The sequence below is a fragment of the Caballeronia humi genome, assembly GCF_001544475.1.
Classification (GTDB): Bacteria; Pseudomonadota; Gammaproteobacteria; order Burkholderiales; family Burkholderiaceae; genus Caballeronia; species Caballeronia humi.
Genome location: NZ_FCNW02000019.1, coordinates 54,736 through 102,783, shown reverse-complemented (window position 1 = coordinate 102,783; position 48,048 = coordinate 54,736). Strand labels below are relative to the sequence as shown.

General features: G+C 59.7%; 55 protein-coding genes and 4 tRNA genes (1 of these 59 only partly in view). 55 read left to right on the top strand and 4 right to left on the bottom strand.

Going from position 1 to position 48,048, the window contains the following annotated elements:
• Positions 1–173 precede the first annotated feature (173 nt).
• The 49 genes from AWB65_RS18615 (at position 174) to dsbD (ending at position 37,955) form a co-directional block, all read left to right on the top strand.
• Positions 174–259: transfer RNA gene (locus AWB65_RS18615), tRNA-Tyr, on the top strand.
• A 37-nt stretch (positions 260–296) separates the two neighbouring features.
• Positions 297–370 (top strand) — tRNA-Gly (locus AWB65_RS18610).
• Between the two features lie 14 nt (positions 371–384).
• Positions 385–459: transfer RNA gene (locus AWB65_RS18605), tRNA-Thr, on the top strand.
• Between the two features lie 63 nt (positions 460–522).
• Positions 523–1,713, top strand: a complete 1,191-nt coding sequence (gene tuf / locus AWB65_RS18600; protein ID WP_087657790.1) for an elongation factor Tu — start codon at positions 523–525, stop codon at positions 1,711–1,713.
• A 67-nt stretch (positions 1,714–1,780) separates the two neighbouring features.
• Positions 1,781–1,856 (top strand) — tRNA-Trp (locus AWB65_RS18595).
• Positions 1,857–1,890: 34 nt separating this feature from the next.
• Positions 1,891–2,271 (top strand): preprotein translocase subunit SecE, encoded by a 381-nt coding sequence (secE, locus tag AWB65_RS18590; protein ID WP_087668531.1) that lies wholly within the window; start codon positions 1,891–1,893, stop codon positions 2,269–2,271.
• A 1-nt stretch (position 2,272) separates the two neighbouring features.
• The gene (nusG, locus tag AWB65_RS18585; protein ID WP_087644061.1) at positions 2,273–2,830 is read left to right on the top strand and encodes a transcription termination/antitermination protein NusG; all 558 of its coding nucleotides are present in this window, start codon (positions 2,273–2,275) and stop codon (positions 2,828–2,830) included.
• Positions 2,831–2,978: 148 nt separating this feature from the next.
• On the top strand, positions 2,979–3,410 hold the full coding sequence (rplK, locus tag AWB65_RS18580; protein WP_087668530.1) for a 50S ribosomal protein L11: 432 nt from the start codon (positions 2,979–2,981) through the stop codon (positions 3,408–3,410).
• Positions 3,411–4,106 (top strand): 50S ribosomal protein L1, encoded by a 696-nt coding sequence (gene rplA / locus AWB65_RS18575; protein WP_087668529.1) that lies wholly within the window; start codon positions 3,411–3,413, stop codon positions 4,104–4,106. It abuts the gene before it with no gap.
• A gap of 289 nt (positions 4,107–4,395) precedes the next feature.
• A complete protein-coding gene (gene rplJ / locus AWB65_RS18570) occupies positions 4,396–4,893 on the top strand; it encodes a 50S ribosomal protein L10 (RefSeq protein WP_087657784.1) in 498 nt (165 codons plus the stop codon).
• An 83-nt stretch (positions 4,894–4,976) separates the two neighbouring features.
• Positions 4,977–5,348 (top strand): 50S ribosomal protein L7/L12, encoded by a 372-nt coding sequence (gene rplL, locus AWB65_RS18565; protein WP_087657785.1) that lies wholly within the window; start codon positions 4,977–4,979, stop codon positions 5,346–5,348.
• A 366-nt stretch (positions 5,349–5,714) separates the two neighbouring features.
• Entirely contained in the window at positions 5,715–9,821 is a 4,107-nt protein-coding gene (gene rpoB, locus AWB65_RS18560) for a DNA-directed RNA polymerase subunit beta (RefSeq protein ID WP_087668528.1), read from the top strand.
• A gap of 21 nt (positions 9,822–9,842) precedes the next feature.
• Positions 9,843–14,081: a DNA-directed RNA polymerase subunit beta' gene (rpoC, locus tag AWB65_RS18555; protein WP_087657787.1), complete on the top strand. Its 4,239-nt coding sequence runs from the start codon at positions 9,843–9,845 to the stop codon at positions 14,079–14,081.
• Between the two features lie 189 nt (positions 14,082–14,270).
• A complete protein-coding gene (gene recQ / locus AWB65_RS18550) occupies positions 14,271–16,118 on the top strand; it encodes a DNA helicase RecQ (protein WP_087668527.1) in 1,848 nt (615 codons plus the stop codon).
• Between the two features lie 230 nt (positions 16,119–16,348).
• A complete protein-coding gene (rpsL, locus tag AWB65_RS18545) occupies positions 16,349–16,729 on the top strand; it encodes a 30S ribosomal protein S12 (RefSeq protein ID WP_035935550.1) in 381 nt (126 codons plus the stop codon).
• A 173-nt stretch (positions 16,730–16,902) separates the two neighbouring features.
• Complete coding sequence (rpsG, locus tag AWB65_RS18540; RefSeq protein ID WP_006053291.1) at positions 16,903–17,373, top strand: 30S ribosomal protein S7; 471 nt, start codon at positions 16,903–16,905, stop codon at positions 17,371–17,373.
• A 121-nt stretch (positions 17,374–17,494) separates the two neighbouring features.
• The gene (fusA, locus tag AWB65_RS18535; protein WP_087657789.1) at positions 17,495–19,597 is read left to right on the top strand and encodes an elongation factor G; all 2,103 of its coding nucleotides are present in this window, start codon (positions 17,495–17,497) and stop codon (positions 19,595–19,597) included.
• 52 nt (positions 19,598–19,649) lie between these two features.
• Complete coding sequence (tuf, locus tag AWB65_RS18530) at positions 19,650–20,840, top strand: elongation factor Tu (RefSeq protein WP_087668526.1); 1,191 nt, start codon at positions 19,650–19,652, stop codon at positions 20,838–20,840.
• Between the two features lie 140 nt (positions 20,841–20,980).
• Positions 20,981–21,292 carry a 30S ribosomal protein S10 gene (gene rpsJ / locus AWB65_RS18525; protein ID WP_006998489.1) on the top strand — a complete coding sequence of 104 codons (312 nt, stop codon included), beginning with the start codon at positions 20,981–20,983 and terminating at the stop codon, positions 21,290–21,292.
• A 199-nt stretch (positions 21,293–21,491) separates the two neighbouring features.
• The gene (rplC, locus tag AWB65_RS18520; protein WP_087668525.1) at positions 21,492–22,151 is read left to right on the top strand and encodes a 50S ribosomal protein L3; all 660 of its coding nucleotides are present in this window, start codon (positions 21,492–21,494) and stop codon (positions 22,149–22,151) included.
• Positions 22,151–22,771 (top strand): 50S ribosomal protein L4, encoded by a 621-nt coding sequence (gene rplD, locus AWB65_RS18515; RefSeq protein WP_087668524.1) that lies wholly within the window; start codon positions 22,151–22,153, stop codon positions 22,769–22,771. The genes rplC and rplD overlap by 1 nt, the downstream gene beginning before the upstream one ends.
• On the top strand, positions 22,768–23,082 hold the full coding sequence (gene rplW / locus AWB65_RS18510; RefSeq protein ID WP_060858186.1) for a 50S ribosomal protein L23: 315 nt from the start codon (positions 22,768–22,770) through the stop codon (positions 23,080–23,082). Before rplD ends, rplW begins: the two co-directional genes overlap by 4 nt.
• Before the next feature lie 2 nt (positions 23,083–23,084).
• A complete protein-coding gene (gene rplB / locus AWB65_RS18505) occupies positions 23,085–23,912 on the top strand; it encodes a 50S ribosomal protein L2 (RefSeq protein ID WP_087668523.1) in 828 nt (275 codons plus the stop codon).
• A 10-nt stretch (positions 23,913–23,922) separates the two neighbouring features.
• Positions 23,923–24,198 carry a 30S ribosomal protein S19 gene (rpsS, locus tag AWB65_RS18500; RefSeq protein WP_035554748.1) on the top strand — a complete coding sequence of 92 codons (276 nt, stop codon included), beginning with the start codon at positions 23,923–23,925 and terminating at the stop codon, positions 24,196–24,198.
• Positions 24,199–24,210: 12 nt separating this feature from the next.
• Complete coding sequence (gene rplV / locus AWB65_RS18495; protein ID WP_087632570.1) at positions 24,211–24,540, top strand: 50S ribosomal protein L22; 330 nt, start codon at positions 24,211–24,213, stop codon at positions 24,538–24,540.
• A gap of 11 nt (positions 24,541–24,551) precedes the next feature.
• Positions 24,552–25,349: a 30S ribosomal protein S3 gene (gene rpsC, locus AWB65_RS18490; protein WP_087657792.1), complete on the top strand. Its 798-nt coding sequence runs from the start codon at positions 24,552–24,554 to the stop codon at positions 25,347–25,349.
• Between the two features lie 2 nt (positions 25,350–25,351).
• Positions 25,352–25,768 carry a 50S ribosomal protein L16 gene (gene rplP, locus AWB65_RS18485; RefSeq protein ID WP_031361576.1) on the top strand — a complete coding sequence of 139 codons (417 nt, stop codon included), beginning with the start codon at positions 25,352–25,354 and terminating at the stop codon, positions 25,766–25,768.
• A 10-nt stretch (positions 25,769–25,778) separates the two neighbouring features.
• A complete protein-coding gene (rpmC, locus tag AWB65_RS18480) occupies positions 25,779–25,973 on the top strand; it encodes a 50S ribosomal protein L29 (RefSeq protein WP_035933103.1) in 195 nt (64 codons plus the stop codon).
• The gene (gene rpsQ, locus AWB65_RS18475) at positions 25,970–26,242 is read left to right on the top strand and encodes a 30S ribosomal protein S17 (protein ID WP_008343854.1); all 273 of its coding nucleotides are present in this window, start codon (positions 25,970–25,972) and stop codon (positions 26,240–26,242) included. The genes rpmC and rpsQ overlap by 4 nt, the downstream gene beginning before the upstream one ends.
• A 288-nt stretch (positions 26,243–26,530) precedes the next feature.
• The gene (rplN, locus tag AWB65_RS18470; RefSeq protein WP_006052212.1) at positions 26,531–26,899 is read left to right on the top strand and encodes a 50S ribosomal protein L14; all 369 of its coding nucleotides are present in this window, start codon (positions 26,531–26,533) and stop codon (positions 26,897–26,899) included.
• A 9-nt stretch (positions 26,900–26,908) separates the two neighbouring features.
• The gene (gene rplX, locus AWB65_RS18465; RefSeq protein WP_087668522.1) at positions 26,909–27,217 is read left to right on the top strand and encodes a 50S ribosomal protein L24; all 309 of its coding nucleotides are present in this window, start codon (positions 26,909–26,911) and stop codon (positions 27,215–27,217) included.
• 14 nt (positions 27,218–27,231) lie between these two features.
• Complete coding sequence (rplE, locus tag AWB65_RS18460; protein WP_035933066.1) at positions 27,232–27,771, top strand: 50S ribosomal protein L5; 540 nt, start codon at positions 27,232–27,234, stop codon at positions 27,769–27,771.
• 7 nt (positions 27,772–27,778) lie between these two features.
• Positions 27,779–28,084, top strand: coding sequence for a 30S ribosomal protein S14 (gene rpsN, locus AWB65_RS18455; protein WP_087657793.1), 306 nt, complete (start codon positions 27,779–27,781; stop codon positions 28,082–28,084).
• Positions 28,085–28,098: 14 nt separating this feature from the next.
• A complete protein-coding gene (rpsH, locus tag AWB65_RS18450; RefSeq protein ID WP_031361569.1) occupies positions 28,099–28,494 on the top strand; it encodes a 30S ribosomal protein S8 in 396 nt (131 codons plus the stop codon).
• Between the two features lie 17 nt (positions 28,495–28,511).
• Positions 28,512–29,045: a 50S ribosomal protein L6 gene (rplF, locus tag AWB65_RS18445; protein WP_087668521.1), complete on the top strand. Its 534-nt coding sequence runs from the start codon at positions 28,512–28,514 to the stop codon at positions 29,043–29,045.
• 12 nt (positions 29,046–29,057) lie between these two features.
• Positions 29,058–29,423: a 50S ribosomal protein L18 gene (rplR, locus tag AWB65_RS18440; RefSeq protein WP_087657795.1), complete on the top strand. Its 366-nt coding sequence runs from the start codon at positions 29,058–29,060 to the stop codon at positions 29,421–29,423.
• A gap of 14 nt (positions 29,424–29,437) precedes the next feature.
• Positions 29,438–29,956: a 30S ribosomal protein S5 gene (gene rpsE / locus AWB65_RS18435; protein ID WP_031361566.1), complete on the top strand. Its 519-nt coding sequence runs from the start codon at positions 29,438–29,440 to the stop codon at positions 29,954–29,956.
• Between the two features lie 14 nt (positions 29,957–29,970).
• Positions 29,971–30,153 (top strand): 50S ribosomal protein L30, encoded by a 183-nt coding sequence (rpmD, locus tag AWB65_RS18430; RefSeq protein WP_035933051.1) that lies wholly within the window; start codon positions 29,971–29,973, stop codon positions 30,151–30,153.
• Between the two features lie 30 nt (positions 30,154–30,183).
• Complete coding sequence (gene rplO, locus AWB65_RS18425) at positions 30,184–30,618, top strand: 50S ribosomal protein L15 (protein WP_035933048.1); 435 nt, start codon at positions 30,184–30,186, stop codon at positions 30,616–30,618.
• A gap of 41 nt (positions 30,619–30,659) precedes the next feature.
• On the top strand, positions 30,660–32,006 hold the full coding sequence (gene secY, locus AWB65_RS18420) for a preprotein translocase subunit SecY (RefSeq protein ID WP_087668520.1): 1,347 nt from the start codon (positions 30,660–30,662) through the stop codon (positions 32,004–32,006).
• A 9-nt stretch (positions 32,007–32,015) separates the two neighbouring features.
• Positions 32,016–32,234, top strand: a complete 219-nt coding sequence (gene infA, locus AWB65_RS18415; protein ID WP_004521905.1) for a translation initiation factor IF-1 — start codon at positions 32,016–32,018, stop codon at positions 32,232–32,234.
• A 20-nt stretch (positions 32,235–32,254) separates the two neighbouring features.
• On the top strand, positions 32,255–32,371 hold the full coding sequence (rpmJ, locus tag AWB65_RS18410; protein ID WP_004199844.1) for a 50S ribosomal protein L36: 117 nt from the start codon (positions 32,255–32,257) through the stop codon (positions 32,369–32,371).
• A 41-nt stretch (positions 32,372–32,412) separates the two neighbouring features.
• Positions 32,413–32,778, top strand: coding sequence for a 30S ribosomal protein S13 (gene rpsM / locus AWB65_RS18405; protein ID WP_087657797.1), 366 nt, complete (start codon positions 32,413–32,415; stop codon positions 32,776–32,778).
• A gap of 28 nt (positions 32,779–32,806) precedes the next feature.
• On the top strand, positions 32,807–33,211 hold the full coding sequence (gene rpsK / locus AWB65_RS18400; RefSeq protein ID WP_006052224.1) for a 30S ribosomal protein S11: 405 nt from the start codon (positions 32,807–32,809) through the stop codon (positions 33,209–33,211).
• A 150-nt stretch (positions 33,212–33,361) separates the two neighbouring features.
• Entirely contained in the window at positions 33,362–33,985 is a 624-nt protein-coding gene (rpsD, locus tag AWB65_RS18395) for a 30S ribosomal protein S4 (RefSeq protein ID WP_087657798.1), read from the top strand.
• Positions 33,986–34,109: 124 nt separating this feature from the next.
• Entirely contained in the window at positions 34,110–35,087 is a 978-nt protein-coding gene (locus AWB65_RS18390; protein ID WP_040050462.1) for a DNA-directed RNA polymerase subunit alpha, read from the top strand.
• Between the two features lie 141 nt (positions 35,088–35,228).
• On the top strand, positions 35,229–35,624 hold the full coding sequence (gene rplQ / locus AWB65_RS18385) for a 50S ribosomal protein L17 (protein ID WP_087657799.1): 396 nt from the start codon (positions 35,229–35,231) through the stop codon (positions 35,622–35,624).
• A 158-nt stretch (positions 35,625–35,782) separates the two neighbouring features.
• Positions 35,783–36,127, top strand: coding sequence for a divalent-cation tolerance protein CutA (cutA, locus tag AWB65_RS18380; protein ID WP_374729752.1), 345 nt, complete (start codon positions 35,783–35,785; stop codon positions 36,125–36,127).
• Positions 36,120–37,955: a protein-disulfide reductase DsbD gene (gene dsbD, locus AWB65_RS18375; protein ID WP_087668519.1), complete on the top strand. Its 1,836-nt coding sequence runs from the start codon at positions 36,120–36,122 to the stop codon at positions 37,953–37,955. Before cutA ends, dsbD begins: the two co-directional genes overlap by 8 nt.
• 72 nt (positions 37,956–38,027) lie before the next feature.
• Here the strand turns inward: dsbD and hemB are convergent, their stop codons facing one another.
• Together hemB and yihA are read right to left on the bottom strand one after the other, a co-directional pair.
• Positions 38,028–39,026 (bottom strand): porphobilinogen synthase, encoded by a 999-nt coding sequence (gene hemB / locus AWB65_RS18370; protein WP_200821741.1) that lies wholly within the window; start codon positions 39,024–39,026, stop codon positions 38,028–38,030.
• 263 nt (positions 39,027–39,289) lie between these two features.
• Positions 39,290–39,952, bottom strand: coding sequence for a ribosome biogenesis GTP-binding protein YihA/YsxC (yihA, locus tag AWB65_RS18365; protein ID WP_087668517.1), 663 nt, complete (start codon positions 39,950–39,952; stop codon positions 39,290–39,292).
• 289 nt (positions 39,953–40,241) lie between these two features.
• Between yihA and AWB65_RS18360 the strand changes: the two genes are divergently transcribed.
• The 5 genes from AWB65_RS18360 to msrQ all read left to right on the top strand — a co-directional run bounded on the left by AWB65_RS18360 (position 40,242) and on the right by msrQ (position 46,327).
• Positions 40,242–40,898 carry a c-type cytochrome gene (locus AWB65_RS18360; protein WP_087668516.1) on the top strand — a complete coding sequence of 219 codons (657 nt, stop codon included), beginning with the start codon at positions 40,242–40,244 and terminating at the stop codon, positions 40,896–40,898.
• 180 nt (positions 40,899–41,078) lie between these two features.
• Positions 41,079–43,301: a cytochrome c biogenesis protein ResB gene (locus AWB65_RS18355; protein ID WP_087668515.1), complete on the top strand. Its 2,223-nt coding sequence runs from the start codon at positions 41,079–41,081 to the stop codon at positions 43,299–43,301.
• Between the two features lie 4 nt (positions 43,302–43,305).
• Complete coding sequence (gene ccsB, locus AWB65_RS18350) at positions 43,306–44,508, top strand: c-type cytochrome biogenesis protein CcsB (protein WP_087668514.1); 1,203 nt, start codon at positions 43,306–43,308, stop codon at positions 44,506–44,508.
• Positions 44,509–44,662: 154 nt separating this feature from the next.
• Positions 44,663–45,658 carry a protein-methionine-sulfoxide reductase catalytic subunit MsrP gene (msrP, locus tag AWB65_RS18345; RefSeq protein ID WP_087668513.1) on the top strand — a complete coding sequence of 332 codons (996 nt, stop codon included), beginning with the start codon at positions 44,663–44,665 and terminating at the stop codon, positions 45,656–45,658.
• A 9-nt stretch (positions 45,659–45,667) separates the two neighbouring features.
• Entirely contained in the window at positions 45,668–46,327 is a 660-nt protein-coding gene (msrQ, locus tag AWB65_RS18340) for a protein-methionine-sulfoxide reductase heme-binding subunit MsrQ (protein ID WP_087668512.1), read from the top strand.
• 53 nt (positions 46,328–46,380) lie between these two features.
• Here msrQ and lysA read toward each other — a convergent pair whose 3' ends face one another.
• On the bottom strand, positions 46,381–47,643 hold the full coding sequence (gene lysA, locus AWB65_RS18335) for a diaminopimelate decarboxylase (RefSeq protein WP_087668511.1): 1,263 nt from the start codon (positions 47,641–47,643) through the stop codon (positions 46,381–46,383).
• Between the two features lie 21 nt (positions 47,644–47,664).
• The gene (lptM, locus tag AWB65_RS18330) at positions 47,665–47,949 is read right to left on the bottom strand and encodes an LPS translocon maturation chaperone LptM (RefSeq protein WP_087668510.1); all 285 of its coding nucleotides are present in this window, start codon (positions 47,947–47,949) and stop codon (positions 47,665–47,667) included.
• 35 nt (positions 47,950–47,984) lie between these two features.
• On the opposite strand from lptM, the gene cyaY reads away from it, so the two are divergent.
• Positions 47,985–48,048, top strand: the start of a protein-coding gene (gene cyaY / locus AWB65_RS18325) for an iron donor protein CyaY (RefSeq protein ID WP_087668509.1). 254 nt of this gene lie beyond the right edge of the window; the window shows 64 of its 318 coding nt (coding positions 1–64); it begins with the start codon at positions 47,985–47,987; its stop codon lies beyond the right edge, outside the window.

Sequence of the window (48,048 nt, the reverse complement as noted above, 5' to 3'; positions counted from 1 at the left end):
CCGTGTGAAAGTAGGTAATCGTCAGGCTCCTCATGCCTCAAACAAAAACCCCACCCCAAAAGTGGGGTTTTTGCGTTGCGGCGTGCAGCTATAGATGAGAGGATTAATCGAGCCAGATCGAATGTTCGGCTTGACACAAGAACATTGTTCGTTCATAATCGATAGTTCTCTGCGGAGGGGTGCCCGAGTGGCTAAAGGGGGCAGACTGTAAATCTGTTGGCTTACGCCTACGTTGGTTCGAATCCAACCTCCTCCACCAGAATTAAAGCGGTAGTGCGTAGGGAATCAAGGCCCGTGCGGGTGTAGCTCAATGGTAGAGCAGAAGCCTTCCAAGCTTATGACGAGGGTTCGATTCCCTTCACCCGCTCCAGCGTCAATGGTCGCGCCCATGTGGCTCAGTGGTAGAGCACTCCCTTGGTAAGGGAGAGGTCGGCAGTTCGATCCTGCCCATGGGCACCAGCAAAATAAGTTTAGAGCGTTTGCGCGCGGCGCAAGGTACGAAAATCCTGTTAGGAGTCGAAAATGGCCAAAGGTAAATTCGAGCGGACCAAGCCGCACGTGAACGTTGGAACGATTGGTCACGTTGACCATGGCAAGACCACGCTGACGGCAGCGATCACGACGGTGCTGACCAAGAAGTTCGGCGGCGAAGCCAAGGCGTATGACCAGATCGACGCGGCGCCGGAAGAAAAGGCGCGTGGTATCACGATCAACACGGCGCACGTCGAGTACGAAACGGCCAACCGCCACTACGCACACGTCGATTGCCCGGGCCACGCCGACTACGTGAAGAACATGATCACGGGTGCCGCGCAGATGGACGGCGCGATCCTGGTGTGTTCGGCCGCTGACGGCCCGATGCCGCAAACGCGTGAGCACATTCTGTTGGCTCGTCAGGTTGGCGTGCCGTACATCATCGTGTTCCTGAACAAGTGCGACATGGTCGACGACGCCGAACTGCTCGAACTCGTCGAAATGGAAGTGCGCGAGCTTCTTTCGAAGTATGACTTCCCGGGCGACGACACGCCGATCATCAAGGGTTCGGCCAAGCTCGCGCTGGAAGGCGACAAGGGCGAGCTGGGCGAAGTGGCAATCATGAACCTGGCCGACGCACTGGACACGTACATCCCGACGCCGGAGCGTGCAGTTGACGGCGCGTTCCTGATGCCGGTGGAAGACGTGTTCTCGATCTCGGGTCGCGGCACGGTGGTGACGGGCCGTATCGAGCGTGGCGTGGTGAAGGTCGGTGAGGAAATCGAAATCGTCGGTATCAAGCCGACGGTGAAGACGACCTGCACGGGCGTGGAAATGTTCCGCAAGCTGCTCGACCAGGGTCAAGCGGGCGATAACGTCGGTATCCTGCTGCGCGGCACGAAGCGTGAAGACGTCGAGCGTGGTCAGGTTCTGGCCAAGCCGGGTTCGATCAACCCGCACACGCACTTCACGGCAGAGGTGTATGTTCTGTCGAAGGACGAAGGCGGTCGTCACACGCCGTTCTTCAACAACTATCGCCCGCAGTTCTACTTCCGTACGACGGACGTGACCGGTTCGATCGAGTTGCCGAAGGACAAGGAAATGGTCATGCCGGGCGACAACGTGTCGATCACGGTGAAGCTGATCAACCCGATCGCGATGGAAGAAGGCCTGCGCTTCGCCATCCGTGAAGGCGGCCGTACGGTCGGCGCTGGTGTCGTTGCGAAGATTCTCGAGTAAAAGCCAGAAATTTTCTCGATAATCGATAGTTTTCGGGGTCGGCGATACCGTCGGCCCCAAATGGTTTAGGGGTATAGCTCAACTGGCAGAGCGTCGGTCTCCAAAACCGAAGGTTGGGGGTTCGATTCCCTCTGCCCCTGCCACATTCTCGCGCCAAGTGGCGCTGTTCAAGGTGTTATGGCGAATCCTTCCGTCGAAACTGTAAATACTTCCAGCGACAAGTTGATGGTGGCCGCGGGCGTATTGTTGGTATTGGCCGGGTTCGTGGGTTTCTTCTGGCTCGGTAGCCAGGAGTGGTACGTTCGCGGCGCCGCGTTGGCTATCGGCGTTATCGCGGGAGTCGCGGTCGGTCTGCTCTCCGCGCCGGGGAAGGGGTTCATTGCCTTCGCCAAGGATTCGTACAAGGAAGTTCGTAAGGTTGTCTGGCCGACTCGCAAGGAAGCAACGCAGACAACGTTGGTGGTCTTCGCCTTCGTACTGATCATGGCCATCTTTCTCTGGCTTAGCGATAAGTCGATAGAATGGATGATTTTCTCGGTGATTCTGGGTTGGAAATGATATGAGCGATACTCCGACATCCCCGAGCGGAAAACGTTGGTATGTTGTGCACGCTTACTCTGGCATGGAGAAGAGCGTGCAGCGGGCGCTTCAGGAACGCATCGAACGCGCCGGCATGCAGGATCAATTTGGCCAAATCCTGGTTCCGACCGAAGAGGTCGTTGAGGTGAAGGGTGGTCATAAGTCAGTGACTGAGCGTCGCTTCTTTCCCGGCTATGTTCTGGTCGAGATGGAAATGACGGACGAGACATGGCACTTGGTAAAAAATACGGCCAAGGTTACGGGCTTCGTCGGCGGGGCGCGAAATCGCCCTAGCCCGATTTCCCCTCGGGAAGTCGAAAAGATCATGTCTCAGATGCAGGAAGGCGTCGAAAAACCGCGCCCGAAGACGTTGTTCGAGGTGGGCGAGATGGTCCGCGTTAAGGATGGCCCATTCACTGACTTCAATGGAAACGTCGAGGAAGTGAACTACGAGAAGTCTCGAGTTCGCGTGTCTGTGACCATCTTCGGACGATCGACTCCGGTTGAACTAGAGTTCGGGCAGGTGGAAAAGCTGTAGCTTTAAATTTTGCGCGGCGGGCGTAAGCACGGCGCGCAATTCGCGCTTACGGTCCGCGTTATGACCGTTGAGGAGCGTCAGTAGCCGTTCTCGGCAAAAGCGCGCTATCACTCACCGAACGCTATTGCGTTCAGCAGAGGTTTTCAACATGGCAAAGAAAATCATCGGCTTTATCAAGCTGCAGATCCCTGCAGGTAAAGCCAACCCGTCGCCGCCGGTCGGTCCGGCACTGGGCCAGCGTGGCCTGAACATCATGGAGTTCTGCAAAGCGTTCAACGCGCAGACTCAAGCGATGGAGCCGGGTCTGCCGGTGCCGGTCGTCATTACGGCATTTGCGGACAAGAGCTTCACGTTCATCATGAAGACGCCGCCGGCCACCGTTCTGATCAAGAAGGCGGCCAAGATCGACAAGGGTTCGGCAAAGCCGCATACCGATAAGGTCGGCAGCATCACCCGCGCACAAGCGGAAGAAATCGCAAAGACCAAATTGCCTGACCTGACGGCAGCGGATCTGGACGCAGCGGTTCGTACGATCGCTGGTAGCGCCCGTTCGATGGGCATCACCGTGGAGGGCGTGTAAATGGCTAAGCTTTCTAAGCGTCTTCAAGCGTTCGCGACCAAAGTCGACCGCCAGAAGCTTTATCCCGTCGACGATGCGCTGAACCTCGTCAAGGAATGCGCAAGCGCCAAGTTCGATGAATCGATCGACGTGGCGGTGCAGCTCGGCATCGACGCCAAAAAGTCGGACCAAGTGGTTCGCGGTTCGGTCGTTCTGCCGGCTGGTACCGGTAAGTCCGTTCGTGTTGCCGTATTCGCCCAAGGCGAAAAGGCCGAGCAGGCCCGTGCTGCTGGTGCAGAGATCGTCGGTATGGAAGACCTGGCTGAGCAAGTCAAGGCCGGCAACCTGAACTTCGACGTCGTGATCGCTTCGCCGGACACGATGCGCGTCGTTGGTACGCTCGGTCAGATTCTCGGTCCGCGCGGCCTGATGCCGAATCCGAAGGTCGGTACGGTTACCGCCGACGTCGCCCAGGCTGTGAAAAACGCCAAGGCGGGTCAGGTTCAATTCCGTGTCGACAAGGCCGGTATCATCCACGCGACGATCGGCCGTGCTTCGTTCGAGCCGGCATCGCTGCGTCAAAACTTGTCGGCACTGGTGGAAGCCCTTCAAAAGGCCAAACCGGCGACCAGCAAAGGCGTGTACCTGCGCAAGATCGCCTTGTCGAGCACCATGGGTGTCGGCGTGCGCGTCGATCAAGGCACGCTCGCGCAGTAAAGAATTGTGCGCATGGCCGACTGGCCGTGCGTGAAGGGCTTTGGGCGGCTGTGGTTCAGGTGTTTGAGCTACAGCCGGTTGTCAAAGACCGTTGGTGGTGACGCATTAGGTAGGCGTGACCTTAATGAATGCCAACGCAGATGGCGAACCCGGAAAGTTTTGTAGTGGTTGAAGTCGGTTGTCGTACACCGGACGGTGTGCACCAGCTGATCGAAATGCTCCTAACAGGTCGGACGCCGTTGTTGAACGCGATGTGCCAAGTCGGCGCATCGAATCTGGAGGTTTAACCGTGCCACTGAACAAAGAAAGTAAGCAGGCAGTCGTCGCTGAAGTCGCCGCGCAAGTCGCGAAGGCTCAGACGATGGTGCTCGCTGAGTATCGTGGGATCACGGTTGGCGATCTGACCAAGCTGCGCGCGAAAGCGCGCGAGCAACAAGTGTATCTCCGCGTGTTGAAAAACACGCTGGCGCGTCGCGCCGTGGAAGGTACGCCGTTCGCTCCGCTGGCTGAGCAGATGACCGGTCCTCTGATCTACGGCATCTCAGAAGATGCCATTGCCGCAGCCAAGGTCGTCAACGACTTCGGCAAGGGCAATGACAAGTTGATCATCAAGGCTGGTTCCTACGAAGGCAACGTGATGGACAAGGCGGGCGTGCAAGCGTTGGCCAACATCCCGAGCCGCGAAGAACTGCTCTCCAAGCTGCTTTATGTTATGCAAGCGCCTGTTGCTGGCTTCGCGCGTGGCCTCGCCGCGCTCGCGGAGAAGAAGCAGGGCGAAGCTGCGTAACGTATTCACTTGGGCACCAGTTGCTCAGTTAGGTATTAGCTAGATCGCTAGCTCGATCCGAATTCAATCTAGGAGTATTTCAAATGGCAATCGCAAAAGAAGACATCCTCGAAGCCGTAGGCTCGATGTCGGTTCTGGAACTGAACGAGCTAGTTAAGGCGTTCGAAGAGAAGTTCGGCGTGTCGGCTGCAGCAGTTGCTGTCGCTGGCCCTGCAGGCGCTGCAGCTGCAGTTGCTGAAGAACAAACCGAATTCACGGTCAACCTGACAGAAATCGGCGCGAACAAGGTTTCGGTCATTAAGGCTGTTCGTGAACTGACGGGTCTCGGCCTGAAGGAAGCGAAGGACCTGGTCGACGGTGCACCGAAGCCTGTGAAGGAAGCGGTACCGAAGGCTGCTGCTGAAGAAGCGAAGAAGAAGTTGGAAGAAGCAGGCGCAAAAGCTGAAATCAAGTAAGTTTCACTGCGCTTTGCGGAGGCTGGCGGTTCGCACCGCCGGCCTTTTTGTGCTTTGTGCGGACTAAGTTATTAATGGCCGGTTTTGGCAAAAAAGTCTGCCTAGAGGCCAAAGAGAATTGTCGATCGGAATATCATGCCGATACTTCTCTTTGTCTTCTGAAGCGACTGCAGAAGGCAAGTTTGGTCGGGTAGCGGGCAACACAGGCATCCGCTGCCGTCAGCCAGCGGTTGGTAGCGGCCAACCACCAAGCTTCTAGGGCTCGTTCGTCCTCGCAGGGCGACTCACGAGTCTCAGTCGGTGAACACCGGGTCGTGTCATCGAGGTATCCCGCCTCGGCAACGCCCGCCGTGATTCGGAGATCGTATGCAATATTCCTTCACCGAGAAGAAGCGTATTCGCAAGAGTTTCGCGAAGCGCCCCATCGTTCACCAAGTTCCGTTCTTGCTGGCTACCCAGCTTGAATCATTCACGACGTTTCTGCAAGCAGACACCTCCGCGACGCAACGGAAATCGGAAGGCTTGCAAGCCGCTTTTTCGTCGGTTTTTCCGATCGTCTCGCACAACGGTTTCGCGCGACTCGAATTCGTCAGCTACATGCTTTCTCCGCCGGCGTTCAACATCAAGGAATGCCAACAGCGCGGCCTGACCTATTGCTCCGCCTTGCGCGCCAAGGTACGCCTCGTGCTGCTCGACAAGGAATCGCCGAGCAAGCCCGTCGTCAAGGAAGTGAAGGAGCAGGAAGTGTACATGGGCGAAATTCCGCTCATGACGCCAACCGGCTCATTCGTCATCAACGGCACGGAACGCGTGATTGTGTCGCAGTTGCACCGTTCGCCGGGCGTGTTCTTCGAGCACGACAAGGGCAAGACGCATAGCTCGGGCAAGCTGCTGTTCTCGGCGCGGATCATCCCCTACCGCGGTTCGTGGCTCGACTTCGAATTCGACCCGAAGGACGTACTGTATTTCCGCGTCGATCGTCGCCGGAAAATGCCGGTCACGATTTTGTTGAAGGCCATCGGCCTGACGCCGGAACAGATCCTCGCGAACTTCTTCGTGTTCGACAACTTCGCGCTGATGAACGAAGGCGCGCAGATGGAATTCGTGCCGGAACGCCTGCGCGGTGAAGTCGCGCGTTTCGACATCCAGGACCGCGAAGGCAACGTCATTGTCACGAAGGACAAGCGGATCAACGCGAAGCACATCCGCGACCTCGAAAGCGCGAAGACCAAGTTCATCTCGGTTCCGGAAGACTATCTGCTTGGCCGCGTGCTGGCGAAGAACGTCGTCGATGGCGAGACGGGCGAAGTGATCGCGAACGCGAACGACGAAATCACCGAAACGGTGCTCGAAAAGCTGCGCGAGGCGAAGGTCAAGGACATTCAGACGCTCTACACGAACGATCTGGATCAGGGTCCGTACATCTCGTCGACGCTGCGTATCGATGAAACCGCCGACCGCATGGCCGCGCGCATCGCGATCTACCGCATGATGCGTCCGGGCGAACCGCCGACCGAAGAAGCCGTCGAGGCGCTGTTCAACCGTCTGTTCTACAGTGAAGACGCGTACGACCTGTCGAAGGTCGGCCGCATGAAGTTCAATCGCCGCGTGGGGCGCGATGAAATCATCGGACCGATGACGCTGCAGGACGACGACATCCTCGCGACCATCAAGATCCTGGTCGAGTTGCGTAACGGCAAGGGCGAAGTGGACGACATCGACCACTTGGGCAATCGTCGCGTGCGTTGCGTCGGCGAACTGGCGGAGAACCAGTTCCGCGCCGGTCTTGTGCGTGTCGAACGTGCTGTGAAGGAGCGTCTGGGCCAGGCGGAAAGCGAAAACCTGATGCCGCACGACCTGATCAACTCGAAGCCGATTTCGTCGGCGATTCGCGAGTTCTTCGGTTCGTCGCAGCTGTCGCAGTTCATGGACCAAACCAACCCGCTGTCGGAAATCACCCACAAGCGCCGTGTTTCGGCTCTTGGGCCGGGCGGTTTGACGCGTGAGCGCGCGGGCTTCGAAGTCCGCGACGTGCACCCGACGCACTATGGCCGTGTCTGCCCGATTGAAACGCCGGAAGGTCCGAACATCGGCCTGATCAACTCGCTCGCGCTCTACGCGCACCTGAACGAATACGGCTTCCTCGAAACGCCGTACCGCAAGGTCGTGGACAGCAAGGTGACGGATCAGATCGATTACCTGTCGGCGATCGAGGAAGGCCGTTACGTGATCGCTCAGGCAAATGCCGCCATGGGCGAAGACGGCACGCTGACCGATGAACTGGTTTCGTCGCGTGAAGCGGGCGAAACGCTGATGGTCACGCCGGACCGCATCCAGTACATGGACGTGGCGCCGTCGCAGATCGTGTCGGTGGCGGCATCGCTGATTCCGTTCCTCGAGCACGACGACGCGAACCGCGCGTTGATGGGCTCGAACATGCAGCGTCAGGCCGTGCCTTGCCTGCGTCCTGAAAAGGCCGTGGTTGGTACGGGTATCGAGCGCACGGTTGCGGTCGACTCGGGCACCACGGTGCAGGCGTTTCGCGGTGGCGTGGTCGATTACGTCGATGCGGGCCGTATCGTGATTCGCGTGAACGACGACGAAGCGGTCGCGGGCGATGTCGGTGTCGACATCTATAACCTGATCAAGTACACGCGTTCGAACCAGAACACGAACATCAACCAGCGTCCGATCGTGAAGGTCGGCGACAAGGTGTCGCGTGGCGACGTGCTGGCCGATGGCGCATCGACCGATCTGGGCGAACTCGCGCTCGGTCAGAACATGCTGGTCGCGTTCATGCCGTGGAACGGCTACAACTTCGAAGACTCGATCCTGATCTCGGAAAAAGTCGTGGCGGACGACCGTTACACGTCGATCCACATCGAAGAACTGAACGTCGTGGCTCGTGACACAAAGCTCGGACCGGAAGAAATCACGCGCGACATTTCGAACTTGGCCGAAGTGCAGCTTGGCCGTCTCGACGAGTCGGGCATCGTGTACATCGGCGCGGAAGTCGAAGCGGGCGACGTGCTGGTCGGCAAGGTGACGCCGAAGGGTGAAACCCAACTGACGCCGGAAGAAAAGCTGCTGCGCGCGATCTTCGGTGAGAAGGCGTCGGACGTGAAGGATACGTCGCTGCGCGTGCCGTCGGGCATGAGCGGCACGGTAATCGACGTGCAGGTGTTCACTCGCGAAGGCATCACGCGGGACAAGCGCGCGCAACAGATCATCGACGACGAACTGAAGCGCTATCGCCTCGACTTGAACGACCAGTTGCGCATCGTGGAAGGCGACGCGTTCTCGCGTCTCGCGCGCATGCTGAACGGCAAGATCGCGAACGGCGGTCCGAAGAAGCTGGCGAAGGGCACGGCGATCGATCTGCCGTACTTGGAAGATCTCGACCACTATCACTGGTTCGACATCCGCCTGGCTGATGAAGAAGCAGCCGCGCAGCTCGAAGCCATAAAGGACTCGATCGAACAGAAGCGTCACCAGTTCGACCTCGCGTTCGAAGAGAAGCGCAAGAAGCTGACGCAAGGCGACGAACTGCCGCCGGGCGTGCTGAAGATGGTCAAGGTATATCTGGCGGTGAAGCGCCGTTTGCAGCCGGGCGACAAGATGGCCGGCCGTCACGGTAACAAGGGTGTCGTGTCGAAGATCGTGCCGATCGAAGACATGCCGTATATGGCCGATGGCCGTCCGGCTGACGTCGTGCTCAATCCGCTCGGCGTGCCGTCGCGGATGAACGTGGGTCAGATTCTCGAAGTGCATTTGGGCTGGGCTGCGAAGGGCCTCGGATGGCGTATCGGCGAAATGCTGCAGGCGCAGGCGAAGATCGAGGAACTTCGTAGTTTCCTGACGAAGATCTACAACGAGTCGGGCCGTGCCGAAGAGCTGGAAAGCTTCAGCGACGACGAAATCGTCGAGCTGGCGCGTAATCTGCGCGAAGGCGTGCCGTTCGCGACGCCGGTGTTCGACGGCGCGACGGAAGGAGAAATGGAGCGCGCGCTGGATCTGGCGTTCCCGGACGACATCGCAAAGCAACTCGGCATGACGAAGTCGAAGAATCAGGTTCAGTTGAGCGACGGCCGCACGGGCGAACCGTTCGAACGGACCGTGACAGTCGGCTACATGCATTACCTGAAGCTGCACCACTTGGTCGACGACAAGATGCACGCACGTTCGACCGGACCGTACTCGCTCGTCACGCAGCAGCCGCTGGGTGGTAAGGCGCAGTTCGGTGGCCAGCGTTTCGGTGAGATGGAAGTGTGGGCGCTCGAAGCGTATGGCGCGTCCTACGTGCTGCAGGAAATGCTGACGGTGAAGTCGGACGACGTGACGGGCCGGACCAAGGTTTATGAGAACCTGGTGAAGGGCGATCACGTGATCGATGCAGGCATGCCGGAATCCTTCAACGTGCTCGTGAAGGAAATCCGCTCGCTGGGTATCGACATCGACCTCGACCGCAACTAATCGGACTACGGAGAGAAAGCAATGAAAGCTCTGCTCGATCTATTCAAGCAAGTCCAACAAGAAGAAGTATTCGACGCGATCAAGATCGGTCTGGCCTCGCCCGACAAGATTCGTTCGTGGTCGTTCGGCGAAGTGAAGAAGCCGGAAACCATCAACTACCGCACGTTCAAGCCGGAACGCGATGGTCTGTTCTGCGCGAAGATTTTCGGGCCGATCAAGGACTACGAGTGTCTGTGCGGCAAGTACAAGCGCCTGAAGCACCGCGGCGTGATCTGCGAAAAGTGCGGCGTCGAAGTGACGCTCGCGAAGGTGCGTCGCGAACGGATGGGCCACATCGAACTGGCCTCGCCGGTTGCGCACATCTGGTTCCTGAAGTCGTTGCCGTCGCGTCTGGGCATGGTGCTCGACATGACGCTGCGCGACATCGAGCGCGTACTGTATTTCGAGGCATACGTGGTGATCGACCCGGGCATGACGCCGCTGAAAGCGCGGCAGATCATGACGGAAGAGGATTACTACAACAAGGTCGAAGAGTACGGTGACGAGTTCCGCGCCGAGATGGGCGCGGAAGGTGTGCGCGAACTGCTGCGCGCGATCAACATCGACGAACAGGTCGAAATGCTGCGCACCGAACTCAAGAACACGGGTTCGGAAGCGAAGATCAAGAAGTACGCGAAGCGCCTGAAAGTGCTCGAGGCATTCCAGCGTTCGGGCATCAAGCCCGACTGGATGGTGCTCGAAGTGCTGCCGGTGCTCCCGCCGGAACTGCGTCCGCTCGTGCCGCTCGACGGCGGCCGTTTCGCGACGTCGGACCTGAACGACCTGTATCGCCGCGTGATCAACCGTAACAACCGGTTGAAGCGTCTGCTCGAATTGAAGGCGCCTGAAATCATCGTCCGCAACGAAAAGCGGATGCTGCAGGAAGCCGTCGATTCGCTGCTCGACAACGGTCGTCGCGGCAAGGCGATGACGGGCGCGAACAAGCGTCCGCTGAAGTCGCTCGCCGACATGATCAAGGGTAAGGGCGGCCGTTTCCGTCAGAACTTGCTCGGTAAGCGCGTTGACTATTCGGGCCGTTCGGTGATCGTGGTCGGTCCGACACTCAAGCTGCATCAGTGCGGCCTGCCGAAGCTGATGGCGCTCGAACTGTTCAAGCCGTTCATCTTCAACAAGCTGGAAGTGATGGGCGTCGCTACGACCATCAAGGCAGCGAAGAAGGAAGTCGAGAACCAGACGCCGGTGGTGTGGGACATTCTCGAAGAAGTCATTCGCGAACATCCGGTCATGCTGAACCGCGCGCCGACGTTGCACCGACTCGGCATCCAGGCTTTCGAGCCGGTGCTGATCGAAGGCAAGGCGATTCAGCTGCATCCGCTCGTTTGCGCGGCGTTCAATGCCGACTTCGACGGTGACCAGATGGCCGTTCACGTGCCGTTGTCGCTGGAAGCGCAGATGGAAGCGCGCACGCTGATGCTGGCGTCGAACAACGTCCTGTTCCCGGCGAACGGCGATCCGTCGATCGTGCCGTCGCAGGATATCGTGCTGGGTCTCTACTATGCATCGCGTGAAGCGGTGAACGGCAAGGGCGAAGGCATGACGTTCACGGGCGTGTCGGAAGTGATTCGCGCGTACGAGAACAAGGAAGTCGAGCTGGCATCGCGCGTCAACGTGCGGATCACGGAAATGGTCCATAACGAAGACCAGAGCGAAGGCGCGCCGAAGTTCGTGCCGAAGATCTCGTTGTTCGCGACCACCGTTGGCCGGTCGATCCTGTCGGAGATTCTGCCCCCGGGCCTGCCGTTCACGGTCCTGAACAAGCCGCTGAAGAAGAAGGAAATTTCGCGCCTGATCAACACGGCGTTCCGCAAGTGCGGTCTGCGCGAAACGGTGATCTTCGCCGACCAGCTGATGCAGATGGGTTTCCGTCTCGCGACGCGCGCCGGCATTTCGATTTGCGTCGACGACATGCTCGTGCCGCCGCAGAAAGAAACGATCGTCGGCGATGCCGCGAAGAAGGTGAAGGAATACGACCGTCAGTACATGTCGGGTCTCGTCACTGCGCAGGAACGCTACAACAACGTGGTCGACATCTGGTCGGCGACGTCGGAAGCGGTCGGCAAGGCGATGATGGAGCAGCTCGCGACGGAGCCGGTGGTCGATCGCGACGGCAACCAGACGAAGCAGGAATCGTTCAACTCGATTTACATGATGGCCGACTCGGGCGCGCGCGGTTCCGCGGTGCAGATTCGTCAGCTGGCCGGTATGCGTGGCCTGATGGCGAAGCCGGACGGCTCGATCATCGAGACGCCGATTACGGCGAACTTCCGCGAAGGCCTGAACGTGTTGCAGTACTTCATCTCGACCCACGGTGCACGGAAGGGTCTGGCTGATACGGCGCTCAAGACGGCGAACTCGGGTTACCTGACGCGTCGTCTCGTCGACGTGACGCAGGATCTGGTCGTGGTCGAGGACGATTGCGGCACGACGAATGGCGTCGCGATGAAGGCGCTGGTCGAAGGCGGTGAAGTCGTCGAAGCGCTGCGTGACCGGATTCTCGGTCGCGTCGCGGTGGCGGACGTCGTCAATCCGGAATCGCAGGAAACGCTGTATGCGTCGGGCGATCTGCTCGACGAAGACGCGGTCGAGGAAATCGAACGCCTCGGCATCGACGAAGTACGCGTGCGCACGCCGCTCACCTGCGAAACACGTTATGGCCTGTGCGCGAGCTGCTATGGCCGCGACCTGGGTCGTGGTTCGCGCGTGAACGTCGGCGAAGCAGTTGGCGTGATCGCGGCGCAGTCGATCGGCGAACCGGGCACGCAGCTCACGATGCGTACGTTCCACATCGGTGGTGCGGCGTCGCGTGCGGCGGTGGCATCGTCGGTTGAAGCGAAGAGCAACGGCACGGTGCGTTTCACGCCGACGATGCGTTACGTCACGAACGCGAAGGGCGAGCAGGTCGTCATTTCGCGCTCGGGCGAGGCGATCATCGCCGACGACCTGGGTCGTGAACGTGAACGTCACAAAATCCCGTACGGCGCGACGCTGCTGCAACTCGACGGCGCGCAGATCAAGGCCGGTACGCAACTGGCTCAATGGGATCCGCTGACGCGTCCGATCATCACCGAGTGGGGCGGTACGGTGAAGTTCGAGAACGTCGAGGAAGGCGTGACGGTTGCGAAGCAGATCGACGATGTGACCGGTCTTTCGACCCTGGTCGTGATCGACGTGAAGCGGCGTGGCTCGCAGGCCGCCAAGAGCGTTCGTCCGCAGGTGAAGCTGCTCGACGCGCAGGGCGAGGAAGTGAAGATCCCGAACACCGAGCATTCGGTGCAGATCGGCTTTCAGGTCGGCGCACTGATCACCGTGAAGGATGGTCAGCAAGTGCAGGTCGGTGAAGTGCTGGCACGTATCCCGGTTGAAGCGCAGAAGACGCGTGACATTACCGGTGGTCTGCCGCGCGTGGCCGAACTGTTCGAAGCGCGCTCGCCGAAGGACGCCGGCATTCTGGCGGAGGTCACGGGCACGACGTCGTTCGGTAAGGACACGAAGGGCAAGCAGCGTCTCGTGATCACGGACCTCGAAGGCGAACAGCACGAGTTCCTGATCGCGAAGGAAAAGCAGGTTCTGGTTCACGATGGTCAGGTCGTCAACAAGGGCGAAATGATCGTGGACGGTCCGGCCGATCCGCACGACATCCTTCGTCTGCAGGGTATCGAAGCGCTGTCGCGTTACATCGTGGACGAGGTGCAGGACGTGTACCGTCTGCAGGGTGTGAAGATCAACGACAAGCACATCGAGGTGATCGTGCGTCAGATGTTGCGTCGTGTTCAGATCGTCGATAACGGCGATACGCGTTTCATCATGGGTGAACAAGTTGAACGTTCGGACATGCTGGACGAGAACGACCGGATGGCCGCGGAAGACAAGATCCCCGCGACCTACGAGAACGTGCTGCTCGGTATCACGAAGGCTTCGCTCTCGACCGATTCGTTCATATCCGCGGCGTCGTTCCAGGAAACGACTCGCGTGCTGACCGAAGCGGCAATCATGGGCAAGCGCGACGATCTGCGTGGTCTGAAGGAAAACGTGATCGTCGGCCGTCTGATTCCGGCCGGTACCGGTCTCGCGTTCCACAAGGCGCGCAAGAGCAAGGAAATGTCGGATCGCGAACGCTTCGACCAGATCGCAGCAGAAGAATCGTTCGATTTCGGTACGCCCGAAGCTGCACCTGCAGAACAGCAACATCCGGCAGAGTGAGTTGGCGGGGCTCGGGTCTGACGATTCGGGCTCCAACAACTAGCCAGCCGTTCAAAAGCCGCTCGGTTTTCACCGAGCGGCTTTTTTATTTCCATCGTCCGATCGGTCAACGCGCGTCCGGCGCCCGGGAAACCCGTGTCATCGTTGGTAAAATCGGTCCACTCTCGCTACGACGCCACCGTCCTTTCAATGTCACGTTCGCTCGAAATTCTCAAGGAAGTATTCGGCTACCCCGCTTTCCGCGGACAGCAGGCCGAAATCGTCGAACACGTGGCCGCGGGCGGCGATTCGCTGGTTCTGATGCCGACGGGCGGCGGCAAGTCGCTCTGCTATCAGATTCCGTCTCTGGTGCGGCGCGAGGCGGGACTCGGCGCGGGGATCGTCGTGTCGCCGCTGATCGCACTGATGCAGGATCAGGTGGCCGCGCTCACCGAAGTCGGCGTGCGGGCGTCGTATCTGAATTCGACGCTGTCGGGCGCCGAAGCCGCCGCGACCGAGCGCGCGCTGCGCAACGGCGACATTGACTTGCTGTACGTCGCGCCGGAACGCTTGATGACGCCGCGCTTCCTGGACTTGCTGGACAGCGCGCCGATCGGTCTGTTCGCCATCGACGAAGCGCATTGCGTGTCGCAATGGGGGCACGATTTCCGGCCTGAATACATTCAGTTGTCGGTTTTGCATGAGCGCTTTCCAAACGTGCCGCGCATCGCGCTGACGGCCACCGCCGACGCCATCACGCGCGACGAAATCGTCCACCGACTGGCGCTTGACGACGCCCGTATCTTCGTTTCGAGCTTCGATCGGCCAAATATTCGCTACCGGATTGTCGAAAAGGACAATGCGCGCGCGCAATTGCTCGATTTCATTCGCGCCGAGCACACGAACAAGGACGGCACGACCGACGCGGGCGTGATCTATTGCCTGTCGCGCCGCAAGGTTGAGGAGACCGCGGAGTGGCTCAAGGACCAGGGCGTGCGTGCGCTGCCCTATCACGCGGGCATGGAGTTCGAGACGCGCCAGAAGCATCAGGAGATGTTTCAGCGCGAGGAAGGCATAGTGATGTGCGCGACGATTGCGTTCGGCATGGGCATCGACAAGCCGGACGTGCGCTTCGTCGCCCATCTCGATTTGCCGAAGAGTGTCGAGGGCTACTATCAGGAGACGGGGCGCGCGGGCCGCGACGGCATGCCGGCGAACGCGTGGATGACCTACGGCCTCGGTGACGTCGTGCAGCAGCGCAAGATGATCGACGAATCCGACGCCGACGATACTCACAAGCGCGTTCAGGGCGGCAAGCTCGACGCGCTGCTCGGCCTGTGCGAAACGGCATCGTGCCGGCGTGTTCGGCTGCTCGGATATTTCGGCGAAACGAGCCAGCCGTGCGGCAATTGCGATACATGTATCGAGCCGCCGGCGTCATGGGACGCGACGCGCGAGGCGCAAATGGCGCTGTCCTGCGTGTATCGGGCGTTCAAGGCAAGCGGTTTTCACTTCGGCGCCGGCCATCTGATCGACATCCTGCGCGGCAATCGCACGGAAAAGATGCTGCAGCGCGGGCACGAGAAGCTGTCGACGTTCGGTGTCGGCGCGGCTTTGTCTGAGCCGGAGTGGCGCGCAGTGTTCCGTCAGTTGGTGGCGTTCGGCTACCTCGCCGTCGACCACGACGGGTTCGGCGCGCTCGTGCTCACCGACACGAGCAAGCCTGTGCTCAAGGGCGAGCAGAACGTGACGCTGCGCAAATATGTCAAACCGACGCGCACGCGCCAGTCGTCCGGACGCACGGGCGAACGCGCCGATCCGACCGCGGGCATGTCGCCGCGTGAAAAGGCGCGCTGGGAGCGGTTGCGGCTGTGGCGCGCCGAGACTGCGAAGTCCGACGGCGTGCCGGCATACGTCATTTTCCACGACGCGACGCTCGCCGAAATCGCCCGCAACGACCCCGATTCGATCGATGATCTGCGCAATATCCCAGGCATCGGTGCGCGCAAGCTCGACCGTTTCGGCGACGAACTACTCGAAGTCGCAGGCGCCGATTAGCGGCAGCAGCGTCGCACATCCCCGGGAATCGCTGCAACCTATTGACCGGATTAGGATTTCCGGACTATCATGCTAGGTTCTCGTTCTTGGCTCGCTTGCGCACGTCGGAAAGTGCCTAAAAGTACTACAGGCGCCCGCTACGCAAGCCGGAACCAGAGAAGCTCGATACGCGTTCTTTTCGCTTTGCCCGGAACGGACGCGTCGATTTTGATCAATCTCAGGAATAGACAATGCCAACCATCAATCAATTGGTTCGCAAAGGCCGCGCTTCCGAAACAGTGAAGAGCAAGTCGCCGGCTTTGCAGGACTGCCCGCAGCGTCGCGGCGTGTGCACCCGCGTGTACACGACGACGCCGAAGAAGCCGAACTCGGCACTTCGTAAAGTTGCCAAAGTTCGTCTGACGAACGGCTTCGAAGTCATTTCGTATATCGGTGGTGAAGGCCACAACCTGCAGGAACACTCGGTCGTGCTGATTCGTGGCGGTCGTGTGAAGGACTTGCCGGGTGTGCGTTATCACATGGTTCGCGGCTCGCTGGATACCCAGGGCGTCAAGGATCGTAAGCAGGCTCGCTCGAAGTACGGTGCGAAGCGTGCCAAGGCTGGCAAGTAATTGCCGGTTCGCAGTTTCAGGTCGCCGGAAGGCGTTCAATGCGGTGGTGCCGGAAACGCCGGTGCTGTCGAGTAAGTGGTCACCCGGCCAAGCTGGTTAATCAAGTGAGATGGATCGGGTTTGTTGGTGGCCGCGGAGCTTAACGCTCCAACTGAAAAGTTAAAGGAAGAAACATGCCGCGTCGTCGCGAAGTCCCCAAGCGGGAAGTGTTGCCGGATCCGAAATTCGGCAACGTAGATGTAGCTAAATTCATGAACGTGCTGATGCTCTCCGGCAAGAAGTCGGTTGCCGAGCGTATCGTGTACGGCGCTTTTGAGCAGATCCAGACGAAGGGTGGCAAGGACCCGCTGGAAGTGTTCACGGTTGCGCTCAACAACGTGAAGCCGGTCGTCGAAGTGAAGAGCCGTCGCGTTGGTGGTGCGAACTATCAGGTTCCGGTCGAAGTGCGTCCGTCGCGTCGTATGGCATTGGCGATGCGTTGGCTGCGTGAAGCCGCGAAGAAGCGCAGCGAGAAGTCGATGGCCCTGCGTCTGGCAGGTGAACTTTCGGAAGCGGCTGAAGGCCGTGGCGGCGCAATGAAGAAGCGCGACGAAGTTCACCGGATGGCAGAAGCCAACAAGGCGTTCTCGCATTTCCGTTTCTAAGTCTCACGACCCAGGTCGAACGGAAAAATTCCGGGCGGGTGCGCTTTCAAAGCGCCTCGCCCGTTTGTGTTAGGACGCGGCTGGCCACGCGCCGTCGCGTCGACCCAATAAAGGATTCAAAGTGGCTCGCAAGACACCTATCGAGCGCTACCGTAACATCGGTATCAGCGCTCACATCGACGCCGGCAAGACGACGACGACCGAGCGCATCCTGTTCTATACGGGCGTGAACCATAAGATCGGTGAAGTTCACGACGGCGCAGCAACGATGGACTGGATGGAGCAGGAGCAAGAGCGCGGCATCACCATCACGTCGGCAGCGACCACGGCCTTCTGGAAAGGCATGGCCGGCGACCGCGCCGAGCACCGCATCAACATCATCGACACCCCGGGCCACGTCGACTTCACGATTGAAGTCGAGCGCTCGATGCGCGTGCTCGACGGTGCATGCATGGTTTATTGCGCCGTGGGCGGCGTTCAGCCGCAGTCGGAAACGGTTTGGCGCCAGGCCAACAAGTACGGCGTGCCCCGTCTCGCGTTCATCAACAAGATGGATCGTACCGGCGCGAACTTCTTCAAGGTTTACGACCAGTTGAAGGCTCGCCTGAAGGCGAATCCGGTTCCGGTCGTGGTGCCGATCGGCGCCGAAGAAACGTTCACCGGCGTGGTCGACCTCATCAAGATGAAGGCGATCATTTGGGACGAAGCGTCGCAAGGCACGAAGTTCTCGTACGAAGAAATCCCGGCGAACCTCGTCGACACGTGCAATGAATGGCGCGAGAAGATGATCGAAGCCGCGGCCGAGTCGACCGAGGACATGATGAACAAGTACCTCGAGACGGGCGAACTGACCGAGGCGGAAATCGTCAAGGGTCTGCGCGACCGTACGATCGCTTGTGAAATCCAGCCGATGCTGTGCGGCACGGCGTTCAAGAACAAGGGCGTGCAGCGGATGCTCGACGCGGTTCTGGACTTCCTGCCGTCGCCGGTCGACATTCCGCCGGTCACGGGCGAACTCGAAAGCGGCGAGAAGGCTGAGCGTCGCGCAGCCGACGACGAGAAGTTCTCGTCGCTGGCATTCAAGATCATGACCGACCCGTTCGTCGGACAGTTGATCTTCTTCCGTGTGTATTCGGGTACGACGAAGTCGGGCGACACCCTGCTGAACGCGACGAAGGACAAGAAGGAACGTCTCGGTCGTATTCTGCTGATGCACGCCAACCAGCGCGAAGAAATCAAGGAAGTGCACGCTGGCGACATCGCGGCTGCAGTTGGCCTGAAGGACGCGACCACGGGCGATACGCTGTGCGATCCGGCACACCCGATCGTGCTCGAACGCATGATCTTCCCGGAACCGGTGATCTCGCAGGCTGTTGAGCCGAAGACGAAGCCGGACCAGGAAAAGATGGGCCTCGCACTGAACCGTCTGGCTCAGGAAGATCCGTCGTTCCGCGTTCAGACCGACGAAGAATCGGGCCAGACCATCATTTCGGGAATGGGCGAGCTGCATCTCGAAATTCTGGTCGACCGGATGAAGCGTGAATTCGGCGTGGAAGCGACGGTCGGCAAGCCGCAGGTTGCGTATCGTGAAACGATTCGCAGCAAGGCTGAAGATGTCGACGGCAAATTCGTCAAGCAGTCGGGTGGTCGCGGCCAGTATGGACACGCGGTCATCACGCTTGAGCCGAACGAGCAAGGCAAGGGTTACGAGTTCCTCGACGAGATCAAGGGCGGCGTGATTCCGCGTGAATACATCCCGGCGGTCGACAAGGGTATCCAGGAAACGCTCAAGAGCGGCGTGCTGGCTGGCTTCCCGGTCGTCGACGTGAAGGTTCACCTGACGTTCGGTTCGTACCACGACGTCGACTCGAACGAAAATGCGTTCCGTATGGCTGGTTCGATGGCGTTCAAGGAAGCAATGCGCCGTGCGAGCCCGGTGATTCTTGAACCGATGATGGCTGTCGAAGTCGAAACGCCGGAAGACTACATGGGTAACGTGATGGGCGACCTGTCGAGCCGTCGCGGCATCGTCCAGGGCATGGACGACATGGTTGGCGGCGGCAAGATCGTTCGCGCTGAAGTACCGCTGTCGGAAATGTTCGGCTATTCGACGTCGCTGCGTTCGGCGACGCAAGGCCGCGCTACGTACACGATGGAATTCAAGCACTACTCCGAAGCTCCGCGTAACGTTGCTGACGCGATCATCAACGCGAAATCCAAGTAATTCGGCAAGTCGAAAGTCTTTAACCGATCAACATTTTTGAAAGAAGGCAATCATGGCAAAAGGTAAATTCGAGCGGACCAAGCCGCACGTGAACGTTGGAACGATTGGTCACGTTGACCATGGCAAGACCACGCTGACGGCAGCGATCACGACGGTGCTGACCAAGAAGTTCGGCGGCGAAGCCAAGGCGTATGACCAGATCGACGCGGCGCCGGAAGAAAAGGCGCGTGGTATCACGATCAACACGGCGCACGTCGAGTACGAACCGGCCAACCGCCACTACGCACACGTCGATTGCCCGGGCCACGCCGACTACGTGAAGAACATGATCACGGGTGCCGCGCAGATGGACGGCGCGATCCTGGTGTGTTCGGCCGCTGACGGCCCGATGCCGCAAACGCGTGAGCACATTCTGTTGGCTCGTCAGGTTGGCGTGCCGTACATCATCGTGTTCCTGAACAAGTGCGACATGGTCGACGACGCCGAACTGCTCGAACTCGTCGAAATGGAAGTGCGCGAGCTTCTTTCGAAGTATGACTTCCCGGGCGACGACACGCCGATCATCAAGGGTTCGGCCAAGCTCGCGCTGGAAGGCGACAAGGGCGAGCTGGGCGAAGTGGCAATCATGAACCTGGCCGACGCACTGGACACGTACATCCCGACGCCGGAGCGTGCAGTTGACGGCGCGTTCCTGATGCCGGTGGAAGACGTGTTCTCGATCTCGGGTCGCGGCACGGTGGTGACGGGCCGTATCGAGCGTGGCGTGGTGAAGGTCGGTGAGGAAATCGAAATCGTCGGTATCAAGCCGACGGTGAAGACGACCTGCACGGGCGTGGAAATGTTCCGCAAGCTGCTCGACCAGGGTCAAGCGGGCGATAACGTCGGTATCCTGCTGCGCGGCACGAAGCGTGAAGACGTCGAGCGTGGTCAGGTTCTGGCCAAGCCGGGTTCGATCAACCCGCACACGCACTTCACGGCAGAGGTGTATGTTCTGTCGAAGGACGAAGGCGGTCGTCACACGCCGTTCTTCAACAACTATCGCCCGCAGTTCTACTTCCGTACGACGGACGTGACCGGTTCGATCGAGTTGCCGAAGGACAAGGAAATGGTCATGCCGGGCGACAACGTGTCGATCACGGTGAAGCTGATCAACCCGATCGCGATGGAAGAAGGCCTGCGCTTCGCCATCCGTGAAGGCGGCCGTACGGTCGGCGCTGGTGTCGTTGCGAAGATTCTTGAGTAAAATCGAACTCTTGCCTGTAGTTGATGTAGAGAAGTAACGTGCCCGGGGCCGGGCGTCCCCCCCTCAGCGGACACTCGGCCTCACGCTCTTTTACCAAATCGGCGGTGCAATACCGCCTCGCTCTTTTTCAAGGAATCGTCATGCAGAACCAGAAAATCCGCATTCGCCTTAAGGCTTTCGACTATCGTCTGATTGATCAATCGGCAGCCGAAATCGTCGATACCGCGAAGCGGACTGGCGCAATCGTTCGTGGTCCGGTGCCGCTGCCGACCCGCATCCAACGCTTTGACATCCTGCGTTCGCCGCACGTCAACAAGACGTCGCGCGATCAGCTCGAAATTCGTACGCACCAACGCCTGATGGACATCGTCGATCCGACGGACAAGACCGTCGACGCGTTGATGAAGCTCGACTTGCCGGCTGGCGTCGACGTCGAAATCAAGTTGCAGTAAGGCAGTAATCGTCGCCTGGCGAGCCCGGCGACGCTAAGTCTTTGATTGCTTGCAGAAAACGAAAAGCCTTGCTATACTTCAAGGCTTTTCGCGCATTTGCGCAAAAAAGCTGGCTTAAATTCACGCGATTCAGCGGATTTTTGAGGCCGGCATTTTGTAAATCAGCCCCGACCAATCGCAGTTGGGAATGGAGAAAACGATGAGCCTTGGACTCGTAGGTCGCAAGGTTGGCATGACCCGTATCTTTACGCCTGAAGGGGATTCGATTCCCGTCACCGTACTGGACGTGTCGGACAACCGCGTGACGCAGATCAAGACTGTTGAAACGGATGGTTATACCGCCGTTCAGGTTGCATTCGGCACTCGCCGCGCATCGCGCGTGACGAAGCCGCTGGCAGGTCACCTTGCCAAAGCCGGTGTTCAAGCCGGTGAAGTCCTCAAAGAATTCCAAATCGATGCTGCGAAGGCTGCCGAGTTGTCGAGCGGCGCTGTGATCGGTACGGATCTTTTCGAAGTTGGCCAGAAAGTCGACGTGCAAGGCGTGTCGATCGGTAAGGGCTACGCCGGTACCATCAAGCGCTACAACTTCGCATCGGGCCGCGCATCGCACGGTAACTCGCGTTCGCACAACGTCCCGGGTTCGATCGGTATGGCGCAGGATCCGGGTCGTGTTTTCCCGGGTAAGCGCATGACCGGTCACATGGGTGACGACACGGTTACGGTGCAAAACCTCGTGATCGCTCGTATCGACGCTGACCGCAATCTGCTGCTGGTTCGTGGCGCCGTTCCGGGTGCCAAGGGCGGAAAAGTATTCGTGACGCCGGCCATCAAAGCGCGCGCTGTGAAAGGAGCGAAATAATGGAACTTAAGCTCCTGAGTGCCAATGGTCAGGAAGGCGCAGGCGTGAATGCATCGGATGTCGTGTTCGGTCGCGATTACAACGAAGCCCTGATCCATCAGGTCGTCGTGGCTTATCAAGCCAACGCACGCAGCGGTAACCGCGCGCAGAAGGACCGTGAGCAAGTCAAGCACACGACCAAGAAGCCGTGGCGTCAAAAGGGTACGGGCCGCGCTCGTGCCGGTATGTCGTCGAGCCCGTTGTGGCGCGGCGGTGGCCGTATCTTCCCGAATTCGCCGGAAGAAAACTTTTCGCATAAGGTCAATAAGAAGATGCATCGCGCAGGTCTCTGCTCGATCTTCTCGCAGCTGGCTCGCGAAGGCCGGATCTCGGTTGTCGACGAGCTCACGCTCGAAGCGCCGAAGACCAAGCTGCTGGCCGAGAAATTCAAGGCAATGGGTCTCGAGTCCGTGTTGGTGATTACCGATACGGTCGACGAAAACCTGTACCTCGCGTCGCGCAACCTTGCCCATGTGGCGGTTGTCGAGCCGCGTTACGCCGACCCGCTCTCGTTGATCTACTTCAAGAAGATCCTGATTACGAAGGCTGCGGTCGCCCAGATCGAGGAGTTGCTGTCATGAGCGAGATTCGCAAGAACGATCATCGTTTGATGCAGGTCCTGCTCGCGCCGGTGGTCTCCGAAAAGGCGACGCTGGTGGCCGACAAGAACGAGCAAGTCGTGTTCGAAGTCGCGCCCGATGCCACGAAGCAGGAAGTGAAGGCTGCCGTCGAGCTGCTGTTCAAGGTGGAAGTCAATTCCGTCAACGTGCTGGTCACGAAGGGCAAAGCCAAGCGCTTTGGTCGCTTCATGGGCAAGCGCAAGGACGTGAAGAAGGCGTATGTCTGCTTGAAGCCCGGCCAGGAAATCAACTTTGAAGCGGAGGCCAAGTAATCATGGCAATCGTAAAAGTTAAGCCGACATCGCCGGGTCGCCGTGCGATGGTCAAGGTGGTGAACAAGGACCTGTATAAGGGCAAGCCGCACGCGGCACTGCTCGACTCGCAGTCCGTCACCGCTGGCCGTAACAACAACGGCCGTATCACGACCCGTCATAAGGGTGGTGGTCACAAGCAGCATTACCGTCTGGTCGATTTCCGTCGTAACAAGGACGGTATTCCGGCAAAGGTCGAGCGTCTTGAGTACGACCCGAACCGTAGCGCGAACATCGCGCTGGTTCTGTACGCGGACGGCGAGCGCAAGTACATCATCGCTCCGAAGGGCGTGACGATTGGTCAGCAATTGCTGTCGGGTTCGGAAGCTCCGATCCGCGCAGGCAACACGCTGCCGATCCGTAACATCCCGGTCGGTACGACGATTCACTGCATCGAAATGCTGCCGGGCAAGGGCGCGCAGATCGCGCGTTCGGCTGGCACGTCGGCGATGCTGCTGGCTCGCGAAGGCACCTACGCGCAGGTTCGCCTGCGTTCAGGCGAAATCCGCCGCGTGCACATCGAGTGCCGCGCGACGATTGGTGAAGTGGGCAACGAAGAGCATAGCCTCCGTCAAATCGGTAAGGCTGGCGCGAACCGCTGGCGCGGTATCCGCCCGACGGTGCGTGGCGTTGCAATGAATCCGGTCGATCACCCGCACGGTGGTGGTGAAGGTAAGACGGCAGCAGGTCGCGATCCGGTCAGCCCGTGGGGCACGCCGGCCAAGGGTTATCGCACCCGCAGCAACAAGCGCACGACGACGATGATCGTCCAGCGCCGTCACAAGCGCTAAGGAGTAGGCAATGGCACGTTCTGTTAAAAAAGGTCCGTTCTGCGACGCCCATTTGCTGAAGAAAGTTGAGGCGGCTGCAGCTTCGCGTGACAAGAAGCCGATCAAAACCTGGTCGCGTCGTTCGACGATTCTCCCGGATTTCATCGGTCTGACGATTGCCGTGCATAACGGCCGTCAACACGTTCCGGTGTATGTGTCGGAAAACATGGTCGGCCACAAACTTGGCGAGTTCGCATTGACCCGTACGTTCAAGGGTCATGCAGCCGACAAGAAGGCCAAGAAATAAGGGGCTATCAAGATGGAAGTAAAAGCTATTCATCGCGGTGCCCGCATCTCGGCGCAGAAAACGCGCCTTGTGGCTGACCAGATCCGTGGTTTGCCGGTCGACAAGGCGCTGAACGTTCTGACGTTCTCGCCGAAGAAGGCGGCGGGTATCGTCAAGAAGGTCGTGTTGTCTGCGATCGCAAATGCGGAGCACAACGAAGGCGCCGATATCGACGAGCTCAAGATCACGAGCATCATGGTCGACAAGGCTGCGTCGCTGAAGCGTTTCACCGCGCGCGCTAAAGGCCGCGGTAACCGCATCGAGAAGCAATCCTGTCACATCACTGTGACGGTCGGGAATTAAGGAGCCATACGATGGGACAGAAAATTCATCCGACAGGCTTCCGCTTGGCCGTCAGCCGGAATTGGGCTTCGCGTTGGTACGCGAACAACAACAATTTCGCGTCGATGCTGCAGGAAGACATCGGTGTTCGTGAATACCTGAAGAAGAAGCTGAAGAACGCTTCGGTTGGTCGGGTCGTCATCGAGCGTCCGGCGAAGAACGCGCGCATCACGATTTACAGCTCGCGTCCTGGTGTGGTCATCGGCAAGAAGGGCGAGGACATCGAACTGTTGAAGTCGGAACTCCAGAAGCGCATGGGCGTTCCGGTTCACGTCAACATCGAAGAAATCCGCAAACCGGAGACCGACGCGCAACTCATCGCCGATTCGATCACGCAACAGCTTGAGCGCCGGATCATGTTCCGCCGTGCGATGAAGCGCGCGATGCAAAACGCGATGCGTCTGGGTGCCCAAGGCATCAAGATCATGAGCGCCGGCCGTTTGAACGGTATTGAAATCGCCCGTACCGAGTGGTATCGCGAAGGTCGCGTGCCCCTCCATACGCTGCGCGCCGATATCGACTACGCAACGTCGGAAGCGAAGACCACGTACGGCATCATCGGCGTGAAGGTGTGGGTCTACAAGGGCGACACGCTGGGCCGTAACGATGCGCCGGTGGTCGAAGAAGTGGCCGAAGACAAGCGTCCGCGCCGTAACGCACGTCCGGGTGGCGATCGCCGTCCGCGTCGCGATGGTGAAGGTGGCGGTCCGGCAGGTGCACGCCGTGGCGCCCCCCGTCGCGCTGGCGGTGACGGGAAGACTGGAGAATAACGATGCTGCAACCGAAACGCAGAAAGTATCGCAAAGAGCAGAAGGGTCGTAACACCGGCAAGGCGACGCGCGGCAACGCCGTGTCGTTCGGTGAATACGGTCTGAAGGCCATCGGTCGTGGCCGTTTGACCGCGCGCCAAATCGAAGCGGCACGTCGTGCAATGACGCGTCACATCAAGCGCGGCGGCCGTATCTGGATCCGCATTTTCCCGGATAAGCCGATCTCGCAAAAGCCGGCTGAAGTACGGATGGGTAACGGTAAGGGTAACCCTGAGTACTACGTCGCAGAGATTCAACCGGGCAAGATGCTGTACGAAATGGACGGTGTTACCGAAGAACTGGCACGTGAAGCGTTCCGTCTGGCTGCAGCGAAGCTGCCGCTCAAGACGTACTTCGTTTCGCGCCAGCTCGGCGCCTAAGGAGTGAATGATGAAGGCTTCTGAACTTCACCAGAAAGACCAGGCCGCGCTCAACAAAGAGCTGACGGACCTGCTGAAGGCGCAATTCGGCCTGCGCATGCAACTCGCGACGCAGCAGCTCACGAACACGAGCCAGCTGAAGAAGGTTCGTCGCGACATCGCACGTGTGCGGACCGTCCTGACTGAGAAGGCGAACCAGAAATGAACGATAGCGTAAAAACCTCGCTCAAGCGGACGCTGGTCGGCAAGGTCGTCAGCAACAAGATGGACAAGACGGTCACCGTGCTGGTCGAGCACCGTGTGAAGCATCCGATCTACGGCAAGTACGTTGTGCGCTCGAAGAAGTACCACGCACATGACGACGCGAACACGTACAACGAAGGCGATCTCGTCGAAATCCAGGAAACGCGTCCGATTTCGAAGACGAAGGCCTGGGTTGTGTCGAAGTTGGTTGAAGCGGCTCGCGTGATCTAAGCGGCAAATGCGGTAAAAGTAGTATCGCAGTAAGTTTCGCTTGCAAGACCGAGGTTATGAGTTATAATCTCGGTCTTCCCTCTTTGTGGGAGCCCCGTCGCGGGCGAAGTTGGTGGGGGAAGCCGGTCCGGGCGCCATGCCTGTATCGACAGATTCACCGGATTGCGATGGCGGGTTTCGTCTGCCCTCGCTGCCTGTTCTAACCCAAGCAGCCGATTGGCTGACGGGACCAAGACTGACCGGATGCGCCATGGTGGTGCGATCGGATTAAGTTGGGAAAGATAAACCATGATCCAGACCGAAACTCGGCTTGAAGTGGCCGACAACACGGGTGCGCGTGAAGTCATGTGCATCAAGGTGCTCGGCGGCTCGAAGCGTCGTTACGCTAGCATTGGCGACATCATCAAGGTGACCGTCAAGGAAGCAACGCCGCGCGGACGCGTGAAGAAGGGCGAAATCTACAACGCTGTGGTCGTTCGTACGGCCAAGGGCGTGCGCCGTCAGGACGGCTCGCTGATCAAGTTCGACGGCAATGCCGCCGTTCTTTTGAACGCGAAGCTGGAGCCCATCGGCACGCGTATTTTCGGGCCGGTCACGCGTGAACTGCGTAGCGAACGATTCATGAAGATCGTTTCGCTCGCGCCCGAAGTGCTGTAAGGAGTCGCGATGAACAAGATTCGCAAGGGTGACGAAGTGATCGTCATCACCGGCAAGGACAAAGGCAAGCGCGGTGTCGTGCTGGCCGTTGGGGAAGATCGTGTGACGGTCGAGGGCATCAATCTCGTCAAGAAACACGTGAAGCCGAACCCGATGAAGGGTACGACGGGCGGTGTGGAAGCCAAAACGATGCCGCTGCATATTTCGAACGTCGCATTGGTCGACGCGAATGGCAAGGCGTCGCGAGTGGGCATCAAGGTCGAAGGCGACAAGAAGGTTCGCTTCTTGAAGTCGACGAGCGCCACGCTCAACGCCTGACGCGGAGTTAAAAAATGGCTCGTCTGCAAGAATTTTATAAAGAGAAGGTTGTACCCGGCCTCGTAGAGAAGTTCGGTTACAAGTCCATCATGGAAGTGCCGCGCATCACCAAGATCACCCTGAACATGGGTCTTGGCGAGGCCGTCGCCGACAAGAAGATCATCGAAAACGCCGTTGGCGACCTGACGAAGATTGCTGGTCAAAAGCCGGTCATCACGAAAGCGCGCAAGGCAATCGCTGGCTTCAAGATTCGTCAAGGATATCCGATCGGCGCGATGGTTACGCTGCGCGGTCAGGCCATGTACGAATTTCTGGACCGTTTCGTGACGGTTGCGCTCCCCCGCGTGCGTGACTTCCGTGGCGTGTCGGGTCGTGCGTTCGATGGTCGCGGCAACTACAACATCGGTGTGAAAGAGCAGATCATTTTCCCCGAAATCGACTACGACAAGATCGACGCGCTGCGTGGGCTGAACATCAGCATCACGACGACTGCGAAGACTGACGACGAAGCAAAGGCACTGCTCGCCAGCTTCAAGTTCCCGTTCAGAAACTGAGGTTACCGTGGCTAAACTGGCACTGATCGAACGTGAAAAGAAGCGTGCACGCCTCGCAGCCAAGTACGCTCCCAAGCGCGCTGAACTGAAGGCCGTCATCGAAGACGCGAGCAAGTCCGACGAAGAGAAATATCTGGCTCGTCTGGCGCTGCAACAACTGCCGCGTAACTCGAACCCCACTCGCAAGCGTAACCGCTGCGCGATCACGGGTCGTCCGCGTGGCACGTTCCGCAAATTCGGACTGGCACGCAGCAAGATTCGTGAAATCGCGTTCCGCGGCGAAATCCCTGGCCTGACCAAGGCGAGCTGGTAATAGGAGATACGTAAATGAGCATGAGTGATCCTATCGCCGATATGCTGACTCGCATCCGCAACGCGCAGATGGTCGAGAAGGTTTCGGTGACAATGCCCTCGTCAAAAGTCAAGGTTGCGATTGCGCAGGTTTTGAAGGACGAAGGTTATATCGACGATTTCGCAGTGAAGTCCGAAGGTGCGAAGTCGGAATTGAACATCGCGTTGAAGTACTACGCTGGCCGTCCGGTGATTGAGCGCATTGAACGCGTTTCGAAGCCTGGTCTGCGTGTATACCGCGGTCGCAACGACATTCCAGTGGTCATGAATGGCCTCGGCGTTGCAATCGTTTCGACGCCTCAAGGTGTGATGACTGATCGCAAGGCGCGCCAGACTGGCGTCGGCGGTGAAGTCCTCTGCTACGTCGCTTAACCGAAAAGGAGAAGAACATGTCTCGAGTAGGTAAGAGCCCGATCGCGCTGCCGCAAGGCGCGGAAGTGGCCTTGAGCGGCGAAGTCATCACCGTTAAAGGGCCGCTGGGTACGATTTCGCGAGCAGCCAATCGACTCGTGAAGGTGGAAAACGACAACGGCACGCTCAATTTCGCTCCGACCGATGAAAGTCGCGAAGCGAATGCGATGTCCGGCACGATGCGCGCACTGGTTGCGAACATGGTGAACGGCGTGACGAAGGGTTTCGAGCGCAAGCTGACGCTGGTTGGCGTCGGTTATCGCGCACAGGCGCAAGGCGACAAGCTGAACCTGTCGCTGGGTTTCTCGCACCCTGTGGTGCACCAGATGCCGGAAGGCGTCAAGGCTGAAACCCCGACGCAAACCGAAATCGTGATCAAGGGGATCGACAAGCAGCAAGTTGGCCAGGTCGCTGCGGAAGTTCGCGGCTACCGTCCGCCGGAGCCTTACAAGGGCAAGGGTGTGCGCTACGCTGGCGAAGTCGTCATCCTCAAAGAAACGAAGAAGAAGTAAGGGTGCGCAATCATGGATAAGACTCAATCTCGCCTGCGCCGCGCTCGTCAAACGCGTGTCAAGATCTCTGAGCTTCAGGTCGCGCGTCTGGCTGTGCATCGCACGAACACGCATATCTATGCGCAAGTGTTCTCGCCGTGCGGCACCAAGGTGCTGGCAAGCGCGTCGACGCTCGAAGCCGAAGTTCGCGCCGAACTGGCCGACAAGTCGGGCAAGGGCGGCAACGTCAATGCTGCGACCGTTGTCGGCAAGCGTATTGCTGAAAAGGCCAAGGCTGCCGGCGTCGAATCCGTCGCCTTTGATCGTTCGGGTTTCCGTTACCACGGCCGCGTGAAAGCGCTGGCTGATGCGGCGCGCGAAGCCGGACTCAAGTTCTAAGGGAAGAATTCGTCATGGCAAAGATGCAAGCGAATGTGAAGGCTGAAGAACGCGACGACGGCCTGCGTGAAAAGATGATCGCGGTCAACCGCGTCACCAAGGTGGTGAAGGGTGGCCGGATTCTCGGTTTTGCCGCGCTGACCGTGGTTGGCGACGGTGACGGCCGCATCGGCATGGGCAAGGGCAAAGCGAAGGAAGTTCCGGTTGCTGTTCAAAAGGCAATGGAGCAAGCCCGCCGCAACATGTTCAAGGTGCCGCTCAAGAACGGTACGCTGCAACACGAAGTGCACGGTAAGCACGGCGCATCCGCAGTCCTCCTCGCCCCGGCGAAGGACGGTACTGGCGTGATCGCTGGTGGCCCGATGCGCGCGGTGTTCGACGTAATGGGCGTGCAAAACGTGGTGGCGAAGAGCCACGGCTCGACGAACCCGTACAACCTCGTTCGTGCAACGCTCGACGGTCTGCGCAAGCAATCGACCCCGGGTGATATCGCGGCGAAGCGCGGCAAGTCCGTCGAAGATATTTTGGGCTAAGCCTCGAGGTCACCATGTCTGATAAAACTGTCAAGGTTCAGCTCGTCAAGAGCCTGATTGGGACCCGCGAATCGCATCGTGCAACGGTGCGTGGCCTGGGCCTGCGCCGACTCAACTCGGTCAGCGAACTGCAGGATACGCCGGCAGTGCGCGGAATGATCAACAAGGTCTCGTACCTTGTCAAAGTCATCAACTGAGCGGCTGACTAGGGATTCTAGGAGTTGAATATGGATTTGAATAACCTGAAGCCGGCAGAAGGCGCGAAGCATGCAAAGCGTCGCGTTGGCCGCGGTATCGGCTCTGGCCTCGGCAAGACCGCAGGTCGCGGTCACAAGGGTCAAAAGTCGCGTTCGGGCGGTTTCCACAAGGTCGGCTTCGAAGGCGGTCAGATGCCTTTGCAACGTCGTCTGCCGAAGCGTGGCTTCACCTCGCTGACAAAGGAATTCGTCGGTGAAGTGCGCCTGTCGGATCTGGAAAAGCTGCCGGTCGACGAAATCGATTTGCTGGCACTGAAGCAAGCGGGCCTGGTCGGCGAGCTCATCAAGAGCGCGAAGATCATCAAGACCGGCGAGCTGACGCGCAAGATCACGGTGAAGGGGCTCGGTGCTACCAAGGGCGCCCGTGCTGCAATCGAAGCCGCTGGCGGCTCGTTCGCCGAGTAACGCGCTTTATGCGTTACTCGCACTAGCATCGGAGAAGGTTCTTGGCTAACAGTCCGAGTCTCGCAAAACCCGGTCGAAGCGCGGCGAAGTTCGGTGATCTGCGCCGGCGGGCAGTGTTTCTGCTGCTGGCGCTGATTGTTTACCGTCTCGGTGCGCATATTCCGGTGCCGGGTATTGACCCGGACCAACTGGCGAAGCTGTTCCAAAGCCAGTCGGGCGGCATCCTTGGCATGTTCAACATGTTCTCGGGTGGTGCGCTATCGCGGTTTACGATTTTTGCGCTGGGCATCATGCCCTACATTTCGGCGTCGATCATCATGCAGTTGATGTCGATCGTGTCGCCGCAAATGGAGGCGCTGAAGAAGGAAGGGCAGGCGGGGCAACGCAAGATCACGCAATACACGCGGATCTTCACGGTGGTTCTCGCGACGTTCCAGGCTTTCGGTATTGCGGTCGCGCTGGAAAATCAGCCGGGACTGGTTCTCGACCCTGGGATGGTATTTCGTCTGACGACGGTCGTCACGCTGGTGACCGGCACGATGTTCCTGATGTGGCTGGGTGAGCAGATCACGGAACGCGGTCTCGGTAACGGCATTTCGATCATCATCTTCGGCGGCATCGCGGCGGGTTTCCCGAATGCGATCGGTGGTCTGTTCGAACTGGTTCGCACCGGCTCGATGAGCATCATCTCGGCGATCATCATCGTGGTGTTGATTGCGGCGGTCACATATCTGGTCGTGTTCATCGAACGCGGTCAGCGCAAGATCCTCGTGAACTATGCCAAGCGCCAGGTCGGTAACAAGATTTACGGCGGCCAGTCCTCGCACTTGCCGTTGAAGCTGAACATGTCGGGTGTGATTCCGCCGATTTTTGCATCGTCGATCATCCTCTTCCCGGCGACCATCCTGAACTGGTTCAGTTCGGGTACGCGGACCGGCTGGTTCGCAAACACGCTGCACAACGTGGCTGAGGCCTTGAAGCCTGGTCAACCTGTGTACGTGCTGCTGTACGCGTTGGCGATCGTTTTCTTCTGCTTCTTCTACACCGCGCTGGTGTTCAACAGCAGAGAAACGGCCGACAACTTGAAGAAGAGCGGTGCATTCGTTCCTGGGATCCGTCCGGGCGACCAGACCGCACGGTATATCGACCGCATCCTCACGCGTCTGACGCTGGCCGGTGCGATCTACATCGTGTTTGTGTGCTTGCTGCCTGAGTTTTTGGTATTGCGCTGGAACGTGCCGTTTTATTTTGGTGGAACGTCGCTGCTGATCATTGTCGTCGTCACGATGGACTTCATGGCTCAGGTGCAGTCGTACGTTATGTCGCAACAGTATGAGTCGCTGCTTAAGAAGGCCAACTTCAAGGGCGGCAACGTCCCGATGCGCTAATTAAGGGCTATGGCCAAAGACGATGTAATCCAGATGCAGGGTGAGGTGATTGAAAACCTTCCCAATGCTACTTTCCGGGTGAAATTGGAAAATGGCCATGTGGTTCTCGGGCATATTTCAGGGAAGATGCGGATGCACTATATCCGCATTCTTCCCGGCGACAAGGTTACGGTTGAGTTGACGCCTTACGATCTGTCTCGTGCGCGGATCGTGTTCCGGGCGAAGTGATTTGAAAAAAGGGTAATATCATGAAAGTGATGGCATCGGTTAAGCGCATTTGCCGCAATTGCAAGATCATCAAGCGCAAGGGCGTTGTGCGCGTGATTTGCAGCTCTGATCCGCGCCACAAACAGCGTCAAGGCTGAACGCCGCGCTTTTGCTTGCGCTTTTTGTTTGAGGAAAAACAATGGCTCGTATCGCAGGGGTTAACATCCCGAATCACCAGCATACCGAAATCGGCCTGACGGCTATCTTCGGTGTCGGCCGCACGCGTGCTCGCGACATCTGCGTTGCTTCTGGTGTGGAATTTTCGAAGAAGGTCAAGGACCTCACCGACGCAGACCTCGAAAAGCTGCGTGACGAAGTGGGTAAGTTCATCGTGGAAGGCGACCTGCGTCGTGAAGTGACGATGAACATCAAGCGCCTGATGGACTTGGGCTGCTACCGTGGCGTGCGCCATCGCAAGGGCTTGCCCATGCGCGGCCAGCGCACGCGCACGAACGCCCGTACGCGCAAGGGTCCGCGTCGTGCAGCGCAATCGCTGAAGAAGTAAGCGGAACTGACAGTTACAGGAAAACGTAATGGCTAAGGCTTCGAACAACTCCGCGGCGCAACGCGTTCGCAAGAAGGTCAAGAAGAACGTCGCCGAGGGCGTGGTTCACGTTCACGCGTCGTTCAACAACACCATCATCACGATCACCGATCGTCAAGGCAACGCGCTTGCCTGGGCAACGTCGGGTGGTCAAGGCTTCAAGGGCTCGCGCAAGTCGACGCCGTTTGCGGCCCAGGTCGCAGCCGAATCGGCTGGCCGCGTGGCGATGGAATACGGCGTGAAGAACCTCGAAGTGCGGATCAAGGGCCCTGGCCCTGGTCGCGAATCGGCGGTGCGCGCGTTGCATGGTCTTGGCATCAAGATCACCGCGATCTCCGACGTGACGCCGGTCCCGCACAACGGCTGCCGTCCGCCGAAGCGTCGTCGTATCTAAGACGTCGCTGCCGCAAACCTCCTGCTGGTGCTCGCGCGCCGGCGGGTTGCTTGCGTTATGAATTTGACTAAGCCCACCGTTCGGCCCAGAGGGTTCGGACTAGCGCGGATGCAAGTGCAAGTCCGCGTGATCAATTTTTAAGGATGCAAAGTGGCACGCTATACCGGTCCTAAAGCAAAGTTGTCCCGCCGTGAAGGCACTGACCTTTTCCTGAAGAGCGCACGCCGTTCGCTCGCTGACAAGTGCAAGCTCGATAGCAAGCCGGGTCAGCATGGCCGCACGTCGGGTGCTCGTACGTCCGACTACGGCACGCAGTTGCGCGAAAAGCAAAAAGTAAAGCGCATCTACGGTGTACTCGAGCGCCAGTTCCGCCGTTACTTCGCCGAAGCCGATCGTCGCAAGGGCCCGACGGGTGAAAACCTGTTGCAATTGCTCGAATCGCGTCTCGACAACGTCGTGTATCGCATGGGCTTCGGCTCGACGCGCGCAGAAGCACGTCAGTTGGTGGGCCACAAGTCGATCACGGTCAACGGCCAAGTTGCGAACATTCCTTCGCTGCAAGTGAAGGCGGGCGACGTGGTTGCCGTGCGTGAACAGTCGAAGAAGCAAGCTCGGATCCTCGAAGCGCTTTCGCTGGCTGAGCAAGGCGGCATGCCGCAATGGGTTGCGGTCGACGCCAAGAAGTTCGAAGGCACGTTCAAGGCAATGCCGGAGCGCAGCGACATCGCTGGCGACATCAACGAAAGCCTGATCGTCGAATTGTATTCGCGGTAATCGGATTGGCGGCCGGGGGACCCTGATTGCCGAAGGCAAGGGGTTACCTCGGCTGTTTATTTTCGGGTTGTCACCGGTCAGCCTTATCGGCGTAACGAGCCGAGGGTATTGAAAAGGAAAACCTATGCAAACCAGTTTGTTGAAGCCCAAGATTATTGCGGTTGAATCGCTTGGCGAGAGCCACGCGAAAGTGGTCATGGAACCGTTCGAACGCGGTTACGGCCACACCTTGGGTAACGCGCTTCGGCGCGTGCTGCTGTCGTCGATGGTGGGATATGCGCCGACCGAAGTGACGATCGCAGGCGTCGTGCACGAATATTCGACGCTCGACGGTGTGCAAGAGGATGTTGTCAACCTGCTGTTGAACCTGAAGGGCGTCGTTTTCAAGCTGCACAACCGTGACGAAGTGACGGTCACGCTGCGCAAGGAAGGCGAAGGAGTCGTGACGGCCGGCGATATCGAACTCGCTCACGATTGCGAGGTCATCAACCCGGATCACGTGATCGCCCACCTGTCGAAAGGCGGCAAGCTCGACGTTCAGATCAAGATCGAGAAGGGCCGCGGCTATGTGCCGGGCAACGTGCGTCGTTATGGCGAAGAATCGGCCAAGATCATCGGCCGGATCGTGCTGGATGCATCGTTCTCGCCGGTTCGCCGCGTGAGCTACGCCGTTGAAAGCGCGCGTGTCGAACAGCGTACCGACCTCGACAAGCTCGTGATGAATATCGAAACCAACGGCGTGATTTCGCCCGAGGAAGCGATCCGTCAATCGGCGCGGATTCTGGTCGATCAGTTGTCGGTCTTCGCAGCACTCGAAGGCACCGAAGCAGCGGCGGAAGCGCCGTCGCGCGCACCGCAGATCGATCCGATCCTGCTGCGTCCGGTGGATGATCTGGAACTCACGGTTCGCTCGGCGAACTGCCTGAAGGCCGAGAACATCTATTACATCGGCGACTTGATCCAGCGCACGGAAAACGAACTGCTGAAGACGCCGAACCTGGGTCGCAAGTCGTTGAACGAAATCAAGGAAGTGCTGGCTTCACGCGGCCTGACGCTCGGCATGAAGCTCGAAAACTGGCCGCCGGCTGGTCTCGACAAGTAAGCAGGACGTCGTAAGCGTATCTGGTCAAGGCGTGGATTCTCCTCTAAAATCCGCGTCTTGCCTTTTTCTCGACCGGCCCGTGCGTTCGTCGGAACGTAATAGAAGAGCTGGATCAAAACTCAAAGTCATTAGGAACTGAAAATGCGCCATAAACATGGTCTGCGGAAACTGAACCGCACGAGCAGCCACCGTCTGGCTATGCTCCGTAACATGTCCAACTCGCTGATCGAGCACGAAGTCATCAAGACGACGCTGCCGAAGGCGAAAGAACTCCGCAAAGTCGTCGAGCCGCTGATCACGCTCGGCAAGAAGCCGTCGCTGGCAAATCGTCGTTTGGCGTTCAACCGCCTGCGCGATCGCGATTCCGTCGCGAAGCTGTTTGACGTCCTCGGCCCGCGCTACGCAAGCCGTCCGGGTGGCTACCTCAGCATCCTGAAATTCGGTTTCCGCGTTGGCGATAACGCTCCGATGGCGCTCGTCCAGTTGATGGACCGTCCGGAAGTCGCTGAATCGGACGACGTGCAAGAAGCTGAATAAGCGCACGACACCGCTGTGAAAAAAAGGCCAAGCTCTGCTTGGCCTTTTTTTTGTTTTTTGGTCGGCCGATCGCGCGGGCGCGACGTTTCGTCACTCACGATGCCCACCCCGCGCCGGTGCTACGATACGCGCGTATCCTTCCCCAGCAACATAATGCGATGGAGCATGAAGTGAACATTCCAGTCGTGTTGATTCTCACGACGTTGCCTGACACTCTCGCAGCCGGCGAGCTCACGCAAAAGGCGCTCGAGGCACGGTTAGCGGCATGCGTGACGGAGAACGGTGTCGTGCGCTCGCGATTCCATTGGCAGGGGAAGCTCGAGGCAGCGGAAGAAATTCAGCTCCTTTTCAAGACCAGCGTCGCTCGCGGCGCCGAACTTCAGCGCTTCATCGAATCGAATCATCCCTACGAAACGCCCGAAATCCTCGCCTGGCAAGCCGATGCCTCGCCCGGCTACGGAGAATGGGTCGTCGCGGAAACTTCACGTCCTCTTCATGCTTAAGTCTTCTGGCGCCATCGGGCGTCGTTTGTTCGCGGCGGTTGCGTTGCTGCTCTCGTGTCTGTTCGTGCTGTCCGGCGTCGCGAATTTTGCTCACGCGGCCGACGACTTCCTCGACCCCGCCGTCGCCTTCAAATTCAGCGCGACGGAACGTCCGGGCGAAATCGAGGTGCGATATAAGGTCGCGGATGGGTACTACATGTATCGCGAGCGCTTCGCCTTCGCGGCCAAAGGCGGCGCGACGCTCGGCGACGCGCAATTGCCCGTCGGCAAGGTTCACTTCGATCAGACGTTCAACAAGGACGTCGAGACCTATCGCGGCGACGTCGTCATCCGCCTCCCGGTGAAGCAGGCGAGCGGGCCGTTTGATCTCACCGTCACGTCGCAGGGATGCGCCGATCAGGGCATCTGCTATCCGCCGATGGAGCGCATCTATCGGGTGAGCGGCGCCGCACTGCGTGCCGCCGACGCCAACGCTCCGCCGCCCGTCAACTCACAAGTCTCCGACTTGCCCTGGTACGAGCGCGCGACCAATGCCGATTACGCGCAATCGCTCCTCGAAAGCGGCGGATTTTTCGCGATCATCGGGCTGTATTTCGTAGCGGGTGTCGTGCTGAGCCTGCTGCCGTGCTCTTATCCGATGATCCCGATCCTCTCGGCGATCATCATTGGCGAGGGTTCGCGTGTCACTCGCCGGCGAGGATTCGCATTGTCGGGCGCGTATGTTTTCGGGATGGCGCTCGTCTACACGGCGCTCGGCGTTGCTGCCGCGCTGATCGGACAGAGTCTCGGCGCGTGGCTCCAGAATCCGTGGGTGCTCGGCGCGTTCGGCACGCTGCTTGCCGTGTTCGCGCTGACGCTGATCGCAGGCTTCGACATTGCCTTGCCGGAGCGCTGGCAAAGCGGCGTGAACGCGGCGTCGCAGAAGCGCTCGGGCGGGAAGTTCGCGGCCGTCGTCGGAATGGGGGCGCTGTCGGCGCTTGTCGTCGGTGCGTGCATGACAGCACCGCTCTTCGCCGTGCTCGCATTCATCGCGCACACCGGGAATGCCGTGCTCGGCGGTGCCGCGCTGTTTTCGATGGGCGTCGGGCTCGGCGTGCCGCTGCTGATCATCGGGCTTGGTGCCGGATCGCTGCTGCCGCGCGCCGGTGCGTGGATGGATAGTGTGAAGGTGTTCTTCGGCGTCGTGCTGCTGGCGGCAGCGCTGTGGATCGTGTGGCCTGTGCTCGACGGCGTCACGCAGATGCTGTTGGCCGCGTCGTGGTTGCTGATTGCCGCCGCCGGGCTCGGGCTTTTCGCGATGAGCACCGCGCCGGTCACGATCTGGCGACGAATCGGGCGCGGCCTTGGCGCTGCGTTGACGATTTGGGCTGCGACGCTGCTCGTCGGGCTGGCTGCTGGCTCAACCGATCCGCTGCGTCCGCTTTCAGTGTTCGTTGCCAGGGGAGGCGGGGGCGCCCAGACAGCACAAGCGCCAACGTTCGCGCCGGTACGCTCCTCGACGGAACTGGATCTCGCGGTGAAATCCGCCGCGCGCCCGGCGATGCTCGATTTCTACGCCGAGTGGTGCGTTTCCTGCAAGGAAATGGAGCATCTGACGTTCAGCGATCCGCGCGTGAAAGCGCGTCTCGCGCAGTTGAACCTGCTGCGCGCCGACGTCACGGCCAACAACGCCGACGACCAGGCGCTGCTCAAGCGCTTTAAGCTGTTTGGGCCGCCGGGAATCATTTTCTTCGATGCCCAAGGCAACGAGATGACGCGCGTCATCGGCTACGAATCGCCGGACAAGTTCTTGAAAAGCATGGAAAAACTGGGCGCGCCGACGACCTGAATGTGCCCCGACTAAGCGAAAAGGGCGATGCCATCGGTATCGCCCTTTTTGCCTGAACGCCAGAGCTGCTACCTATTTCGACGCCCGCAAAATTCGCGCAGCATCGAGCGCGAAATACGTGAGCACGCCATCCGCGCCCGCGCGCTTGAACGCAAGCAGCGACTCCATCATTGCCTTGTCGTGATCGAGCCAGCCGTTCTGCGTCGCCGCCTTGATCATCGCGTACTCGCCGCTGACCTGATACACATACGTCGGGAAGCGAAACTCTTCCTTCACGCGATACACGATATCGAGATACGGCATGCCGGGCTTGACCATCACCATATCCGCGCCTTCCTCGATGTCCATGCGCACCTCACGCAGGGCTTCGTCGGAATTCGACGGGTCCATCTGATACGTCATCTTGTTGCCCTTGCCGAGGTTCGCCGCCGAGCCGACCGCATCGCGGAACGGACCGTAGAATGCCGACGCATACTTCGCGGCATAGGCCATGATGCGCGTGTGAATGTGGCCGTCGCTTTCCAGCATCTCGCGGATCGCGCCAATCCGCCCGTCCATCATGTCCGACGGCGCGACGATATCGACCCCCGCTTCCGCCTGCGTGCGCGCCTGATCGACGAGGATTTCGCTCGTTTCGTCGTTCTTCACGTAGCCTTCTTCGTCGAGCACGCCGTCCTGGCCGTGGCTCGTGTACGGATCGAGGGCGACGTCGGTGAGCACGCCGAGCATCGGGAAATTCTTCTTGAGTTCCCGCACAGCGCGCGGGATCAAACCTTCCGGATTGGTCGCCTCGCGGCCATCGGGCGTCTTGATCGACGGCTCGATCGCCGGAAACAGCGATAGCACCGGCACGCCCAGCTCGACGCACTGTTCGGCCACTTTCATCAAGAGGTCGATGGACGTGCGCTCGACGCCCGGCATCGACGGCACCGCCTGTCGCACATTGCTGCCTTCGACGATGAAAACCGGGTAGATCAGGTCGTTCGTGGTGAGAAGGTTCTCGCGCATGAGACGGCGCGAGAAGTCGTCGCGGCGCATGCGGCGAGGACGGTGATGCGGATAGAAACTCATGGCATTTCCGACGTGGGGAGTAATCCGGGTGACAGGGGTGCGGCGCGCCGATTTGCGCGAAAGCCTTATGGGACAAGCCTCGCGGGGCCGTCCAGCAACTTTTCAAGACAATGGTATATCATACCGATCGAGCTAGGCGCTTTGCGCTGATCTCCCCGCTTCTCCTCCCTGAGCGGGTGCCTGTCGTTATTCGATTAGGCTGTTTGACCCGCCGTCATGCGGCGGGTTTTTTTATGTGCGAACGGTTTGGCATGGACCGGCGCTCACTGCGCCGCGTCCGCTTCCGCGCTTTCGCCCTTCGCCTCCGGGATCAGCCAGCTTTCGATCAACTCGTGCGCCTCATCGATCCCCACGCGCTTGAGCGCCGAGAACAACTGCACCGTCAATTCCCCGCGATACCCAGCAGCCTTGTAGTCCGCGAACGATTTCTTCGTCGCGCGCAGGGCATTGGTCATCTCCTGTCGCGTCAATTTGTCGCATTTCGTGAGGAGCGCGTGGATTGGCTTACCCGTCGGTGCGAACCAGTCGATCATGATTTGATCGAGCTCGGTCAGCGGCCGGCGCGAGTCCATCATCAGGATCATCCCGCAAAGCTGGGCGCGGCTCTGCAGGTAGGTGGAGAGCAATTGCTGCCAGTGCGCTTTCGCAGCACCTGGCACTTCGGCGTAACCGTAGCCCGGCAAGTCGACAAGATGTGCGACGGGTGCATCGGCCGGACCGACCGAGAAGTAATTGATATGCTGCGTACGTCCTGGCGTCTTGCTCGCGAAAGCCAGCCGTTTCTGATTGCACAGGATGTTGATCGCCGTCGATTTTCCCGCGTTCGAACGTCCGGCAAAGGCGATTTCCGGTTGCGGCGTGGGCGGCAAATCGCGCAAATGATTGACGGTCGTGAAGAAGCGGGCTTGATGGAGCAGGAATGACATTGGCGGGCCGATTTAGAAAAGCGGTGAAAACCCAAGCCTTGAGAACCCGGTAAATACTGGGCATGCCCCGACTGGCGTCTTTGCGATTAGCAGGTTATTGTACAATACGGCGGTTTTTACAAGACCAGGACGGGCGCGCAAGACCCAAGCCAGATAAGGAGCAGGACGGATTTTCGGGCATTTTTGAGAGCCCAGCGTTCAGGTGTCTTGCGGCAGAACGTGACATAAACGGTTGCCGTCGTTTTTTGCAGAACCTCACATTCTCACAAGACGAAAAACAGGGTACGCGATGAACCGACTGTACAAGTCTCTGATGGTGCTTCAAGTAGCAGCAACGTTCGGTGGATTGGCAGTGTCAGGACAAGCGGCGGAGCCCGCCCAGCCTGCAAAACCGGATCTGAACCGGGGACAGGCGATCGCAACCCAGGTATGCGCCGCCTGTCACGCGGCGGACGGCAACAGCGCCGGCGCCGCGTTTCCGAAGCTCGCGGGCCAGCATGCGGAATACATCGTCAAGCAGTTGAAGGATTACAAGACGCAGCCGGGCGCGAAGGCGCCGGCGCGTAACAACCCGATCATGGCGGGCATCGCGGGCGCCTTGTCGGATCAGGATGCGGTCAATGTCGCGGCTTATTTCGCGGCACAGAAAACCAAGCCCGGCTTCGCGCGCAACAAGAACGACGTCGCGCTCGGCCAGAAGATCTACCGCGGCGGCATCGCGGACAAGGGCGTGCCGGCGTGCGCGGCGTGTCACGGCGCGGCGGGCATGGGCATTCCGGTGCAGTATCCGCGGTTGTCGTGGCAGTGGGGCGATTACACCGCGGCGCAGTTGACCGCGTTCGCGCAGGGCACGCGCAACAACAGCGAGACGATGCACACGATCTCGCTGCGCCTCACCGATGCCGAAATCAAGGCCGTGTCGGATTACATTGCGGGCCTGCATTGAACTGAGCAGCACGAGTCAGGAAGCGTCCAGCGATCTGCCGCGAGCAAACAGATCACGCAGCAGTCGCCCACATTACGAAGCCGGTCCGACGAGACCGGCACAAACAAGAAAAGGGTGGGACGTCGGTCGGGCACGACCGCCAGCGTCTCCACCCTTTTTTGCTGTCCAGTCGGAGTTTGAATGAGCGTCACCACCTCGGGAATGCAGTCGAAGTCGAGTCGTCGGGCTGTCAGGCATTTCGTCGAACTCGTCAGTTCGATGCGCTTCGCGATCGCCTTGCTGGTCGTTCTCGCGATCGCGAGCATCATCGGCACGGTTCTCACGCAGGAAGATCCGTACCCGAATTACGTCAATCAGTTCGGTCCGTTCTGGGCCGACATCTTTCGCGGTGTGAGCCTCTACAACGTGTACAGCGCGTGGTGGTTCATGCTGATCATGATTTTCCTGGTGGTCTCGGTGTCGCTCTGCGTGATCCGCAACGGCCCGAAAATGATCGCCGACATGAAAAGCTGGAAGGATCGCGTGCGCGAAGCCGGTCTGCGCGCGTTTCATCACAAGGGCGAATTCGAGGTGTCGACGAATCGCGCGGAAACGTCCGTCGCGTTGCAGCGTCTGTCAGGCAAGCTCGGCTACAAGTTCGTCGCGCGCGAAACCAACAACGGCGCGACGCTGATCGCCGCCAAGCGCGGCGCGCTCACGAAGCTCGGCTACATCTCGGCGCATGTGGCGATCGTCGTGATCTGCCTCGGCGGCCTGCTCGACAGCAACTTGCCGATCAAGCTGCAAATGTGGCTTTTCAACAAGACGCCGGTGGCGACCAACGCAGTGATCAACGACATTCCGCCGGAACACCGCCTCGCCGCGACCAATCCGACTTTCCGCGGCTACGCGTGGGTGCCCGAGGGCCAGTTCGTCGGCACGGCGATTTTGAACCAGCAGGACGGATCGCTGATTCAGGACCTGCCGTTTTCCATTCAGCTCAACAAGTTCATCGTCGATTACTACTCGACCGGCATGCCGAAGCTCTTCGCGAGCGATATCGTCGTGATCGATCACGAGAGCGGCAAGCGCATTCCAGCGCGTATCGAAGTGAACAAGCCGTTCACCTATGACGGCATCTCGATTTACCAGTCGAGCTTTCAGGACGGCGGCTCGAAGCTCGACATGACCGCCTGGCCGATGTCCGGCGTCAGCGCGAAGACTACGCCGTTCGGTGGCGCAATCGGCTCGACGGCGCCGGTGAATCCGCAGATCGTCGGCGCGAAGGGCGAAACCGTCGAATTCGCCGATTTCCGCGCGATCAACGTCGAAAACGTGACCGACGGCCGCGGCGCCGTCGATGCGCGGGGCGTCGGCCAAACGCAAACGCTCCGGCAAGCCTTCGACGAACGCTTGGGCTCCGGCGCGAAAACCTCGAAGCCGACCGATCTGCGCAACGTGGGGCCATCGGTGCAATACAAGGTGCGTAGCACGGATGGCCAGGCGCGCGAGTACAACAATTACATGCTGCCGGTCGATGTGGGCGGCCAGCAGATGTTTCTCGCCGGCATGCGCGTGAGCCCGAACGATCCGTTCCGCTACCTGCGCATTCCCGCCGACGAGCAAAGCTCGGTCAAGCAGTGGATGCTCCTGCGCGCCGCGCTCGCGACGCCCGCGATGCGCGCCGAAGCCGCGCATCGCTTCGCGCAGCGCTCGGTGCCGCAGGCGAGCGGTGACTTGCAGAAGCATCTGGAAGAAAGCGCCGTGCGCGTGCTGAACCTGTTCGCAGGTGTCGATGAAAACGGCGCAACGCCGCAGAACGGCCAGATGATTGGCGGCTTTGCGGCGATCGCGACGTTCATCGACAAGTCGGTGCCGAAGGGCGAGCAGGAAAAGGCTGCGGGCCTGCTGTTACGCATGCTGGAAGGCGCGACGTGGGACCTGTGGCAGATTGCCCGCGAGCAGAACGGCATGCCGGAAGCCAAGGTCGACGAAAAGAACACGGCGTTCGTGCAGGCGTCGATCAATGCGCTTTCGGACAGCTTTCTGTACGGATCGCCGGTCTTCCTGCAACTCGAATCGTTCAAGCAGATCCAGGCGTCGGTGTTCCAGCTCACGCGCGCGCCGGGTAAAAAACTGGTGTATCTTGGCAGCCTCCTTCTCGTACTCGGCATCTTTTCGATGTTTTACGTACGCGAACGCCGCCTCTGGTTCTGGATCAAAGATAAAGGCGAGGGCGGCGCCACGGTGCTGATGGCGATGTCGACGGCGCGCCGCACGCTCGACTTCGAAAAGGAGTTCGCCCAGACACGCGATACCGTCGCGGCCACGCTCGGCGGCAGGCCGGTCGGGGCAACCGAGGCGCCTCCGCCCACCGCCACCGCACAGCCCGAACCCGTCGGCTCGCACGAATCAACCCGGTAAGATCATGGCCCTCACTCAAGCTTCCTCCCATTCGACTCCGGCCGGCCAGCGCGCAGCGCAAAGCCCTGCCGATGCGGCTCTTTTCGACGATCGTCCATTCCTGAAGAAGCTCGGCGCCATTGACTGGCTATTTGCCTTGGCGATGGTTGCGGGCGCGGGTTTCGCGCTGTATCGCTATCACCCGTTCATGGACGTGTACGACAAAGCCGTCCTGATTGGTGCCGTGCCGACGTTCACGGTACTCGGCTGGCGCTGGAAGCCGGTGCGTTTGTTGATCGCGATGATCGCGGTGCTGTCGCTTTTTTCGATCCAGCTCTATCACGCCGATCTTGCGCGCGCCGACACGAACTTCTTCCTGAAGTATTTCCTGTCGAGCCAGTCCGCGATCCTGTGGATGAGCGCGCTTTTCATTCTCGCGACGGTGTTCTACTGGATCGGCCTCGTGACGCGCTCGGCGACGGGCGGCGCGATCGGCTCGAAGATGACGTGGGTCGCCGTGCTGATGGGTTTTGTCGGCCTGATGGTGCGTTGGTACGAGTCCTATCTGATCGGCTCGGACGTCGGGCACATTCCGATCTCGAATCTGTATGAAGTTTTCGTGCTGTTCTGCCTGATCACGTCGCTGTTCTATCTCTATTACGAGCAGCATTACGCCACGCGTGCGATGGGCGCGTTCGTGCTGCTCGTGATCGGCGCGGCTGTCGGCTTCCTGATGTGGTATTCGATTGCCCGCGACGCGCAGCAGATCCAGCCGCTCGTCCCCGCGCTGCAAAGCTGGTGGATGAAGATTCACGTGCCGGCGAACTTCATCGGCTACGGCAGCTTCGCGCTGTCGGCGATGGTGTCCGTCGCGTATCTGTCGAAAGAGCGTGGCGTGCTCGCCGACCGCCTGCCGTCGCTGGAAGTGCTCGACGACGTCATGTACAAGTCGATCGCGGTCGGTTTCGCGTTCTTCACGATCGCGACGATCCTCGGCGCGCTGTGGGCTGCCGAAGCGTGGGGCGGCTACTGGAGCTGGGACCCGAAGGAAACCTGGGCGCTGATCGTCTGGCTGAATTACGCGGCCTGGCTGCACATGCGTCTGATGAAAGGCCTGCGCGGCGCGGCCGCTGCATGGTGGGCGCTTACCGGATTGCTGGTCACGACGTTTGCGTTCCTCGGCGTCAACATGTTCCTGTCGGGACTGCACAGTTACGGCAAGCTGTAATATTCCGCGCCTTGCAGCGACTAAAAACCGTCACGCAGACTATGCTGGCGGTTTTTTTTCGCCAGCCGCGGAATAGCTGCATCCGAACACTTGTTCAACCCTTATATGCAGTGAGAAAACGCGGGCCACCCGCGCGAAACGGTCAGGAACAATCATGTTGATCAAACGAAATCGTCTGCTTTCCGGCGACGATATTGTGCGCAGCGAAATCACGCCGCGCGAAGTCTTCGAGAATCGCCGTCGCGTGCTGCGGGCGATCGGCGGGGGCGCGCTCGCCGCGACGGGGCTTGTCGGCCTGAACGGCGAAGCGCTCGCCACGATGACCTCGCCCGATGCCAAGGCCCAAAAGCTCGCGGCAAAGACGAACTCGAAGTTCGTCGTCGTCGATAAGGTGACGCCGTACAAGGACATTACGTCCTACAACAATTTCTACGAATTCGGCACGGACAAGGGCGATCCGGTGCAGAACGCGCATTCACTGCGTCCGAAGCCGTGGAAGATTTCGGTCGAAGGCGCGATCAAGAACCCGAAGGTCTACGATATCGATGAAATCCTGAAGCTCGCGCCGCTCGAGGAGCGCGTGTACCGGCTACGTTGCGTCGAAGGGTGGTCGATGGTGATTCCGTGGATCGGCATTTCGCTGTCGGAACTCATCAAGCGCGTCGAGCCGACCGGCAACGCGAAATACGTGCAGTTCATCTCGCTGGCCGATCCGTCGCAGATGCCGGGTTTGTCGACACCGATTCTGGACTGGCCGTATTCCGAAGGCCTGCGCATGGACGAGGCGATGAATCCGCTGACGCTTTTGACCGTCGGACTGTACGGACAGGTGCTGCCGAACCAGAACGGCGCGCCGGTGCGAATCATCGTGCCGTGGAAATATGGCTTCAAGAGTGCGAAGTCGCTGGTGAAGATCCGTTTCGTCGAAAAGCAGCCCGCGACGAGCTGGAATACCTACGCGCCGAGCGAGTACGGCTTCTATTCGAACGTGAATCCAACGGTCGATCACCCGCGCTGGAGCCAGGCGACGGAGCGGCGCATCGGCGAGGACGGGTTTTTCACGCCAAAGCGCAAGACGCTGATGTTCAACGGCTACGGCGATCAGGTCGCGTCGCTGTATCAGGGCATGGACCTGAAGAAGAATTTTTGAGTGAACCCGATGCCAACCGTATCCGATGTCAAACGGCCGGCTGTGAAAACGAGCGGCGCCAGCACGGGCTGGATTGTGCCGGCCAAGGTGGTCGTGTTCGTCGCGGCGCTTTATCCGCTAGCCCGCCTCGTGCTGCTCGGCGTCACCGACGGGCTGGGCGCCAATCCGATCGAATTCATCACGCGCTCGACGGGCCTCTGGACGCTCGTCTACCTTTGCATCACGCTGGCGATCACGCCTGCACGCAAGCTCACCGGCGTGAATGCGCTGCTGCGGTTTCGCCGGATGCTGGGGTTGTTCGCGTTCTTCTACGGCGTGCTGCACTTCACGACCTACCTGTGGTTCGACAAATGGTTCGACGTCGCCGAGATCGCGAAGGACATCGTCAAGCGGCCGTTCATCACGGTCGGGTTCGCGGCATTCGTCCTGTTGATTCCGCTCGCGGTGACATCGCCGAAAGCGATGGTGAAGAAGCTCGGACGCCGCTGGCAGACGCTGCACAAGGCGATTTACGTCGTAGCGACGCTCGCGATCCTGCATTTCTGGTGGATGAAGGCGGGCAAGCACGATTTTCTGCTGCCGAAGATATACGGCGCGATCGTGATTGCGTTGCTGGGCTGGCGGCTTATCGTTTGGCTCATGGGCCGAAACGCGCGATCGACGCGCTGATATAAAAAAAGCGATGCCGCGGCATCGCTTTTTTTCGCACTAATCGCTTGGCTTCAGTCCGGCAGAATCGATTCCCCGGCGAACAATTGCTTCACTTCCTCGCGTTCGCGCACGAGCCGCGCGCGTTCGTGATCGACCATCACTTCGGCCGCGCGCGGACGCGTGTTGTAGTTCGAGCTCATCACAAAGCCGTAAGCGCCGGCTGAGCAGATCGCAAGCAGATCGCCCGGTTCGACCGCCAGTTCGCGATCGCGCCCGAGCCAGTCGCCGCTCTCGCAGACCGGACCGACCACGTCGTAGACCTGCGCCTGCGCCGCGCGCTTCACCACCGGCACGATCCGGTGAAACGCCTCGTACATCGCGGGGCGCGCGAGATCGTTCATCGCGGCATCCACGATGGCGAAGTTCTTTTCCTCGCCCGGCTTCAGATATTCGACGCGCGTCAGCAGCACGCCCGCATTGCCGACGAGCGAGCGGCCCGGCTCGAAATACACTTCGCGCTGACCGTGTCCGCGCTTCTTGACGTGCGCGAGCAGCGTGCGCACGAATTCGCCGATATCGGGGGGCGTTTCGTCGTCGTAGGTGATGCCGAGGCCGCCGCCTACATCGACGTGACGAACTTGCGCGCCGTCCGCCTCGATCTGTTCGACGAGATCGAGCAGCTTGTCGACGGCGTCGAGATACGGGCTGATCTCGGTGATCTGCGAGCCAATGTGACAATCGATGCCGATCACGTCCAGATGCGGCATCGCGTGCGCTTCGGCGTAGGTCGCGCGTGCATCGGCGAAGGCCACGCCGAACTTGTTCGACTTGAGGCCGGTGGAAATGTACGGATGAGTTTTCGCGTCGACGTCCGGGTTCACGCGCAACGAAACCGGCGCCGTCTTGCCTGCGGCTTTCGCCACGTCGTTCAGCGTGTGCAATTCCGGAATCGATTCGACGTTGAAGCACTTCACGCCCGCGTTGAGCGCTTCGCGCATTTCGGCTGCCGTCTTGCCGACGCCCGAGAACACCGTGTTTTCTGCCTTGCCGCCCGCGGCCAGAACGCGCGCCAGCTCACCCGCCGACACGATGTCGAACCCCGCGCCGAGCCGCGCGAACACGTTGAGCACGGCGAGGTTGCTGTTCGCCTTCACCGCGACGTGGATTTTCGCGCGGTGGCCGGCGCAGGCATCGGCGTAGGCGCGATAGGCCTCGGTCAGCGCGCTGCGCGAGTAGACGTAGAGTGGCGTGCCGAACTGATCAGCGAGCGACGCGGCGGAGACGCCTTCGACGTGCAGGACGTCGTCGGCGTAGGAGAATGCGGATTGAGTCATGCGAAACCTGAGAGCGGCGAGTTAGTCAGCCGACGACGCGGCTTTGGGCGCTGCGGCGTTGGATTTCAGATCGGTGTCGGGGGAAAGCGAGAGCGGCTGGCCGGAGGTGTCGGGAACGGTGCTTTCATCGCCGGAAGCGGCATCCGGCGGCGGCGTTTCCTGGAGACTGGCGGGACGCTGGGGCAAGGGCGGCGTGGCCGGAAGATACAGCGGACCGCGTTGTCCACACCCGCCGAGCGCGCCCACCGTGACGGCGGAAACGGCCAAAGCCGCTACAATCGCGCTCATCCTGAAAACCACTCGCATGACTGTCCCTGAATAATTAATCGCTGGAGTTTAGCATGACAGACCAGGAATACCTGACCCTTGCCGAGGCCGCGCTGACAGCCATCGAACGCTCTGTGG

What these genes read in the sequence shown, in the direction of transcription:
- tuf (WP_087657790.1), top strand. Translation starts at nt 523, where the DNA reads ATGGCCAAAGGTAAATTCGAGCGGACCAAGCCGCACGTGAACGTTGGA.
- secE (WP_087668531.1), top strand. Translation starts at nt 1,891, where the DNA reads ATGGCGAATCCTTCCGTCGAAACTGTAAATACTTCCAGCGACAAGTTG.
- nusG (WP_087644061.1), top strand. Translation starts at nt 2,273, where the DNA reads ATGAGCGATACTCCGACATCCCCGAGCGGAAAACGTTGGTATGTTGTG.
- rplK (WP_087668530.1), top strand. Translation starts at nt 2,979, where the DNA reads ATGGCAAAGAAAATCATCGGCTTTATCAAGCTGCAGATCCCTGCAGGT.
- rplA (WP_087668529.1), top strand. Translation starts at nt 3,411, where the DNA reads ATGGCTAAGCTTTCTAAGCGTCTTCAAGCGTTCGCGACCAAAGTCGAC.
- rplL (WP_087657785.1), top strand. Translation starts at nt 4,977, where the DNA reads ATGGCAATCGCAAAAGAAGACATCCTCGAAGCCGTAGGCTCGATGTCG.
- rpoB (WP_087668528.1), top strand. Translation starts at nt 5,715, where the DNA reads ATGCAATATTCCTTCACCGAGAAGAAGCGTATTCGCAAGAGTTTCGCG.
- rpoC (WP_087657787.1), top strand. Translation starts at nt 9,843, where the DNA reads ATGAAAGCTCTGCTCGATCTATTCAAGCAAGTCCAACAAGAAGAAGTA.
- recQ (WP_087668527.1), top strand. Translation starts at nt 14,271, where the DNA reads ATGTCACGTTCGCTCGAAATTCTCAAGGAAGTATTCGGCTACCCCGCT.
- rpsL (WP_035935550.1), top strand. Translation starts at nt 16,349, where the DNA reads ATGCCAACCATCAATCAATTGGTTCGCAAAGGCCGCGCTTCCGAAACA.
- rpsG (WP_006053291.1), top strand. Translation starts at nt 16,903, where the DNA reads ATGCCGCGTCGTCGCGAAGTCCCCAAGCGGGAAGTGTTGCCGGATCCG.
- tuf (WP_087668526.1), top strand. Translation starts at nt 19,650, where the DNA reads ATGGCAAAAGGTAAATTCGAGCGGACCAAGCCGCACGTGAACGTTGGA.
- rpsJ (WP_006998489.1), top strand. Translation starts at nt 20,981, where the DNA reads ATGCAGAACCAGAAAATCCGCATTCGCCTTAAGGCTTTCGACTATCGT.
- rplC (WP_087668525.1), top strand. Translation starts at nt 21,492, where the DNA reads ATGAGCCTTGGACTCGTAGGTCGCAAGGTTGGCATGACCCGTATCTTT.
- rplD (WP_087668524.1), top strand. Translation starts at nt 22,151, where the DNA reads ATGGAACTTAAGCTCCTGAGTGCCAATGGTCAGGAAGGCGCAGGCGTG.
- rplW (WP_060858186.1), top strand. Translation starts at nt 22,768, where the DNA reads ATGAGCGAGATTCGCAAGAACGATCATCGTTTGATGCAGGTCCTGCTC.
- rplB (WP_087668523.1), top strand. Translation starts at nt 23,085, where the DNA reads ATGGCAATCGTAAAAGTTAAGCCGACATCGCCGGGTCGCCGTGCGATG.
- rpsS (WP_035554748.1), top strand. Translation starts at nt 23,923, where the DNA reads ATGGCACGTTCTGTTAAAAAAGGTCCGTTCTGCGACGCCCATTTGCTG.
- rplV (WP_087632570.1), top strand. Translation starts at nt 24,211, where the DNA reads ATGGAAGTAAAAGCTATTCATCGCGGTGCCCGCATCTCGGCGCAGAAA.
- rpsC (WP_087657792.1), top strand. Translation starts at nt 24,552, where the DNA reads ATGGGACAGAAAATTCATCCGACAGGCTTCCGCTTGGCCGTCAGCCGG.
- rplP (WP_031361576.1), top strand. Translation starts at nt 25,352, where the DNA reads ATGCTGCAACCGAAACGCAGAAAGTATCGCAAAGAGCAGAAGGGTCGT.
- rpmC (WP_035933103.1), top strand. Translation starts at nt 25,779, where the DNA reads ATGAAGGCTTCTGAACTTCACCAGAAAGACCAGGCCGCGCTCAACAAA.
- rpsQ (WP_008343854.1), top strand. Translation starts at nt 25,970, where the DNA reads ATGAACGATAGCGTAAAAACCTCGCTCAAGCGGACGCTGGTCGGCAAG.
- rplN (WP_006052212.1), top strand. Translation starts at nt 26,531, where the DNA reads ATGATCCAGACCGAAACTCGGCTTGAAGTGGCCGACAACACGGGTGCG.
- rplX (WP_087668522.1), top strand. Translation starts at nt 26,909, where the DNA reads ATGAACAAGATTCGCAAGGGTGACGAAGTGATCGTCATCACCGGCAAG.
- rplE (WP_035933066.1), top strand. Translation starts at nt 27,232, where the DNA reads ATGGCTCGTCTGCAAGAATTTTATAAAGAGAAGGTTGTACCCGGCCTC.
- rpsH (WP_031361569.1), top strand. Translation starts at nt 28,099, where the DNA reads ATGAGCATGAGTGATCCTATCGCCGATATGCTGACTCGCATCCGCAAC.
- rplF (WP_087668521.1), top strand. Translation starts at nt 28,512, where the DNA reads ATGTCTCGAGTAGGTAAGAGCCCGATCGCGCTGCCGCAAGGCGCGGAA.
- rplR (WP_087657795.1), top strand. Translation starts at nt 29,058, where the DNA reads ATGGATAAGACTCAATCTCGCCTGCGCCGCGCTCGTCAAACGCGTGTC.
- rpsE (WP_031361566.1), top strand. Translation starts at nt 29,438, where the DNA reads ATGGCAAAGATGCAAGCGAATGTGAAGGCTGAAGAACGCGACGACGGC.
- rpmD (WP_035933051.1), top strand. Translation starts at nt 29,971, where the DNA reads ATGTCTGATAAAACTGTCAAGGTTCAGCTCGTCAAGAGCCTGATTGGG.
- rplO (WP_035933048.1), top strand. Translation starts at nt 30,184, where the DNA reads ATGGATTTGAATAACCTGAAGCCGGCAGAAGGCGCGAAGCATGCAAAG.
- infA (WP_004521905.1), top strand. Translation starts at nt 32,016, where the DNA reads ATGGCCAAAGACGATGTAATCCAGATGCAGGGTGAGGTGATTGAAAAC.
- rpmJ (WP_004199844.1), top strand. Translation starts at nt 32,255, where the DNA reads ATGAAAGTGATGGCATCGGTTAAGCGCATTTGCCGCAATTGCAAGATC.
- rpsM (WP_087657797.1), top strand. Translation starts at nt 32,413, where the DNA reads ATGGCTCGTATCGCAGGGGTTAACATCCCGAATCACCAGCATACCGAA.
- rpsK (WP_006052224.1), top strand. Translation starts at nt 32,807, where the DNA reads ATGGCTAAGGCTTCGAACAACTCCGCGGCGCAACGCGTTCGCAAGAAG.
- AWB65_RS18390 (WP_040050462.1), top strand. Translation starts at nt 34,110, where the DNA reads ATGCAAACCAGTTTGTTGAAGCCCAAGATTATTGCGGTTGAATCGCTT.
- rplQ (WP_087657799.1), top strand. Translation starts at nt 35,229, where the DNA reads ATGCGCCATAAACATGGTCTGCGGAAACTGAACCGCACGAGCAGCCAC.
- cutA (WP_374729752.1), top strand. Translation starts at nt 35,783, where the DNA reads ATGGAGCATGAAGTGAACATTCCAGTCGTGTTGATTCTCACGACGTTG.
- dsbD (WP_087668519.1), top strand. Translation starts at nt 36,120, where the DNA reads ATGCTTAAGTCTTCTGGCGCCATCGGGCGTCGTTTGTTCGCGGCGGTT.
- hemB (WP_200821741.1), bottom strand. Translation starts at nt 39,026, where the DNA reads ATGAGTTTCTATCCGCATCACCGTCCTCGCCGCATGCGCCGCGACGAC.
- yihA (WP_087668517.1), bottom strand. Translation starts at nt 39,952, where the DNA reads ATGTCATTCCTGCTCCATCAAGCCCGCTTCTTCACGACCGTCAATCAT.
- AWB65_RS18360 (WP_087668516.1), top strand. Translation starts at nt 40,242, where the DNA reads ATGAACCGACTGTACAAGTCTCTGATGGTGCTTCAAGTAGCAGCAACG.
- AWB65_RS18355 (WP_087668515.1), top strand. Translation starts at nt 41,079, where the DNA reads ATGAGCGTCACCACCTCGGGAATGCAGTCGAAGTCGAGTCGTCGGGCT.
- ccsB (WP_087668514.1), top strand. Translation starts at nt 43,306, where the DNA reads ATGGCCCTCACTCAAGCTTCCTCCCATTCGACTCCGGCCGGCCAGCGC.
- msrP (WP_087668513.1), top strand. Translation starts at nt 44,663, where the DNA reads ATGTTGATCAAACGAAATCGTCTGCTTTCCGGCGACGATATTGTGCGC.
- msrQ (WP_087668512.1), top strand. Translation starts at nt 45,668, where the DNA reads ATGCCAACCGTATCCGATGTCAAACGGCCGGCTGTGAAAACGAGCGGC.
- lysA (WP_087668511.1), bottom strand. Translation starts at nt 47,643, where the DNA reads ATGACTCAATCCGCATTCTCCTACGCCGACGACGTCCTGCACGTCGAA.
- lptM (WP_087668510.1), bottom strand. Translation starts at nt 47,949, where the DNA reads ATGCGAGTGGTTTTCAGGATGAGCGCGATTGTAGCGGCTTTGGCCGTT.